Source organism: Stenotrophomonas sp. SAM-B (genome assembly GCF_013387485.1).
In the GTDB taxonomy this organism is placed as follows: Bacteria; Pseudomonadota; Gammaproteobacteria; order Xanthomonadales; family Xanthomonadaceae; genus Stenotrophomonas; species Stenotrophomonas maltophilia_AA.
On sequence record NZ_JABBXB010000011.1, the window covers coordinates 1 to 57,671 of the forward strand.

The window sequence follows — 57,671 nt, forward strand, 5'->3', positions numbered from 1 at the left end:
CATGAGCGCCATGGATGGCGCGACATGAGCCTCCATGGACGGATTCACGGCGTGTCCCGCCAACCCACCCGCGCCAACGCCTGCACACTGGGTCGGTGCGCATGGGGGTGAAGCGGAGCATGCGCGTCTCGATGCATGGGTAGTGCCGGCCGCTGGCCGGCAGCCCGGCACCGTCGCTACGTTCGGGTGGTTCCGCTTGATGTACGGAACACGCTGTCCGGTCGGTTGCGCCGATGGTCGGCAGGTGCGCATGGACGTGGGCGGTCACGGCCCTGTTAATCTTGGGGCCTGGACTTTCACGAGTGTTGGCAATGAATCCATTGCGTTGGAGTTTCCGCGCCCAGTTCCTGTTGGGGTTCCTGGTCTGCGCGGCGCTGTTGGGGTACGCGATCTTCCTGCAGTTGAAGATGGGGCTGGAGCCGTGTCCGTTGTGCATTTTCCAGCGGATTGCGTTCGCGGCGCTGGGGCTGCTGTTCCTGATCGGGGCGCTGCATGGTCCGCGTGATCCGGCTGGGCGGAAGACGTATGGGGTGCTGGCTTTCATCGCGGCGGCGGTCGGTATCGGCATTGCCGGCCGGCATGTGTATGTGCAGTTGCTGCCGCAGGACATGGGCTCGAGTTGTGGGCCGCCGTTGAGCTTCCTCAGTGAGACGATGGGGCCGTTCGAGGTGTTCCGGACGGTGCTGACCGGTACCGGCAACTGCGGCAATATCGATTGGCAGTTCCTGGGCCTGACGATGCCGATGTGGAGCCTGGTGTGGTTTGCGGCGTTGGCGGTGTGGGCGCTGGTGACAGCGTTCCGTGCACGTCGGCGCCACTGAGGCCGGTCAGATCCGTTACCCGACCTGGCACGCGTTGCGCGGCCAGGTCGGATGCTGCGGCCAGGGCTCCGCTCAGAAATCCTGCTGCAGGCTGAGGTAGGCGCCGCGGCGGGGGCCCCATTGCGGGGCGAAGACGCCGATGCCGCCGCCGTCGCGCAGTTGGTAGCTGCGGTCCAGTGCGTTGACCAGGGCGAGCTGTGCGTGCAGCGGGTGGCCGCTGTCGGCGTTGAAGTCGTGGGCCGCGCTGAGGTTGAGCTGGAGGTAGGCGGGGAGTTCGCCGCCGTTGGGGACGCCGTCGGTGTCCGAGCGCAGGCCGCTGCCGAACACGTAGTCGGCGCCCAGGCGGTTGTGGCCGGCGAAGGCGTAGCTGATGCCGCCCGACGAGGTCAGTTTCTGGTCGTGGTCCAGGTGGATCCAGTTGTTCTGGACGTAGGCGAGGGCCTCGGGATCGAGGTTGTACTGGCCAGTGATGACCTGCTTGCCCATGGCCTTGTTGTAGGCGGCGTTGACGTAGGCGCTGAGCGGGCCGTGGCTGTAGTCGGCGCTGAACTCCACGCCGTGGATGTGGCCCAGGCGGTAGTTGAAGGTGGAGTAGATGTAGGCGGCGCCGAACTGGCCTTCGTCCTGCAGGCGGTCGACCTTGCGATCGTAGGCATCCAGGCCGAGGGTGAGGTGTTCGCCGACCTGCTGGGAGACGCCGATGTCGTAGTAATCGCTGCGCTCGGAGAGCGGGGTGGTGCTGCCACCGGCCGGTTGCTGGTTGGTGGTGCCGTCGTAGAGGGCGATGTCGCTGCTGGCCACCAGTTCGCTCGCCGGCGGGGTGAAGTAGCGCGCGTAGCCGGCATGCACGGTGGTGCTGTCGCTGGCGTTCCAGACCACGCCCAGGCGCGGGCTGAGCTGGCCTTCGGTGCCACCGAAGGCCGTGTAGCGGTCGCCGCGCAGGCCATAGTTGACCGTCCAGTCCGCGCCGATCCGCCATTCGTCCTGCAGGTAGACCGCAGTAGTGGTGGCGTTGAAGGCGCTCGCCTCCGGAATGCGCCGTGGCGTGGTGCTGGCCTGCTGGCCGTCGGCGTCGACCGGGAACACCCAGGTGTCGCTGCCGGCGCGGGCGCGTTCGGCGTTGATGTACAGGCCATAGCGCAGCGTGTGGTTTTCCCCGAGCGGGGTGGAGGCATCGGCCTGCACGGTGTTGGCGCGGTTGCTGCGGTCCACCTGCGAGGCGACGCCGTTGAAGATCAGGTCGCCGGCGAGGTCCGGGCGGAAGGACAGGTCGCTGTACCGCTGGCCGGCCGAGACCTGGTAGGCCGTATCGCCCAGCGTGCCCTGCAGCACCAGCATGCCGAAGCGGGTGGTCTCGCGCTGGTTTTCATCCAGCGCGGCCGAGTCCCCGTTGATGGTATCCAGGTAGCCGAACTGCGGCGTCTGGCCGGGGTTGACCGGAATCTGGAAGCGGTTGTTGGAGAACCCGGCGAACAGGCTCAGGCGGGTGTCTTCGTTGACCAGGTAGGTCAGGTCGGCGAACGCCTTGCCCTGGTGGGTGTCATCGTGGTCCGGCCTGCGCGAGGCCGTGGGATTCTCCATGCCGGCCTGGTTCTGGTCGTAGTTGCCGGTCAGGTATCCGCTCCAGCGGCCCTGGCTGCCCCACCACGAGGCGTTGGGGTTGAGCGTGCCGTAGGAGCCGGCGGTGAGGCCGGCGCTGCCGCCATTGCCCAGCTCGGCGCCGCTGCGGGTGGTGATGTCCACCACGGCGGCGGTGCGTTCGCCGAACTGCGCCGGGAGGGCACCGTCCATCAGGCGGATGCTCTTGATCGCGCGGGCGTCCAGGGTCTGGCCGAAGCCGGAGATCGATTCGGGCAGCAGGACGCCGTTGAGCCGGTACTGGAGATTGGCGTGGTCGCCGCGCACGTGGACGCCGCCGTAGGAGTCCTGGACCACCCCGGGCGCCTGCAGCAGCACCTGGTTCAACGGGGTGGACGCGCCCAGCGGCAGGTGCTGGATGTCTTCGGCGGTGATCTGGTACTGGCTGCTGCCGATATCCGGCGACAGCGCGTTGCGCGCCTGGTCGAGCTGGGCGCTGACGGTGACCGCGTCCAGATCGGTGACCGTTGGAGCGGAGGCGCCGCTGGCGGGGGCGGCGGCGAGGGCGGGCAGGCCGGTCAGGGCCAGGGAAACGGCAATACCGGTAGCAAGCAGGGAAGGCTTCATGGGGATGGCTTGGCTGGGCAAAGGGAGGAGGGGCCGGCCTGGCGAGTGTTACTCCGTAACAAATCATGCGCCTGTCCCACGCCGGTGGGCCATGCGCGATCTGGCCGATCGCCGTGGCCTTTCTTCGGCGTTCAGCCTTGGCCGGCATGGCCGCCCCTTTGCGTCGGGGTCGCGCTCTGCGACCATGACCGGCCCCACACCCCGGAAGTCCGTGATGAGCCTGTCCGCCCCGCCCGTAGCCGATCCCGCCGCGACCGCTGTCGACGCTGCCTGGTCGCCGGAGAGCTGGCGTGGCAAGCCCGCGCTGCAGCTGCCGACCTACCCGGACCCGCTGGCGCTGGATGCCGCGCTGCACGAGCTGAAGCGGCTGCCGCCGCTGGTGACCTCCTGGGAGATCCTGGCGCTCAAGCAGCAGCTGGCCGAGGCCCAGGAGGGCAAACGCTTCCTGCTGCAGGGCGGCGACTGCGCGGAGAACTTCAGCGACTGCGAATCGACCACGATCTCCAACCGGCTGAAGGTGCTGCTGCAGATGAGCCTGGTGCTGGTGCACGGCATGCGCAAGCCGGTGATCCGGGTCGGGCGCTTCGCCGGGCAGTACGCCAAGCCGCGCTCGGCCGACACCGAAACCCGCGACGGCATGACCCTGCCGAGCTACCGCGGCGACGTGATCAATGCGCCGGAGTTCACCGAAGCGGCCCGCCTGCCGGACCCGCGCAGGATGTTGCAGGCGCACGCGCACTCGGCGATGACGATGAACTTCGTGCGCGCGCTGATCGATGGCGGCTTCGCCGATCTGCACCACCCCGAGTACTGGAACCTGGAGTGGGTGCGGCATTCGCCGCTGGCCACCGACTACCAGAAGATGGTGTCCTCGATCGGCGATGCGGTGCGTTTCATGGAGACGCTGTCCGGCGCGCAGGTGTACAACCTCAACCGGATCGACTTCTACACCTCGCACGAAGCGCTGCTGCTGCCGTACGAGCAGGCACTTACCCGCCAGGTGCCGCGCCAGCAGGGCTGGCTGAACCTGAGCACGCATTACCCGTGGATCGGCATGCGCACCGCCGCACTGGATGGCGCGCACGTGGAATACCTGCGTGGCGTGCGCAATCCGATCGCGATCAAGGTCGGGCCGTCGGTGCAGCCGGACCAGCTGCTGCGCCTGATCGATGTGCTCAATCCCGATGACGAGCCGGGCCGCCTGAGCTTCATCCACCGCATGGGCGCGGCGCAGATCGCCGAGAAACTGCCGCCGCTGTTGAACGCGGTCAAGCGCGATGGCCGGCGGGTGCTGTGGGTGTGCGATGCGATGCATGGCAATACCGAGAGCACCAGCAACGGCTACAAGACGCGTCGTTTCGACAACGTGCGTGGCGAGGTCGAGATGTCCTTCGACCTGCACGCCGCGGCCGGCACCCGGCTGGGCGGCGTGCACCTGGAGCTGACCGGTGAGGACGTGACCGAATGCACCGGCGGGGCACGTGAGCTGACCGAGCGCGACCTGGAGCGTGCCTACCGCTCCTCGGTGGATCCACGGCTGAACTACGAACAGTCGCTGGAGATCGCGATGGCGATCGTGCGCAAGCAGGCGCACTACGCCGACTGATATCGGTGCGTGTCCTCGACACGCACCTTACATTCGCCTGACACGATGGTCATGGCGGCACCGGCATCCTGTGGACTTCCCCGCGAAGAACACAGGAGCGTGCCGTGACCGTCGACTGGCAGCAGGCAGCGCTGTATCTCTGGCCCATCTCGATCGCGCTGGCGATCGGAATCAGTGGCTGGTGGTTGCTGATGGCGTTGACGCGTCGTCTGAAAGACCGTGATTACCGCCGTGCCCGCATCGCGCGGGTGATCAGCCGGCCCTTGGCGTTCGCGCTGCCGCTGTTGCTGCTGATTCCGGCCCTGGAGGCCACGCCGCTGCAGGAGCACCGGCTCGAGCAGGCACTGCGGCTGCTGCATATCGGCCTGACCGGCTGCTTCATCTGGCTGCTGGTCCGCGCGGTGGCCGCCGGCGAGCAGGCGATCCTGCGCGATCACCCGATGGAGGTGGCCGACAACCTCGAGGCACGCCGCATCCAGACCCAGACCCGGGTGCTGAGCCGTGTGCTGATGGGCGCGATCATCCTGGTGGGTGTGTCGCTGATCCTGCTGACGTTTCCGATGGTCCGCCAGATCGGCACCGCGCTGCTGGCCTCGGCCGGCATCATCGGCCTGGTCGCCGGCATCGCGGCCAAGCCGGTGTTCGGCAACCTGATCGCCGGTCTGCAGATCGCGTTGACCCAGCCGATCCGGCTGGACGATGTGGTCATCGTCGAGGGCGAATGGGGCCGCGTGGAAGAGATCAACAGCAGCTACGTCGTGGTGCGGATCTGGGATGCGCGGCGGATGGTGGTGCCGCTGACCTGGTTCATCGAACACCCCTTCCAGAACTGGACCCGGCGCAGCGCCGATCTGCTTGGCACCGCGTTCCTGTGGCTGGATTACACCGCGCCGATCCCGGCGATCCGCGCCGAACTGGAGCGGATCTGCAAAGGCGAGGCGCTGTGGGATGGCCAGGTCTGCGTGACCCAGGTGACCGAAACCAGCGAGCACACGCTGCAGGTGCGTCTGCTGGTGAGCGCGCGCAACTCCGGTGATGCCTTCGACCTGCGCTGCATCGTGCGCGAGCGCATGCTCGACTTCCTGGCGCGCGAGCATCCGCAGGCACTGCCGCGCACCCGTGCCGAGCTCAATCAGGAAGCCACGCCGACGCGCCGCGCGCGTTCGCAGCCGGCCGAGGATGTGCGCTCCCCCGGTGCCGAGGATGGTGAGCCCGCGATCCTGCCGGACCCGGGCGATACCACACGGTAGGTACCGACCGTTGGTCGGTACACGCCCTCAGGGCGCGACGCCGTTCGTCAGCAGGGTATCGGTCTGGAACCGCGGCGGGCGGCGTGCGCGGGTCCGTTGCTCGTAGGCGTAGCCCAGCTCGATCAGGCGCGGCTCGCTCCACGCCGTCCCCATGAACAGCAACCCCAGCGGCAGGCCGTCCACGTGCGCCATGGGCACGGTCAGGCTCGGGTAGCCGGCCACCGCCGCGGCGCTATAGCTCTCGCCGGGGAAGTCATCGCCGCTGCCCGGCCGGATCGGCCACGCCACGCCGGTGGTCGGCGCCACCAGCGCATCCAGCTTCTGTTCGCGCAGCACCGCATCGATGCCTTCCGGGCCGGCCAGCCGGCGGGCATCGCTGCGCGCGCGGATGTATTCGGGTGTACCCAGGCCGCCCATCGTCGCGGCGGTGTCCATCAGGTCCTGGTCGAACAGCGCCAGTTCCTTGCCCGCATGCTGGCGGTTCCAGGCAATCACGTCGTCCAGGTTGCGCACCGGTGCCCGGTAGGTCGTGAAGTAACGCTGCAGTCCGGCCTTGAACTCGTGCATCAGGACGATCCGTTCGGCATCCTGCCACTGGCCCTGGGTCGGCAGCTGCACCGGCACCACGGTCGCGCCGGCATCGCGCAGCACGGCCACGGCATGCTGCAGGGCCGGGGCGATGCCCGGCTTCTGCATCAGGTCGCCGTACAGCACGCCGATCCGCGCGCCGCGCAGGCCGTCGGCGTTCAAGCGCGAGGTGTAGTCGTAGACCGCACGTCCGGGCATGGTCGCGGTGGCCGGGTCGGCCTCGTCGCGGCCGGCCATGGCGGTCAGCAGCGCGGCTGCGTCGGCCACGCTGCGGGTCATCGGGCCGGCGGTGTCCTGGCTGAAGGAGATCGGGATGATGCCCTCGCGGCTGACCAGCCCGACCGTCGGCTTCAAGCCGACCACGCCGTTGACCGCGGCCGGGCAGACGATGCTGCCGTCGGTCTCGGTGCCGATCGCCGCCACCGCGAGATTGGCCGAGACCGCCACCGCGCTGCCGCTGCTGGAGCCGCACGGGTTGTGGCTGAGCCGGTACGGATTGCGGGTCTGGCCGCCGCGGGCGCTCCAGCCCGAGATCGATCGGCTGGAGCGGAAGTTGGCCCACTCGCTCAGGTTGGTCTTGCCCAGGATCAGCGCGCCGGCCGCGCGCAGGCGCTGGACCAGGAACGCATCGTCCGGGCGGAACCCTTCCAGGGCCAGCGAGCCGGCGGTGGTGCTCATGGGGCTGGCGCCGATGTTGTCCTTGAGCAGCAGCGGGATACCGTGCAGCGGGCCGCGCAGCTGTCCCTGGCGACGCTCGGCGTCCAGCTGTGCAGCCTCGCGCAGCGCATCGGGGTTGAGCTCGATGACCGCGCGCAGGCGCGGGCCGGCCCGGTCGAGTCGGGCGATGCGGTCCAGGTAGGCGCGGGTGAGGGTGACACTGTCCAGCTCGCCGCTGGCCATGCGCGACTGCAGGTCGCTGATGCCGGCTTCGGCGAAGGCGAACGGGAGCGTGGCGCTCGGCGAGGGTGTCGGCGCAGGCGATTCACGGGCATGCAGGGGCGCCGGGCCCGGGCTGCAGCCGGCCAGCGCGATGAGCATCAGTGATGTCAGTGTCAGGCGCATGCCTGTCCCCCCGAACCGGCCGTCAGGCTAACCACCGCGGGCGCCGCTTGGCAACTCAAGCCGTTTTGGCGGCCTTGCCATGGCGTTTGCGGATATCGCGGGCGAGCACGCCGACCACGATCAGATTGATCACCAGCACCGACCACGAGGCCCAGCCCGGGTGACGGAGGATGGCGTAGATATCGAACGGCAGGTAGATGCCGGCAGTGACGCAGCCCAGCCAGGAGGCCCAGGCCTTGGCGCGCCAGAGGCCCCAGGCCTCGAAAAGATGCAGGACGCCGTAGGCGACCATTGCAGCAGCCGCCAGATGCACCGCATCGGGGCTGATCATGTTGAGCAGCGAGGGCAGGGTGCCGTGATCCGGGTCCAGACTGAACCGGCGGATCAGGGCATTGACCGCATCGCGCAGGGGCTGCGGGCCGAGCATTTCCAGCCCGGTCGCAGCCAACAGCGCCAGAACCGCCTTGCTGGCTTCCAGCAAGGCGATCAGGTGAAGCCCCGGATGCTTGTGAGGATCCGGGTTGTAGGGCTTGTCGATCACGACAATGGGTCCGATCAGCCGCCGCGCGATGCCTTCTTGCGGTCGCTTTCGGTCAGGCCCTTCTTGCGCAGGCGGATTTCCTTCGGGGTGATCTCGACCAGCTCGTCGTCTTCGATGAAGTCCAGGGCCTGCTCCAGCGAGTACTTGATCGCCGGGGTCAGCTGGATCGCATCGTCCTTGCCCGAAGCGCGCATGTTGGTCAGCGGCTTGGTCTTGATCGCGTTGACGGTCAGATCGTTGTCCTTGGAGTGGATGCCGACCAGCTGGCCTTCATACACGTTGTCGCCTTCAGCAGCGAACAGCTTGCCGCGTTCCTGCAGCGGGCCCAGGGAGTACGCCGGGGTGGCACCCGGGGCATTGGCGATCATCACGCCGTTCTGGCGCTTGGCGATCGAACCCTGTTCCTTCGGACCGTAATGGTCGAACACGTGGAACAGCAGGCCCGAACCCTGGGTCAGGGTCTTGAACTCGTTCTGGAAACCGATCAGGCCACGGGCCGGGATCTGGTACTCCAGGCGGACACGGCCCTTGCCGTCCGGCTCCATGTTCTTCAGCTGGCCCTTGCGGGTGCCCAGCTTTTCCATGACGCCGCCCTGGTGCTGTTCTTCGATGTCCACCACCAGCTGCTCGATCGGCTCCATGGCCTGGCCGTCGATCTGCTTGATGATCACTTCCGGACGCGACACGGCCAGCTCGTAGCCTTCACGACGCATGTTCTCGATCAGCACCGACAGATGCAGTTCGCCACGGCCGGAGACCAGGAACTTGTCGGCGTCTTCCAGCTGTTCCACCTTCAGGGCCACGTTGTGGACCTGCTCGCGATCCAGGCGGTCCTTGATCTGGCGGCTGGTCAGGAACTTGCCACCGGACAGGTCCTTGTTGCCGGCGAACGGCGAGTTGTTGACCTGGAAGGTCATCGAGATCGTCGGTTCATCGACGGTCAGCGCCGGCAGGGCTTCCGGGGTATCCGGGTGGCACAGGGTGTCGGAGATGGTCAGTTCCGGAATACCGGAGATGGCGACGATGTCGCCGGCTTCGGCGGTGTCCTGCTCGATGCGCTCCAGGCCCAGGAAGCCCAGCACCTGCGCGACCTTGCCGTTGCGCTTCTTGCCTTCACGATCGATGACCGCGACCTGCATGTTCTTCTTCAGGGTGCCGCGCTGCACGCGGCCGATGCCGATCACGCCCACGAAGTTGTTGTAGTCCAGCTGGCTGATGCGCATCTGGAACGGACCTTCCGGGTCCACTTCCGGCATCGGCGCGTGCTGCATGATCGCTTCGTACAGCGGGGTCATGTCGCCGTCGCGCACGGTGTCTTCCAGGCCAGCGTAGCCGTTCAGGGCCGACGCGTAGACGATCGGGAAGTCGAGCTGCTCATTGGTGGCGCCGAGCTTGTCGAACAGGTCGAAGACCTGGTCGATCACCCAATCCGGACGCGAGCCCGGACGGTCGACCTTGTTGACCACGACGATCGGCTTGAAGCCCATCGCGAAGGCCTTCTGGGTCACGAAGCGGGTCTGCGGCATCGGGCCGTCCATCGCATCGACGAGGATCAGCACGGTGTCGACCATCGACAGCACGCGCTCCACTTCGCCGCCGAAGTCGGCGTGTCCCGGGGTGTCGACGATGTTGATCCGGTTCTTGATACCGGTCTTCTTGTCTTCCCAGGTGATGGCCGTGTTCTTGGCCAGGATGGTGATGCCGCGTTCCTTTTCCTGGTCATTGCTGTCCATCACGCGCTCGGCGAGCACGGTGCGCTCGGAGAGGGTGCCGGACTGCTTGAGCAGCTGGTCGACGAGGGTGGTCTTACCGTGGTCGACGTGGGCGACGATGGCGATGTTGCGAAGATTTTCGATAGACATGCGAAAGGGGGCCAGTCGGCGCCGGATTTGGAAAAAGAAGTCCAACATTATACGGCCAAGATGACCAATCGCGAAAAGTGCGTCGCAAGCCTTGCCGGACGGGCATTCAGCTGTGTGAGGGACGCCTGTCCGGGCGGCCGCGATGATGCAGGAAGCACCACCGCCCCCTGAGTCAGGGGGCTGCCGCGAAGCGGCGGGGGTGTGGGTGCTGGTAAGAGGGGCCCGCGGTTCGCGCAGCGAAGCGTGGGGCGGCAGCGCGTATGCGGTGGCGCATACCACGGGTGTATCCTATGGGGCTAACGACAAACCCCCGTACCCCAAGGATTTGCATGTCCCTCATCGCCACTTTCGACACCACCCAGGGCCCGATCAAGGTCGAGCTGTTCGCCGACAAGGCCCCGCTGACGGTCGCCAACTTCGTCAACCTGGTCAAGCACGGCTTCTATGACGGCCTGGTCTTCCACCGCGTGATCCCGGACTTCATGATCCAGGGCGGCTGCCCCAAGGGCCAGGGCACCGGCGGCCCGGGCTACAAGTTCGAAGATGAAAAGAACGGCGTGAAGCACCAGGTCGGTTCGCTGTCGATGGCCAATGCCGGCCCGAACACGAACGGCAGCCAGTTCTTCATCACCCATATCAAGACCGATTGGCTGGACGGCAAGCACACCGTGTTCGGCCAGGTCCTCGACGGCCAGGCCATCGTGGACTCGGTCAAGCAGGGCGACGTGATCCATTCGATCACCCTGGAAGGCGACACCGACGCCGTGCTGGCCGCCCAGGCCGAGCGCGTGGCGGAGTGGAACAAGCTGATCCCCACCGCCTGATCCGATCCCGACGGCCCCCTGTGAAGGGGGCCGTTTTTACGTTTCTTAGCAGAGGAAATCCCCATGAAAGCACCTGTTCGTGTTGCCGTGACCGGCGCCGCCGGCCAGATCGGTTACGCCCTGCTGTTCCGCATCGCCTCCGGCGACATGCTGGGCAAGGACCAGCCGGTCATCCTGCAGCTGCTCGAGCTGCCGGTCGACAAGGCCCAGGCCGCCCTGCGCGGCGTGATGATGGAACTGGAAGACTGCGCCTTCCCGCTGCTGGCCGGCATGGTCGGTACCGATGACGCCGAAGTGGCCTTCAAGGACGCCGATATCGCCCTGCTGGTCGGCGCGCGTCCGCGCGGCCCGGGCATGGAGCGCAAGGATCTGCTGCTGGAAAACGCCAAGATCTTCACCGCCCAGGGCGCGGCGCTGAACAAGGTCGCCAAGCGTGACGTCAAGGTGCTGGTGGTCGGTAACCCGGCCAACACCAACGCCTACATCGCCATGAAGTCGGCGCCGGACCTGAACCCGCGCAACTTCACCGCCATGCTGCGCCTGGACCACAACCGTGCGCTGAGCCAGCTGTCGACCAAGCTCGGCAAGCCGGTCGGTGGCATGGAGAAGCTGATCGTGTGGGGCAACCACAGCCCGACCATGTACCCGGACTACCGTTTCGCCACCGCCGAGGGTGCCTCCATCGCCGAGGCGATCAACGACCAGGAATGGAACGCATCGACCTTCATCCCGACCGTGGGCAAGCGCGGCGCGGCGATCATCGAAGCCCGTGGCTCGTCCTCGGCGGCCTCGGCTGCCAATGCCGCCGTCGACCACATCCGTGACTGGGTGCTGGGCAGCAACGGCAAGTGGGTCACCATGGGCGTGCCGTCCGACGGCTCCTACGGCATCCCGGAAGGCGTGATCTTCGGCTTCGCGGTCACCACCGAGAACGGCGAGTACACCCTGGTCAAGGATCTGCCGGTCGACGACTTCAGCCAGAAGTACATCGACAAGACCCTGGCCGAGCTGGAAGAAGAGCGCTCCGGCGTCGCCCACCTGCTGGGTTGATCACTCACACGGGTGGGTGCCGAAGAGAACGGCAGGAGCCGTTCTCAACGGTGCGAAGCGCCGGCCCGAAGGGTGAGCGCCAGGACGGCGCGAATACCGTTGGTCGGTACGGATTGAGGAAACGCCGGGCACTGCCCGGCGTTTTTTTGTCCGCACCGTCGGCTGCGTATTCCCGGCACGGTCGTTCGCGTATTCCCGGTAGTGCCGCCCGCTGGCCGGCTCTACAGGTCCCCGGCAGTGCAAGGAGCCGGCCAGCGGCCGGCACTACGTACGACCAAGGTCGGACGGCCCGCGCGCCGCCATCGGACTATGCTCGATCCCATGACTTTGTCTGGGAGGGCTGTCATGCGTTACGAAGATGTCTATCGACGTTCGGTCGATGAACCCGAGGCGTTCTGGGGCGAAGAGGCCCAGCGCATCTACTGGCATACACCGCCGCAGCAGATCCTCGATTACAGCACCCCGCCGTTCCGGCGCTGGTTCGTCGGCGGTGAAACCAACCTCTGCTACAACGCGGTCGACCGCCATCTGGTCGATCGCCCGGATCAGCTCGCGCTGGTCGCGGTCTCCAGCGAAACCGGCGTCACCCGCGAGATCACTTACCGCGAGCTGCACCGCGAAGTGAATGCCTTCGCCGCCGTGCTGCAGCGGCTGGACGTGCAGCGTGGCGACCGCGTGGTGATCTACATGCCGAACATGGCCGAAGCCGTGTTCGCGATGCTGGCCTGCGCGCGCATCGGGGCGATCCACTCGGTGGTGTTCGGCGGCTTCGCCGCGCACAACCTGGCACTGCGCATCGATGACGCCGAACCCAAGCTGCTGATCGCCGCCGACGCCGGCAAGCGCGGCGGCAAAGTGATTCCGTACAAGGCGATGGTCGATGCCGCCTGCGCCGAAGCCGCTTCGCCGCCACCGCACGTGCTGATCGTCTCGCGCGGTCTGGACCCGGCCGAACCGAAGGTGCCCGGCCGCGACGTCGATTACGCCACGCTGCGTGCCGAAGTGGGCGACCAGGATGTGCCGGTGGTGTGGCTGGAATCCAGCGAGCCGAGCTATCTGCTCTACACCTCCGGCACCACCGGCAAGCCGAAGGGCGTGCAGCGCGATGTCGGCGGCTACGCGGTCGCGATGGCGCAGTCGATGGAGACCGTGTTCGACTGCAAACCCGGCCAAGTGATGTTCTCCACCTCGGATGTGGGCTGGGCGGTCGGGCATTCCTACAACGTCTACGGCCCACTGATCGGCGGCTGCACCTCGCTGCTGTACGAAGGGCTGCCGACCAACCCGGACCCGGGCATCTGGTGGGCGCTGTGCGAACAGTACGGCGTGCGCACGCTGTTCTCCTCGCCGACCGCGATCCGCGTGCTCAAGAAACATGACGCCGATTTCATCCGCCGCCACGATCTGGAGGCATTGAAGTACGTCTTCCTCGCCGGCGAACCGCTCGACGAGCCGACCGCGCACTGGATCAACGACGCACTCGGCAAGCCGATCATCGACAACTACTGGCAGACCGAAACCGGCTGGCCGGCACTGACCCTGCTGCCGGGCGTGGACATGAAACCGGTGCGCTTCGGCTCGCCCGGTTTCCCGAACCTCGGCTACCGGATGAAGGTCATCGACGAGAACACCGGCGAGACCGTCGCGCCGGGGCAGAAGGGCGTGCTGGTGATGATCCCGCCATTGCCGCCGGGCTGCATGACCACCGTCTGGAAGGACGATGCGCGCTTCATCCAGAGTTACTTCAGCCACTTCAAGGAGCTGCTGTACAGCTCGCTCGACTGGGCGATCCAGGACGAAGACGGCTACACCTTCATCCTGGGCCGCACCGACGATGTCATCAACGTGGCCGGGCACCGCCTGGGCACGCGCGAGATCGAGGAGTGCATCGCCGGCCATCCGCTGGTGGCCGAGGCCGCCGTGATCGGGGTCAAGGATGAACTCAAGGGCCAGGTGCCACTGGTGTTCGTCACCCTCAAACAGGCCCTGCAGGGAGACAGCAGCGCCGTGGCGGCAGAGATGATGCAGCGGGTGACCAACACCCTCGGCGCGGTCGCGCGGCCGGCCCACATCCATATCGTCAACGCGCTGCCCAAGACGCGCTCGGGCAAGCTGCTGCGGCGCTCGCTGCAGGCGCTGGCCGAGGAGCGTGATCCGGGCGATCTGTCGACCCTGGATGACCCGGCGGCGTTGGACGAGATCCGCCGCGCGCTGGGCAGCTGAGGGAGTGCCAGCCGCCTTCCGGGCGGCTGGCCGACGTGGCCGTTGGTGATGCGTGCCGTCGCCTAAAGTGCGTCGAGCCTGTCTCTGCCGAATACGCAGAGTTGCGATCGCGCGGCCGCCGAGGCCAGCGGCCGCGTCGTGCGCCGTACTTACGATGCACGCAACCGTCCCAGCACGCTCACCTTCCCGGACGGGCGCGGCAACCAGAGCTGGGCGTATACGCCCGACGGTCTGCCAGCGCAGATCACCACCCAGAACGGCGACGGTACGCCGGCGGTGGTCAATACCTATGTCTACAACAAGCGCCGCTTGCTGACGGGCGAAACGCTCACCCAGCAGGGCGTGCTCGACCTGAGCCTGGGGCAGGGGTACAACAGCAATGGCCACCTTGCCGTGCAGACCTTCCCGCAAGGCCTGCAGGTAACGTATGCCCCCAATGCGCTCGGTCAACCGAGCCAGGCCGGCACCTTTGCGACCGGCGTGCAGTACTACCCCAACGGCGCAGTGAAGCAGTTCGTGTATGGCAACGGCATCGTTCACCAGATGCAGCAGAACGCCCGGCTGTTGCCGTCACGCAGTACCGATACCGGCACGCTGGATCTGCAGACCAGCTTCGATACCAACGGGAACGTCACCGCGATCAACGACCTGGTCCGGGGCAGTGGTCACAATCGCCAGATGCAGTACGACGCGCAGGACCGTCTTACGGCGGCGTACTCACCGGCCTTCGGCGGTGACGGCTGTTACCGCTTCGGTTACGACGCGCTGGACAACCTGCGCACCTGGACCCAGCCGGGCGAGGGCCAGCGCCGCCATGACTACGACGGCAGCAACCGGCTCACCGTCGTGCGCAACGCCGGCGGTGCGGCCATCATCGGCCTGGGCTACGACGTGCAGGGCAACCTGTCGATCAAGAACGGGCAGGGCTACCAGTTCGACTTCGGCAACCGGCTGCGCGTGGCAACCTCGCTGGAGCGCTACCGGTACGACGGCCACGGCCGCCGCAGTTCGGTGATCGATGCGGGCAGCGGCAAGAACCGGCACTACCTGTACAGCCAGGGTGGTGCACTGGCATATATATGGGATCAGGGGACGGGTGAGCGCACCCAGTACATCCAGCTGGCGGGCAGCCTGGTGGCAGCGCGCAAGGTTGCTGGCAGTGGGGCAGTCAGTGTGCGCTACCAGCACACCGATGCGCTGGGCAGTCCGGTGGCGGAGACCAATGAGCAGGCGGCGGTGGTGCTGCGGACGGCGTACACGCCGTATGGCGCGAGCATCGGTGCCGCACAGGACGGGGTGGGGTATACCGGGCACGTGATGGATGGCAGTACCGGGCTGACGTATATGCAGCAGCGGTACTACGATTCGGGTCTCGGTCAGTTCTTGTCGATTGACCCGGTATCAACACTCCAGAGCCCTATAGGTGCTTTCCATAGATATTGGTACGCGGATCGTAGTCCTCACGGTTATGTAGACCCTGATGGTCGCGAAGCGGTGGATTCAAATATGCCGAAACCAGCACCTCTCCCAAAAACCCTTCCGACGGTGACAGTAAGTGCGCCCAAGCCGGTGCTAGGGCCGCAGCCGAGTTTCTTCAAATTGACGACCGTGGAGGCGCTGCGCCGCGACACTTCAATTGACCAAGCAGTTCGAGCTGGTGAGTTGACCAGAACAGTAACTCTGCCTGCGGTAACAGTCACTGCAGCTCCCTCTGCTGCTGCCCTTTCCGCAAGTGCGACACCTGTCCTCTGGGAGACGGCATTAGGCACGGGGAGCGCGCTGCAGAAGTCCAAGGCGGCCAGGGAAACCCTGTATTATGCCTGCGTTGGCATCGGCCTATGCAATGGCGAAAGACCAAGCATGCAGCGCATTCAGCAACAGGAGAGAATACAGCAAGTAAAGGATGGTGCGATGCGGGAAACTAAGGCGAAGATGCGGGAGATTCCGAATCCATGAAGAATGTGCATGCGGATTTTAAACAGGCAGTCCAGCTTTTGGAGCATGGGCAAGCGCACCAGGCGCTGCGCTTGGCTGACTCACTGACCAGTTCGATGGATGAGAGGCATCGATTGGACGGCTACATGTGCCGAGGGATGATATTTGAGGAGGGCGGACCGGATCTCTGCGTTGATCTTGATAAAGCTCTGGATAGCTATAGGCGCGCATCGTTGATCGCACCAAATTCCATCACTTTCACGAGTCTTGCGCGGGTATCTCTCAAGCGGCGCGCGTACGCAGAGTCACTTCGGTTTCTCCAGATCGCTGCGGATCATGAATTGACTCCTGAGGTTCTGTTGGGGTTTGCGCAGTACTTTGAGGAAAGCGTGCCAATGGACGCATCGAAGGCTAAGTCTTACTACCTCAGAGCGGCGCTGAAAGGACGTTTTTCCGGCTTCTTTGGCTATTCGAGGATGTCGCGGAAGATGGGGCAGCCTGTGCGAGCGGCGTTGGTGGATGCGTTGCGGATAATCGCTGGTCCACTGATAGCGCTGGCGATCGGTGCTCGTGCTCGCTACCAGTTCTAGCCTGCTGCCTCCCCATACGTGCTGTCCACTAATGCTGCGCCGCATCCTCATGCGCCGCCTCCCTAGAGTAAGCTCCCGACGTGATTGCCCGCAGAGGGGAAGGTGCCAGCCCGGGGTGTACGGCAGGGACTACCTGTGATGTCTTTCGAGTAATCGCAAGGGGGCGTCCGCGTGTCGGTACTTAGTCGAAGGCGGCACAGTGCGCGGAGCTACATGAAGCGGGGGCACCACAGATCATGGACGCCCTGGCACCCATCCGAATCCTCATCAACACCGCTATCAGCCGAACTCCACTGGAGGAACTCCCGGTAGAGGGCCTACACAACCAATCGATGGCAGTTAAGGGGATTCTGTGAACAATGATCAATCTGTGACCGGCGCGGCTGTGGTGAAAATTATTGGAGGAGTTGCAGCCTCCAATTGCGACGTCTGGATTTTGCGCTCAATTGAAACGTTGTCGCACGCCCCCTCTTTGCCACTGGGTGATTTCTGGCGCAAGGTTGCTGAGGCACCGATTGAAGTTCAAACCAATGAGCTTTGTTCTGCGCTAAAACAGGCATTTCAGGTGGTGACATTGGATGCTGAACTAAAGGGGTGCCCAGAAAAGCGATTGGTTGTTGATGATGGTGAAATAACTGTTTGTCCAAGATAGGGTGTAATGACCTACTGATTTCCTGCTCAGGTGTTGTTTTCCTCCAAGGAGACACCGATGAGCGAAGTGATGGAAGAAGAGATCAAGCGTTGGACGGCCCGGCGCAAGTCAGCCCTGGTCCTTGAGGTCATCCAAGGCAAGACGACGGTGGCCGCTGCGAGCCGCCCGTTCGACCTGACGCCGGCAGAGATCGAGAGCTGGGTGGACGATGGCAAGCAGGCATGGAGAACGCCCTGCGGGCCAAGCCTGAGGACGTACGCGAGCAGTACGAGCGCCAGCTGAGGGATCTGCAGGAGGCCTACGGCGAGGCGATGCTGGAGATCGGCGCCCGAAAGAAACTGGCCTCCCTGCTGGGCAAGGACGAGCTGATGCTCTCGATCCAGCAGGGACTCAAGGACGAGGGTTTCGTAGTGTCGATGGCCAAGCCGTGCCAGTGGTTCGGCGTGGCCCGACGTAGCGTGTACTACTAGCCGAAGAAGGCACCGGCGCGGGTGAGCCCCGAGTTGGCCGAGCCGATCAAAACCATAATTGAAGCTGAGCCATCGTTCGGCTACAGGACCGTGGCCGCCCTGCTGGGCATGAACAAGAACCCGGTGCAGCGGATCTTCCAGCTCAAGGGCTGGGAGGTGCGCAAGCGCCCGCTTGGGCAACGCCCGCGGTTCGAGGAGGGCGGTGTCGCACGACGCGCTGGACAACCTGCGCACCTGGACCCAGCCGGGCGAGGGCCGGCGCCGCTATGACTACGACGGCAGCAACCGGCTCACCGTCGTGCGCAACGCCGGCGGTGCGGCCATCATCGGCCTGGGCTACGACGTGCAGGGCAACCTGTTGATCAAGAACGGGCAGGGCTACCAGTTCGACTTCGGCAACCGGCTGCGCGTGGCAACCTCGCTGGAGCGCTACCGGTACGACGGCCACGGCCGCCGCAGTTCGGTGATCGATGCGGGCAGCGGCAAGCACCGGCACTACCTGTACAGCCAGGGTGGTGCACTGGCATATCTATGGGATCAGGGGAGGGGTGAGCGCACCCAGTACATCCAGCTGGCGGGCAGCCTGGTGGCAGCGCGCAAGGTTGCTGGCAGTGGGGCAGTCAGTGTGCGCTACCAGCACACCGATGCACTGGGTAGCCCGGTGGCAGAGACCAATGAGCAGGCGGCGGTGGTGCTGCGGACGGCGTACACGCCGTATGGCGCGAGCATCGGTGCCGCACAGGACGGGGTGGGGTATACCGGGCACGTGATGGATGGCAGTACCGGGCTGACGTACATGCAGCAGCGGTATATGGATCCGACGGTGGGGGTGTTCTTGTCGGTGGATCCGGTAGCCGTGGACTTAAAGGCTGGCGGAAAATTCAACCGATACTCTTATGTATTAGGTAACCCATATAAATTTACCGACCCTGACGGCCGTGATGAAGAGTGGTTCTCGAACGTTGATCAAATGGGGAATCCAGGATTCGGGAATGAGCTCGGAGATGATGCCTTTCACTACAATGGGACGGCTCTTGCAACTGTGGCTTTAGGTGGCTTCACTTTGCCAGGCATCATCAGATCAATCGCGGCGCCCTTCACGAGAGCGATGGGGTCGGAGATTGGAGGTCCTACCGTTGGAGGGGTAAGAGTCGGAAATAGTCCGGCCGACACCAGGTCAGCCCTGGAGGGCGCGGGACACAAGGGTGTGAAGATATCCAACGACTCAGGGACCGAGTCGGGTACTCTTCATAATGTTCCATCCATGAAGATGGATGTGCGAGTTATGGATGGTGGGCCCAAACATGAGCCAAGAGTGTCAGTAACGCGCGAAGGTCATCCCCGTCAGCCTGTAAATCCAGAGAATGGTAGGAATTTTGGAAATATCCCAAGGGCTGAGCAGCGTACGGGTAGTCACATTTTCTATAGGAAGAAATAATAATGGGTGGATTGACTGAGGTGGCTTGGGCGGACCCGGATTCGGCAAGTGATGCGCTAAAGAAGATGTTGGCGGAAGCGCAGTTTGATTCGTTCTGGGTAAGTAGTATTGAAGTGGCGCTTAGGTTTATAAGGCGTGTGAATTCTCTGGAATCTTCAGTGTATGTGGATGTAGTCTTTTCGTGTACCGCTAAGGTTCGCGCAGGCGATAGTTTGACTGGCATATCGGAGCAAGACTTCTTTTATGGTAGGTCGAAGTTTCTGGCGGATATATATTCTTTCATTGGGATGGATGTTGAAGGCGTCTATTTGGGTGCTGGGGGGGCGTTATTGATCTCTATCGGAAAATCAGTTGTTGAATTGCAACTCTCACAAGAAGATTTAGAGCAGGATAGCTCGGTGTGGGAAGTTAAGGTGGATGTTCGAAAACCCCATCCACTCCCGTTTCCAGCGTCTGTTGCCTGTGTGGCAACTGGCGGGGGGGAGTATGTACTCACGATCGCTAGCTAGCGGCGACAGTGATCCCGCAGCTCGATTCGGCTGGCGCCTATCGCATCATTGGCAGGGCAGCCCAGTCTGAGGGGTTCCGACTCTGATTGTCGCCGCCTTCTGCCCCACTCTATTCTGTACCGTATCCTGATTGACCGCTGCGCTGGCGGCTACAAGCATGACCAAGAGGAACAAGCCCTAAAGGATGCTGGGATAAAATGAACGAAATAGAAGTCTCGGTAAGAGCTTTCCTCAAGCTGCTCAACGCTGGTTGGACAGATGTGAGCAGCCTTCAGGTGGGAGCAAACCAGCCCAGCCTTCTGGATGATTGGGCGCAGGCATCCTGGGAAGCGATTGTCGAGGGGACCATCCCGTTTTCGGGACAGCCGGTCAGACTTGTTGTCTATGGGAATGGCGCCGATCTGCATGGCGGAAGCAGCCGATTCTCTTTTCCGAGCGATAAGGCTACGCATCAAATAAGATGCCAACCGGTGGGGGACAACGTCGTCGACTGCTTGTCAGGTAAGCTGTTACCTTACCCAGGAGATGGACAGGGCTACGCCTTGGACAGGTTCGTATCCATGTCGGGAGCTTGGTACAAAGAGGGGCCGCCGTTCGATCACGCGCTTCTTGAGAGGCAGGATGGCGAGTATGTGATCGCATTGGACCAGTTGGACTGGCTACTGATTGAAGTGACCTCCGACTGACCGGCCTGCCGCTGGGCTCGGAAGAGACGCCGTCGCCGTTTTATCGCTATCTGCTCTCACGAGAATCCGAAGGGCGTGCGGTTTCTCGGGTTACCTTGATCCGGTCTACATCCGTGCGCGTGGCAAGCATCGTCATCCGACTAGAGACGATGGTCGGGATTCGTGCCTACGTCCGGTGGATCAGAATCCAGTTTCCACCGAAGCTTGGCGAAGAGGAAGGTGGGGTCGCACGACGCGCTGGACAACCTGCGCACTTGGACCCAGCCGGGCAAAGGTCAGCGCCGCTATGACTACGACGGCAGCAACCGCCTCACCGTCGTGCGCAACGCCGGCGGTGCGGCCATCATCGGCCTGGGCTACGACGTGCAGGGCAACCTGTCGCTCAAGAACGGGCAGGGCTACCAGTTTGACTTCGGTAACCGGCTGCGCGTGGCAACCTCGCTGGAGCGCTACCGGTACGACGGCGACGGCCGCCGCAGTTCGGTGATCGATGCGGGCAGCGGCAAGAATCGGCACTACCTGTACAGCCAGGGTGGTGCACTGGCGTATTTATGGGATCAGGGGACGGGCGGGCGCGCGCAGTGGATCCAGTTGACTGTCTGGTGGCGAGCTGCGTATACGCTGTACGGCGCTGGCATGGGGATCGCTGCATCCTCATCGTCTCGCGCAGATGACTAAGGGAGTACTTCTGCAGGGATCCCGTAGCTTGGAGGAATCGATGTTCATGGAAAAGTTCGTGGGTGTGGGACTCATGCTGTTTGCAGTCGTACTGCTGGGATGTCAGCAGCGAGCCGCCCCCATCGGGGAAAACCAGGATTGCGGTAGTACAGTCGAAACGCCATGTCGCGCGAGTTTTCGATCACTTGCGGCAAGTCCTTCGTCTTACGAAGAAAGGGTGGTTCGATTAGAGGGGTATCTGACGGTAGAGCGAGAGACGTTCGTTCTTTATTCGTCGAAGGAGTTGTTCGAGGCGGGAGTCCAGGAAGAGGTGGCTGTCAAGTTGCGAGGTCCCATTGAAGCTCAAGAGAGGATATTCAATCAGCATGCCTATTCCTGGGTCTCGCTGGTGGGAAAGTTCATGGCTAGGCAAACTGATGGAACAACAGAGGATCTTCTTTTGGGTGAGGTGCACGCGCCGCTGGTAGTTCGGCCCCTGCGATCTCTTGGTCCACCAGCAAAGCGCACGTTCGGAGACGTGATTCTTGACATGGAGGACCTTGGGAAATAATGGTGTTGCTGCTCCAGAGTGATGTCGCCTTGTTCTTGAGTTTTTAGTCTGAGGAGGCAGGCGGACGTCCATGGCAGCCACCGATCGGCGTCTACGCCTGCGGGAACCGCCGCCCTGGAGTAAGCTCCGGACGTGATTACCCGCAGAGGGGGGAAGTGCCGGCGCCGGGGGATACGGCTAGGGCGGCCCCGGGATGTCCGTCGAGTAATCGCAAGGGGGCGTACGCGTATCGGCCGTGGGTCGAAGCGGCGCAGCACGGCACCACGTGAAAGGGGGAGCACATGGCGTACATCCATGCCAAGACGGTCGCTGGCCGTCAGGAAATCGAGGATCGTGCGCGGCGCCTGCCGCCGGCGCTGCGATCCATTCTGCTGATGGTCGATGGTCAGCGCGATGACACCGCGTTGACCGCGCTGTTGCCGGGCCTCCGTGCGCCGGACGATGCGCTGGCGCAGCTCTCGGCGATGGGCCTGATCGAGATCGTCGGCGGCAGTGCCGCACCGGTCGTCGCCGCGGCGCTGACCGCCGGGCGCGAGCAGGACCCGGAGCTCTACAAGCGTCTGTACGACTGGATGAGCGAATCGGTGCGCAGGCACCTTGGTCTCAAGGGCTATTTCATGCAGTTGAAAGTCGAGCGTTGCACCGATGCCGGCAGCCTGGAGAAACTGTGGCCGGACATGGCCGCCGCGATCAGCAAGGCGAAAAGCCCGGCGCTGGCGAATCGCTGGCTGGAAGAGACGCGCGCGCTGCTGCAGAGCGAGCCCGTGATCGCCTGAGACGGTACGTCGACGGCGGCCAGGCAGCACGCTGTTTAGAATGCGTGCTGTTTCGTGTGCGGGAGAGTAGCGATGGTGGATGAGATCGAGGACGACGGCGCACCCGGGTGGGATGCCATCGATGCCGCGTTGAAGGCGGTGTATCCCACGCAGGCGCCGCAGCATTACGGCCCGGTGCTGCGCTCGCTGCTCGGTGGCGAGGATCCGCTGGACGGCATCAGCGCGTACTGGAACGATGCGCCGCTGCCGCACTGGCACTTCGTCAGCTACGGCTTCTCCGAGCTGTATGAAAAGGAGAGCGATGATCCTGACACCAGTGGCTACGGCTTCGAGCTGAGCTTCCGGGTTGCCGCCGCGGCGGGCAGCGAGCCGCCGGCGTGGGCGATGAACTTCCTGCAGAACCTGGCGCGCTACGTGTTCGCCAACGGCAAGGTGTTCCAGCAGGGCCACTACCTCAATGCAGGCGGGCCGATCGCCGCCGACACCGATACGTTGCTGCGGCACATCGCCTTCCTGCGCGACCCGCAGCTGCCGCCGCGCGAGACGCCCAACGGGTCGCTGGAGTTCCTGCAGGTGGTCGGGCTGACCGATGACGAGATGGATGCGGTGAAGCGCTGGTCGACCACCGGCGTGCTCGAGACGCTGCTGCCGAAGATGCCGCTGTGGATCACCGATATCGCGCGTGGCTCGTTGCTGGACGACCCCGCGCTCGCTGCCGCGGTGGCCGAGGGCGCGGCACGCGAAGGCTCGCAGACGGCCTATCTGTTCCTGGAAAAGCTGGGTTGGTCGGTGCAGGGCGAGGGCGCTGGGCAGCAGTTGACCATAACGCTGGGCGCGCGTCAGGTGGAATCGCTGCTCGCGCTGCTGCCGGCGCGGTTGCTGTTCGGGCAGCCGTTGACGCTGGTCAGCAACGATCGGCAGATCACGCTGTCGCCGGCGGCCGCCAATGCACTGGTGGTCGAGGGCGATGCGCTGGAATGCCAGCTGGCACCGGCCACGGTGCAGGCGCTGGTCGCCACGGTCATGCCGCGCCGTGGCACCTATGCGATCCCGGGCTGGCCGGCGCTGCAGGTGGTGGTGGAGCCGAGCGAACTGCGCGATGCCGAGGGCACTGTGGTCGAGATCGTTGGCTGATCGCCGCCCGCGCTGGAAACGAAAAAGCCCGGCACTGCCGGGCTTTTTCTTGTACGTCTAGATCACACGCACCGGTCAGTTCAGGCCTTCGGCCTTCAGCACTGCCTGCACGCCGGTATCGGCTTCCATGCGCTGCTTGAAGGCGGCAAGGTTGTCCAGGCCGCTCAGGTCGATCTTCGCGCCTGCAGCCCAGCGCAGGGTGATGTAGAAGTACGGATCGGCGAAGCTGCGGAAGCCGGCCAGCCAAGGGCGGTCGGCCAACTGCGCATCGGCGCGCTCGAACAGGGCGCGCAGGCGCTTGCGGGCGGCGGCGCGGAGCGCGTCGTACTGGGTGTCGTCTTCGATGAAGGTGCCCGGCCCGAACAGCGGCTTGAACGCCGGGTGCAGGTCGGAGTTGACGAAGGACAGCCAACGGGTGGCTTCGGCGCGCTGCTTCGGGCTGCCGTCACCGGTCAGGCCGGCCTGCGGGTAGGTATCGGCGATGTAGCCCATGATGGCCGCGTTCTGGGTCAGCACGAAATCGCCATCGACCACCACCGGCACCGAGCCGGCCGGATTGAGGGCCAGGAACGGCGGCGCCTTCAGGGTGTCCTTGTCGAGCAGTTCCACCTCGAACGGCTGGCCGGTCCACTGCAGGGCGATGTGATCGGCGGTGGAGCAGGCTCCGGGCTTGCTGTACAGCTTCATGGGAACTCCGTTGCGGATGGGTGGAAGGTGAGCCGCCCACTATTCCAGAGCCGGCCCCGCATCCTCAACGGTATGGCCGTAACAGATCGTTACGACGCGCGTGGCTTGAGTTTCTGCACGCGGTAGAAGGTGTGATCGCCGATCGTGGCCACCTGGTAGGCATTGCGCCAGCTCGGGTTGGCGATCGCCAGGGCCGCGAAGTGGCTGGCGCCGGGCACGATCTCCTTGCGCTCACCGGCCGGCAGGGCCCAGTTGCGTTCGGCGTCGAAGGCGACGGTCATCGCTTCCTGCCAGGCATCGGCGTTGCCGAGCTGGGTGCCGGGCGCGACGATGGTCGGGGCGAACTGCTTGCGCGCGGTCACCACCTGGCACATCGAGTCGCCCCAGAGGCCGCTGTCCAGGCGGCGCAGCGCCACTTCCGCGACGGCTTGCTGGCCGCGCAGGGTCTGGTCACGCGCTTCGAGGTAGACGGTCGTGCTCAGGCACAACGAATCGGCGGCAGGCTGCGGCAACAACTGTGACAGCCAGAGAATCCAGGCCAGTTTCATAAATCTCCTTGCTCCGTGTGGGCCGCACCTGGCTGTTCCATCCGATCGTGCGGACGGGGCGTGGGTACGACTTGGCGTCATGGGGAGGCGACCATCGGGGCCGCCCGGGGGCGGACCCGAAAGAAGACGTGGGGTCCGCGCGCTCACTCGAACTGGGTGGTGAGCGGGAAAGTTGGCGCACGATAGGGGGGGATTTCCCAATACATCCTGAACCCGAAAGCTTGACATTCAGGTTCGAAGGTGGGGCTGAATCGGCGGTTCAGCCCCGTATTCAGGTCCGTTTGGACCCGGATCAGAGGGCAGCGGCGACCCGGCTGCCCTGATCGATCGCGCGCTTGGCGTCGAGTTCGGCGGCGACATCCGCGCCGCCGATCAGCTGTGCCTGGATGCCGGTTGCCTGCAGCGCGGCGTGCAGATCACGGCGCGGTTCCTGCCCGGCGCAGACCACCACATGGCTCACCGGCAGCAGCTGTTCCTCACCGTCCACGCGGATGCGCAGGCCGCTGTCATCCACGCCCAGGTACTCAACGCCACCGAGCATGCTCACGCCCTTGGCCTTGAGCGTGGCGCGGTGGATCCAGCCGGTGGTCTTGCCCAGGCGGGCGCCGGGCTTGCCCGGGCTGCGCTGCAGCAGCCAGACCTTGCGCGCAGGGGCTTCAGGTGCCGGTTTGGCGAGCGCGCCGCGGCCCTCGAACGTCGGGTCCACCCCCCACTCGGCCATCCAGCGCGCCGGGTCCAGCGCGGAGGAGGGCCCCTCGTGGACCAGGAACTCGCCGACATCGAAGCCGATGCCGCCGGCGCCGATGATCGCCACCTGCTCGCCCACCTGGACCCTGCCGAGCAGCACATCCAGGTAGCTGACCACCTTGGGATGGTCGGCGCCGGGGAAATCGACCCGGCGCGGGGTGATGCCGGTCGCGATCACCACCGCGTCGAAACCGGCCAACGCGGCCACGTCGGCCACGGTGTCCAGCCTCACCTCGACGCCGGTCTCGCCCAGCTTGTGGCGGAAATAGCGCAGCGTCTCGTGGAATTCTTCCTTGCCCGGGATGCGCTTGGCGACGTTGAACTGCCCGCCGATCTCGCTGCCGGCATCGAACAGCGTCACCGCGTGGCCACGCTCGGCAGCCACGGTCGCGCAGGCCAGCCCGGCCGGACCGGCGCCGACCACGGCGATGCGGCGCGAGGCGGTGGTCGGGCGGTAGACCAGCTCGGTCTCGTGCACGGCGCGCGGGTTGACCAGGCAGCTGGCCGTCTTGTTCTCGAATACGTGGTCCAGGCAGGCCTGGTTGCACGCGATGCAGGTGTTGATCGCCTCGGGGCGGCCGGCGCGCGACTTGTTGGCCCACTGCGGATCGGCCAGCAGCGGTCGCGCCAGCGAGACCATGTCGGCACCGCCCGCGGCGAGGATGCGCTCGGCAACGTCGGGCATGTTGATGCGGTTGGTCGCGATCACCGGCACGCGGACATGCGGCTTGAGCTTGGCGGTGACCCCGGCAAAGGCGCCGCGCGGGACCGAGGTGGCGATGGTCGGGATGCGCGCCTCGTGCCAGCCGATGCCGGAGTTGATCAGGGTCGCGCCCGCCGCTTCGATGGCCTGCGCCTGCTGCACGATCTCGGCCCAGTTGCTGCCGTCGGGTACCAGGTCCACCAGCGAAAGCCGGTAGATGATGATGAAGTCCGGCCCACAGGCCTCGCGGATGCGGCGCACGATCTCCACCGCGAAGCGCATGCGCTGTGCCGCGTCGCCGCCCCAGCGGTCGGTGCGCTGGTTGGTACGCGGCGCGATGAACTCATTGATCAGATAGCCTTCCGAGCCCATCACCTCGACGCCGTCGTAGCCGGCTTCGCGGGCCAGCCGCGCGCTGCGTGCGTAATCGGCGATATGGCGGTCCACGCCGCGCGCGGACAGCGCCCGCGGGGTGAACGGGTTGATCGGCGCCTTCAGCTTGGAAGGTGCCACCGAGAGGGGGTGGTAGGCGTAGCGGCCGGCATGCAGCAGCTGCAGGCAGATCTTGCTGCCGTTGTCGTGCACGGCCCGGGTGACCTGGCGATGCGGTCGCACCTCCCAGGGCCAGGACAGCTTGCCGCCGAACGGCTTGAGCCAGCCGACCACGTTGGGCGCGAAGCCGCCGGTGACGATCAGGCCGACGCCGCCCGCGGCCCGCTCGGCGAAATACGCCGCCAGCCGCGGAAAATCGCGCGCGCGGTCTTCCAGGCCGGTGTGCATGGACCCCATCAGGACCCGGTTGCGCAGCTGCGTGAAGCCCAGATCGAGCGGAGCGAACAGATGCGGGTAGGCGGTGGATTCGGCGGCTGGCGACATGTGGATACGCTTGCGTACGGAAGCCCGCAGGGTGCCGCGAATGCCTCTGAAGAGCAAGCGCAGGCGCCACGGCCGGTGCCGATCGCCGGTCCGGCACCGGTGCTGTTATGGCGCGACGGCGGCCGGCCCAGGCTTGCGGATGCCGAACAGCGGCAGGGTGACCCCACACAGCGGGCCGATCAGCAGGGCGAAAGCGAGGGTGCCCACGCCGACGTTGCCGCCCAGCCACCAGCCGATCAGCAGCACGGTGCCTTCGATCGCGCTGCGCACGATCCAGATCGGCCAGCCGGTGCGGGCATGCAGGCCGGTCATCAGGCCGTCGCGGGGGCCGGGGCCGAAGCGCGCGCCGATGTACAGGCCGGTGGCGAGCGCGACCAGCAGCAGGCCGCAGACGAACATCGGGATCTGCCAGGCCAGGCCATGCACCTCCGGCAGCAGCCACAGCCCGAACTGCGCGCTGGGGCCGATCAGCATCACGTTGAGTACGGTGCCCAGGCCGGGCTTCTGCCGGATCGGCCACCACAGCAACAGCACCAGCGCGCCGATCACATTGGTGGCCACGCCGAAGGACAGCGGCGTCTGCAGCGCGATGCCCTGGGAAAGCACATCCCAGGGCGCCACCCCGATCGCCGCGCGGATCATCACCGCCGCGCCGAAGCCGTACAGGAACAGACCGAGCAGGAGTTGCAGCAGGCGCAGGGGCAGGGACGTGGGCATGGCGGATTCACCGGAAGGGCCACTGACTGTAGGCGGCACCGGGCGCCGCCGACAGATACAGATGAAGGCGAATGCGCGCTGACACGTTGCCGCGCGACTACCCCCAGCCGGACAGCACCAGCTTGCCGATCACGCCGCCACCTTCCAGCTGGCGGTGCGCTTCGCGCAGGTTCGCGGCATTGATCGTGCCCAGGTGCGTGTGCGCGGTCGTGCGCAGCTCGCCGGCGTCGATCAGGCTGGCCGCACGGCTGAGGATGCGGTGCTGCTCGATCATGTCCCCGGTCTGGAAACGCGCGCGCGCGAACATGAACTCCCAATGGATGCCGATGCACTTGGCTTTGTAGGGATCGCCGATGCGCAGCGGCCCGCGTGGCTCGACGATCAGGCCGACATGCCCCTGCGGTGCCAGCAGCTCGCCCAGGGTCTCCCAGTAATGATCGGTATCGGCAAGGTTGAGCGCGACCTGCACCTGCGCAATGCCCAGTGCCTGCAGCTGGGCAGCCAGTGGCTGGCGATGATCGATCACGTGGTCGGCGCCCATCTGCAGGCACCACGCGCGGGTTTCCTCGCGCGAGGCGGTCGCGATCACGGTGAAGCCGGCATGCCGTGCCAGCTGGATGGCGATCGAACCGACACCGCCGGCGCCGCCGATGATCAGCAGGTGCTGGCCGCGATGGCGGCTGTCTTCAAAGTGCAGCGGCATGCGCTGGAACAGCAGTTCCCAGGCGGTCAGCGTGGTCAACGGCAACGCCGCGGCCTCGGCGAAATCCAGCGTGGTGGGTTTGCGTCCGACCAGCCGCTCGTCCACCCAGTGATATTGCGCATTGCAACCGGAGCGGGTGACATCGCCGGCGTAATACACCTCGTCGCCCGCGGCGAAGGCGGTGACGTCGGGACCTACGGCTTCAACGACGCCGGCCGCGTCGTAGCCCAGCACGCGCGGCGGATCCTCCAGCTGCGCGCGCGGGGCGCGCTGTTTGGTGTCCACGGGATTGACCGAAACAGCGTGTACCCGCACCAGCAGGTCACGTCCCTGCGGGCTGCCGGGCGGGGCGATGCTGAGGTCCTGCAGCGCGGCGGGGTCTTCAATCGGCAGATACTGGGTCAATCCCACGGCTTTCATATCGGCTCCGGAACGGGGGAATCTTCCCCATCATACGGATCACGACGTCGCTGTTTTTGCGCTGAATCAAGGCGCAATCGCGATTTGAACCCTAACGTGAAAAATGTGTCGTGACGCCGCCTGAATTGCGCAAAACCCTTGTCATTGCTGGGTCTTGCGGAATTTCATCAACCTGTATAGGGTGCCACCAGCTGGACCCGGTAGAGGTCTGGCGGTCGTCTTCACATGTTACGGGACTGTTAACATCACCTTCACTCGCCTGAGCATAATGTTCGCGGCGGTGGCGTGCTGAATCGGCAGTCTGAAAACGACGCAGTAGTGCTGGCCCATGCCTCTACCGGTTTCATACCCCCGAAATAGGAGCTGTACTCAATGAACAAGAAGATCCTTACTGCCGCGCTGCTGGGCGGTCTGGCTTTCGCCCAGGCTGCATCGGCGCAGGATTTTGACGACCGCTGGTACCTGACCGGTTCGGCCGGCTTCAACTTCCAGGATAGCGACCGTCTGACCAACGACGCTCCGTTCGTTACCCTGGGCCTCGGTAAGTTCATCAGCCCCAACTGGTCGCTGGATGGCGAGCTGAACTACCAGAACCCGAACTTCGATGCCAACCAGGATCTGAACTGGAGCCAGTACGGCGCGTCCGTCGATCTGCGTCGCCACTTCATCCAGGAAGGCCGCGGCTGGAACCCGTACCTGCTGTTCGGCCTGGGTTACCAGAAGTCGGAAGAAGAGTACGCAGCGCTGAACACCAACGGTCCGCGTGAGCGCAAGGACGGCAACTTCGCCGCCAAGCTCGGCGTCGGTCTGCAGACCACCTTCGAAAAGCGCGTCGCCGTGCGTGCCGAAGTGGCCTACCGCGCTGACTTCGACGACCAGAGCATTGCTGCTCCGAGCGAAGACTGGTTCGGCGACGTGCTGGCTTCGGTCGGTGTCGTGATCCCGCTGGGCCCGGCCCCGGTCGCTGCCGTGCCGGCTCCGGCTCCGGTTGCTCCGAGCTGCGCCGATCTGGATGACGACGGTGACGGCGTCAACAACTGCGACGACAAGTGCCCGAACTCGCAGCCGGGTCAGACCATCGGTCCGGACGGTTGCCCGGTCCCGGTGTCGATCGATCTGAAGGGCGTGAACTTCGACTTCGATAAGTCGAACCTGCGTCCGGACGCGGTTGCGATCCTGAGCGAAGCTTCGGAAATCCTGAAGCGTTACCCGGATCTGCGCGTTGAAGTGGCCGGTCACACCGATTCCAAGGGTTCCGACGCTTACAACCAGAAGCTGTCCGAGCGTCGTGCCACCTCGGTGTACAACTACCTGACCCAGAACGGCGTTGACGCTTCGCGTCTGGTCGGTCCGATCGGTTACGGCGAGAGCCGCCCGATTGCGCCGAACACCAACCCGGATGGTTCGGATAACCCGGAAGGCCGCGCCAAGAACCGTCGTACCGAGCTGAACGTCCAGAACTAATCCTTCTGGCAGTACAGTCTCACCAAGCAGGGCCCGGCATTGCCGGGCCCTGTTTTTTTGTGTGTCCGGGGCGGTTGGATCCCGGAAATCGACAATAAATCCAACAAGTTGCCGTATTCATTGAAGGTGGCGCTTGAAAGACGTTGTGGCGCTGTTAAACTCGCCGCGTCGACCCCTTCCTGGATGCATCCCATGCAGCGTTTTGCACTGGCCGCCGCGCTTGGCCTGGCCCTGGTTCCCGCCGCCCACGCTGCCGTGGACTGTTCGGCACCTGCCAGCGCATCGCCGCTGCCGCTGCCGGCCACCGCGATCGCACCGGTTGCCGAAGAGCTGTACATCCGCAACGTCCAGCTGGGCATGCCCGCCGGCGTGCTGACCTCCAGCTTCGACCGGGAACAGTCGCTGGACAGCGTGCTGCAGCGCCTGCGCATCGATGGCTGCCAGAACATCGCCAAGGCGATTCCCAGCGCACCGGTGATCAATCCGAACGATCCGGCCGCCTACAAGCCGCAGACCGAGTTCGACAACACGCCGTGGCGCTTCGACATGAGCCAGAACGGCAAGCGCATGACCGCCGAAGAATTCGACGCGTGGATGAAGGCGCGTGGCGTACGCGTGGTCAAGGCACGCCCGGCACCGGCTGCCGTGCCGGCCGCCGCCGCCGAAGCACCGGCTGAGACCAAGCCGGCGGACAAGAAGTAAGCCGCCCGGGCGGAGCACGATGACGACACGCCGGCCACCCGCCGCGACCGCGTCCCGACCACGCCGCCCCGAGCGGCGTGCGAGCCCCGCAGCAGGTACCCGCACCACCGCCGCCAGCGCCAGTCCGCCCGCGCCGCGCCATGGCCTGGCGCGTGTGCTCTCCAAGGCCGGGCTGTGCTCGCGCACCGAAGCCGCGCGCTGGATCGCCGACGGCCGGGTCACGGTCGACGGCCGTGTCATCAACAACCCCGAATTTCCGATCATCGACGGTCGCCATCACGTGCGCGTCGATGGTCAGCCGCTGGATGCGCCCAAGCGCGTGCACCTGATGCTCAACAAGCCGCGCGGCCTGGTCACCACCGCGCAGGACGAGCGCGGCCGCGACACCGTGTACCGCTGCTTCGACGCTGCCGGCCTGCCGTGGATCGCGCCGGTCGGGCGCCTGGACAAGGCCAGCGAAGGGCTGCTGCTCTTCAGCAACGATCCGCAATGGGCCGCGCGCCTGACCGATCCGGCCACCGGCCCGGACAAGACCTATCACGTCCAGATTGACGCGATCCCCGATGCCGCGCAGCTGCAGGCATTGTGCGCGGGCATCGAGGACGAGGGCGAACTGCTGCGCGCACGCCGCGCCACGCTGCTGCGCAGCGGCGACAAGACCGCCTGGCTGGAAGTGGTGCTGGAGGAAGGCCGCAACCGGCATATCCGCCGCCTGCTGGCCGCGTTCGACATCAACGTGCTGCGCCTGGTGCGCGTGGCGATCGGCCAGCTGCCGCTGGGCCAGCTGGGCAAGGGCGCCTGGCGCGAGCTCAGCCAGCACGATCTGGATCTGCTGTACGCCGTGGCCGACAGCGCCGCGGCCACACCGTGACCTCGTGGCCTGCCGGCATGTGGCAGGCCAATCGACCCGGGCAATGGATGGCCTTCGAAGGGACGTTCCGTTCAACACCGGGAGTAAGACCATGCACATCCGTAGCCTCACCCGTTCCCTGTTCCGCGGCGCCTGCCTGTTGTTGCCGGCCGCGCTGCTGACCGCCTGTGGCGGCCACAAACAGATCGCCAAGCAGGATCCGCCGGTGACCGACAAGGTGGTGGAGATCAAGATTCCCGAGCTGGACGGCCGCGGCAGCTACCGCTTCATGATGAGCGATGGCGACAAGCGCATGAGCGCCGACGAGTTCGACGCCTGGATGAAGGCCAACGGCATCCGCGTGGCCAAGGGCAACGGCCAGGACGGTCCGGTCGCCGCGCCGGTGGTGGTGGCCAGCAAGGAATCGGCCAAGGACAAGAAGAAAAAGAAGAAATAAAAAAAACGCCGGGCATGGCCCGGCGTTTCGTGGGGACGGCGCGCCAGGCGCCGTCGTCCGCTCACCCCTTGATGACGCCCAGCTCCAGGCCGATCCGGGTGAAGGCATCGATCGCACGGTCCAGGTGCGCACGCGTGTGCGCGGCGCTGATCTGGGTGCGGATGCGGGCCTGCCCCTTGGGCACCACCGGGAAGAAGAAGCCGATCGCGTAGATGCCTTCTTCGAGCAGGCGTTCGGCGAACTTCTGCGCCAGCGGCGCGTCGTACAGCATCACCGGGCTGATCGGGTGCACGCCCGGCTTCACGTCGAAACCGGCGGCGGCCATCTTCTCGCGGAAGTAGGCGGTGTTCTGCGCCAGGGTGTCGCGCAGGTCATCGGCGGCGGCCAGCATCTCGAAGGCCTTGATGCCGGCGGCGACCACGTGCGGCGGCAGCGAGTTGGAGAACAGGTACGGGCGCGAGCGCTGGCGCAGCAGTTCGATCACTTCGGCACTGGCGCAGGTGAAGCCGCCGAGCGCGCCGCCCATGGCCTTGCCCAGGGTGCCGGTGATGATGTCGATCTTCTCCAGCACGCCCTTGACCTCGGCCGAGCCGCGGCCGGTCGCGCCAAGGAAGCCGGTGGCATGGCATTCGTCGATGTGCACCAGCGCGTTGTACTTCTTCGCCAGCGCGGTGATCTCGTCCAGCGGGGCGATGAAGCCGTCCATCGAGAACACGCCGTCGGTGGTGATCAGCTTGGTCTTGCAGCCGGCCGCATCGGCGGCCTGCAGCTGGGCTTCCAGATCGGCCATGTCGCAGTTGGCGTAGCGGAAGCGCTTGGCCTTGCACAGGCGAACGCCATCGATGATCGAGGCATGGTTGAGCGCATCGGAAATGATCGCGTCGTGCTCGCCCAGCAGCGGCTCGAACAGGCCGCCGTTGGCGTCGAAGCAGGCCGCGTACAGGATGGTGTCCTGCTTGCCGAAGAAGTCGGCGATCTGCTTTTCCAGCTGTTTGTGCAGGTCCTGGGTGCCGCAGATGAAGCGCACCGAGGCCATGCCGAAGCCGTGGGTATCCAGGGCGTCCTTCGCGGCCTGGATCAGGTCGGGATGGTCGGCCAGGCCCAGGTAGTTGTTGGCACAGAAGTTCAGCACCGTGCGGCCGTCGTCCAGGGTGATCTCGGCCGACTGCGGGCTGGTGATGATGCGTTCGGACTTGAACAGGCCCTGGGCGCGGATCGCCTCCAGTTCTTCAACGTAGTGCTGGGTCAACGAGGCGGTGGTGGCGTCGGTCATGGCAGGCAGTCTTCGGCACGGGAAACCCGGGATTTTACCTGTCGGGGGCGACGGCGGGGTTGCCGCGGGCGGTGGATGGGCGGGGCAGGCCGGGAGACGGTTGCAGACGTGATTGTTGCATCGCAATATCAATCAGGTTAAAAAACTGTAAACCGCGCCGTTCCGACCACCCCCACCCACGTCTGGAGAGACCCCGCATGAACCACGCCACGCGCTGTACCGCCGCCGCTGTGCTCTGCGCCGCCCTGCTTGCCCCGTTTGCCGCCAGCGCCCAGGACGAGGCCGAATCGCCGTTCAGCTGGAACGTCACCGCGGTATCGGATTACGTGTTCCGTGGTGTGTCCCAGACCGATGAGGATCCGACCCTGCAGGCCGGCTTCACCTATACCTCGCCGGTAGGCCTGTATGCGGGCGTGTGGGGCTCGGGCGTGGACTTCGGGCCGGGCGACCCCAGCACCGAGATCGACTACCTGATCGGCTACGGGGTGGATGTCACCGACGGCGTCAATTTCGACGTGCTGCTCAACCGCTACACCTATCCGGGCGCCAGCGAGCTGAACTACAACGAGCTGATCACCACCACCACCTTCGCCGAGCAGTACAAGCTGACGGTGGCCTACACCGATGACCTGTCCGGGTCCGATACCAAGAGCTGGTATTACGCGGTGGGCGGCGAGTGGGGCCTGCCCAATGATTTCACCCTGAGCGCGAACGTGGGCCGCACCTCGCTCGAGACCGATTTCGGCAAGGACTACACCGACTTCAACGTCGGCGTGAGCCGCCAGTTCGGCCTGTTCAACCTGGGCCTGGGGTACCACGGCACCGATGGCGCCGGTCGCGACAACAACGGCAAGTTGGCGGACAACCGCGTGGTATTCACCGTGGCCGTGGGCAAGTAGTCGGCCACTGGCCGGCGCCCGACACCACCGGCCACCTCGCGAACCAAAAAAGGCGCCCGGATGGGCGCCTTTTCAATGCTGGCCTCACACCGGAACCCTTGCTGGAGAACAGCCCCCTTGTTGTTCAAGGGGGCGCGCCAACGGCGCGGGGATAAGGTGGAATGGACAATTGATCATCTGTGCCGAAGGCGCAGGTGATCAATTCCAGCTCAGTACGACCTTGCCAGCCTTGCCCTGTTCCATCAGGTCGAAGCCCTTCTGGAAATCGTCGATCGGCAGCTGGTGGGTCAGCACCTTGCCGAGCGGGAAACCGGACAGCACCAGCTGGGTCATCTTGTACCAGGTCTCGTACATCTTGCGGCCGTAGATGCCCTGCACGGTCAGGCCCTTGAAGATGATCTTGTCCCAGTCGCAGCCGGCGCCCTTGGGCATGATGCCGAGCATGGCGATCTTGCCGCCGTGGTACATGCAGTCGAGCATGTCGTTGAACGCACGCGGGTTGCCGCTCATTTCCAGGCCCACGTCGAAGCCCTCCATGTGCAGGTCCTTCATCACGTCCTTGAGCGAGGTGTTGGCCACGTTGACCACGCGGGTGGCGCCCATGTCGGCGGCCAGCTTCAGGCGGAAATCGTTGACGTCGGTGACCACCACGTTGCGCGCACCGATGTGCTTGCAGATGCCCGCGGCAATGATGCCGATCGGGCCGGCGCCGGTGATCAGCACGTCTTCGCCGATCACGTTGAACTCGAGCGCGCAGTGCGCGGCGTTGCCGTACGGATCGAAGAAGGCGGCCAGCTCGGACGGGATCTGGTCGGGGATCGGCCACAGGTTGCTGGCCGGCATCACCATGTACTCGGCGAAGGCGCCGTTGACGTTGACGCCGATGCCGACGGTGTTCGGGCACAGGTGCGGGCGGCCGCCACGGCAGTTGCGGCAATGGCCGCAGACGATATGGCCTTCGGCCGAGACGCGCTGGCCGACTTCATAGCCGGTCACGCCCGGGCCGATCTCGGCGATGCGGCCGACGAACTCGTGGCCGATGGTCAGGCCCGGCTTGATCGTGCGCTGGCTCCACTCGTCCCACAGGTAGATGTGCAGGTCGGTACCGCAGATGGCGGTCTTTTCCAGCTTGATCAGGACCTCGTTGGGGCCGGGGGTAGGGACCGGAACCTCTTCCAGCCAGATGCCCTTGGCGGCTTCGCGTTTGACCAGGGCCTTCATTGTTTGCTGCGCCATCGGGGTGGAACTCGTCTGGGGGAAAACGCGGATTATAGAGCCGCCGGCGGTTTTCCCATGTTGCAGCGCGGGTGGTTTGGCGGCGCAGCGGCTGGGCTAGAATCGGCGGTTCTTTCACCAGGGGCTGCTCTATGCGCTCGAACCTGCTTGCTTTCTCCGTCGTCGCCAGCCTTGGGCTGGTCCAGGTCGCCCATGCCGCAGAAGGCATGTGGGTGCCGCAGCAGCTGCCGGAAATCGCCGGTCCGCTGAAGCAGGCCGGCCTGAAGCTGTCCCCGGAGCAGATCTCCAACCTGACCGGCGACCCGATGGGCGCGGTCGTGGCACTGGGCGGCTGCACCGCCAGCTTCGTCTCCCCGCAGGGCCTGGTGGTCACCAACCACCACTGTGCCTACGGTGCGATCCAGCTGAACTCGACGGCCGAGAAGAACCTGATCAAGGACGGCTTCAACGCGCCGACCCTGAAGGACGAGCTGAGCGCCGGCCCGAACGCCCGCGTGTTCGTGCTCGACCAGATCACCGACGTGACCGACCAGGCCAAGGCCGCGATCGCCGCCGCCGGCAAGAACCCGCTGGCCCGCACCCGCGCGCTGGAGGCCTTCGACAAGGCCCAGACCGCCGCCTGTGAAGCCGATGCCGGCTTCCGCTGCCGCCTGTACAGCTTCTCCGGCGGCAACACCTACCGCCTGTTCCGCAACATGGAAATCAAGGATGTGCGCCTGGTCTACGCGCCCCCGGGCAGCGTCGGCAAGTTCGGCGGCGACATCGACAACTGGATGTGGCCGCGCCACACCGGCGACTTCTCGTTCTACCGCGCCTACGTGGGCAAGGACGGCAAGCCGGCCGCCTTCTCCGCCGACAACGTGCCGTACCAGCCCAAGCACTTCCTGAAGTTCGCCGACCAGCCGCTGGGCGCCGATGACTTCGTGATGGTGGCCGGCTACCCGGGCCGCACCAACCGCTACGCCCTGGCCGGTGAGTTCAATGAAACCGCCAGCTGGACCTACCCGACCATCGCGCGCCACTACAACGCGGTGCTGAAGATGATCGACGAGGCCGGCAAGGCCGATCCGGACGTCAAGGTGAAGTACGCCGCCACCGCGGCCAGCATGAACAACGTGGCCAAGAACTACGCCGGCCAGCTGGAGGGCTTCAAGCGCATCGACGCGGCCGGCCAGAAGCAGGCCGAAGAGGCCGCCGTGCTGGCCTGGCTGAAGAAGCGTGGTGCCGCCGGCAAGCCGGCCCTGGCTGCGCATGCGCAGCTGATCCAGCACCTGGACACCAGCAAGGCGACGCGTGAGCGCGACCTGTTCGTCAGCCAGTTCAACAGCACCTCGGCGGTGGGGGCGGCGATCAGCCTGTACCGCCTGTCGATCGAGCGCAGCAAGCCCGACGCCGAGCGTGAAGCCGGTTACCAGGAACGCGACCTGCCGTCGATCGAAGGCGGCCTGAAGCAGATGGACCGCCGCTACGTCGCGCGCATGGACCAGCAGCTGCAGACCTACTGGCTGAGCCAGTACGTGGCCCTGCCGACCGCGCAGCGCAGCAACGAGGTGCTCAACCAGTGGCTGGCGGGCAGCGACGCGGCCGCCGTGCAGGGTCTGGTCGGCAAACTCTCGGCCACCAAGCTGGGCAGCCTGGACGAGCGCCTGACGTGGTTCAAGGCGGACCGCGCAGCGTTCGAGGCCAGCACCGATCCGGCGATCCAGTACGCGGTGGCGGTGATGCCGGCGCTGCTGAAGCAGGAAGAGCAGAAGAAGACCCGCGAAGGCGAGTCGCTGGTCTCGCGCCCGCTGTACCTGCAGGCCGTGGCCGACTACAAGAAGAGCAAGGGCGAGTTCGTCTATCCGGACGCCAACCTGTCGCTGCGCATCACCTTCGGCAACGTCATGGGCTACGGCAAGGACGGCGTGAACTACACCCCGTTCACCACCCTGGAAGGCGTGGCCGCGAAGGAAACCGGCGAGGATCCGTTCGATTCGCCGAAGGCGCTGCTCGATGCGGTCAAGGCCAAGCGTTACGGCGGCCTGGAGGACAAGCGCATCGGTTCGGTGCCGGTGAACTTCCTGTCCAACCTGGACATCACCGGCGGCAACTCCGGTTCGCCGGTGCTGGATGCCAACGGCAAGCTGGTCGGCCTGGCCTTCGACGGCAACTGGGAGTCGGTGAGTTCGAACTGGGTGTTCGATCCGGTGATGACCCGCATGATCGCGGTCGACAGCCGCTACATGCAGTGGATCATGCAGGAAGTGGCGCCGGCGCCGCAGCTGCTGAAAGAGCTGAACCTCAGCAAGTAAGCCGACACGTCGGTTTCCAGAACCCCGCAGCGAAACCTGCGGGGTTTTTTGTTGCGGCTGAGCTGGGAGATCCAGGCGCGGCGTCTCGTCTTTCCCGGAGGGAGCGCGCCGGGCAGGGCTGGGCGAGACACGCCGTAAACCCATCCATGGGGGCTCGTACGACCGCATCCATGCGGTCGAACGGTCTCGCCCAGCCCTGCCCGACGCGCTCTGGACAGATGCCGGTGTGCGGACAAAAAAAGCGAAGCGGCACTGCACCTGCTCTCTGCGTCCGCTTCAGCGACAAATCTCGTTGGATGAGGCCGGGTAGCCTCTGGCAGGACCGTTGTACGGACGGAAAGGCAGCGGCACTGCAGTTGCTCTCGTGTCCGCGTCAGCGACGGAAATCTTGGTGGATGAGGCGGGGCAGCCTCTGGCAGGACCGTTCGACGGCATGGATGCCGTCGTACGAGCCCCCAGGGATGGGTTCACGGCGCGTCCTGCCAGAGGCTGCCCCGCCTCAGCCTGCGCGGGCCAGTCAGGCGCCAACGCTCTACCAGCCATCCGTCAAAGACCAAAGAGCCGCGCAGCTTCACAGCCGCGACCGGGTATGATCCCCGTTCGGTGTGGTTTCACAGGATGTGAACGAAACGCCGAAACCTCCTCCCCCCAAGGAACCCTTGTCCGCATGCGCATCCTGCTTGCCCGTCACGGCGAAACGCCGTGGAATGCCGAAGGCCGCTACCAAGGCCAGATCGATATCCCGTTGTCGCCGATCGGCGAAGCCCAGGCCAAGGCGCTGGGCGAACGGCTGAAGTCCGTGGACATCACCCGCGCCGTCGCCTCGCCGCTGGTGCGCGCCCAGCTCACCGCCCAGCTCGCCCTCGGCGCCGAGCGGGCCCCGATGCTGCTGACCGAACCGGACCTGCAGGAAATCGCCCACGGCGAATGGGAAGGCCTGCTCGCCAGCGAAATCCATGACAAGGATCCCTCCCGCCTGCGTGCCTGGCGCGAAGAGCCGGACACCGTGCTGATGCCCGGCGGCGAATCGCTGCGCCTGGTGCTCGAGCGCAGCTGGCGTGGCCTGGCGCGCGCCGCCGAAGGCCTCGGTGAACACGACACGCTGCTGGTCGTCGCCCATGACGCCGTCAACCGCGTGATCCTGTGCCGCATCCTCGGCCTGCCGATCTCGCGCCTGTGGACCTTCCGCCAGGCACCGACCACCCTCAACCTGCTCGAAGGCCCCGACCTCGACCAGCTCGAAGTGGTCCGCCTCAACGACTGCGCCCACCACACGCCATTCTTTGGCGAAGCCAAGCACCGCGCGCTGTAACGCACTGCGTCCCATCCTGCCGTCCGCCCCAACGATTCCGATCCAGCGACCATGACCACCATCGCCCGCCCGCAGACCCTCTCCGATTGGCTCGGCTACATCGAGCAGCAGCACCCCGCCACCATCGACATGGGGCTGGACCGGGTGCGTAGCGTGGCGGAGGCGATGGGGCTGGGCGCACCGGCCGAGCGCAGCATCGTGGTCGGTGGCACCAACGGCAAGGGCTCCACTGTCGCCTTCATCGAAGCGATCGCCCGTGCCGCCGGCTGGAAGGTCGGCGCGTACACCTCGCCGCACCTGCTGCGCTACAACGAGCGCGTGCGCATCGATGGCGAGGACGCCAGCGATGAAGCACTGATGGCGGCGTTCAATGCCATCGAAGATGCCCGTGGCGATACCACGTTGACCTACTTCGAATACGGCACGCTGGCCGCGCTGCACCTGTTCGCGCAGGCCGGGCTCGACCTGGCCGTGCTGGAAGTCGGCCTCGGCGGCCGCCTGGATGCCGTCAACATCGTCGACAGCGACGTCGCGGTGATCACCACCGTGGACATCGACCACAGCGACTGGCTGGGCGAGGACCGTGAAGCGATCGGCACCGAGAAGGCCGGCATCATCCGCGGCTGGAAGCCGGTCATCCTCGGCGAAATCGACCCGCCCTCGAGCGTGCTCGCGCGCGCCTATCTGGTGGGGGCCAACGCCATCCGGGGCGGCAGCGACTTCTTCGCCGACGACATCGATGGCGAACGCTGGCGCTGGCGCGATGTCGGCTTCCGTCTCGAACTGCCGTACCCGACGCTGCGTGGCCCGATCCAGCGCGCCAATGCCGCCACCGCGATCGCCGCCCTGCGCGCGCTCGATCGTCCGCTGCCGCGCACTGCCTTCAGTGAAGGCGTTGCCGCCGCGCGCATCCGCGGCCGTCTGCAGGCCTTTGATCGTGACGGCGTCGAGGTCCTGGTCGATGTCGGCCACAACCCGCAGGCCGCGCGCGAACTGGCGGGCGCACTCAAGGCCGCCCGCGTCACCGGCAGCACCCTCGCCGTGTTCGCCGCGCTGCAGGACAAGGACGCGGCCGGCGTCGTCGATGCCCTGGCCGACCAGGTCCAGCAGTGGCATCTGGCCGGGCTGGCCGGTGCCCGTGCGCAGAGCGCGGGGGAACTGCAGGCACGCCTGGACGGCACGGCAGCGGCCGGCGCCACGCTCCACGCCACTGTCGCCGACGCCCTGCAGCACGCACTGGAGCAGGCCAAGGCCGGTGATCGGGTGCTGGTGTTCGGCTCCTTCCATACCGCCGCCGAGGCGCTGCAGACCCTGGATCCCGGCGCCTGAGCGGCCTTTGCAGCGCCGTTCAGCCGCATCAGCCGCCGCACACGCGCACACCCGTATAATCCCCGTGGCATTCCGCCGCGCCGCCTGCCTGCCTTCACGTGGATACTCCTCTGAAACAGCGACTGATTGGTGCCATCGTCCTGGTGGCGTTGGCCGTGATTTTCCTGCCCATGCTCGTCAAGGGTCCCGCGCCTGACAGTGGCGTTGCCAACGTGCCGATCAGCGCACCGGCCGCGCCATCCGATGGCCAGTTCGAAACCCGCGAGCTGCCGCTGGTCGCACCGACCGGTGGCGCCACCGGCCTGCAGAGCGGGGCATCGACCACCCAGCCATTGGCCGACAGCGCCGCCGCCGCCGATCCGGCGCCGGCCGATACCTCGCCGGCCGTGGCAGCGGGCAACTACGCGGTGAGCTTTGGCGCGTACGCCAGCGAAGCCGACGCCGACCGCGTCATCGCTACGCTGAAGAGCGCCCAGCTGGCGGGCTTCCGCGAGCCGGCCACGATCAACGGCCGCCAGGCCTGGCGTGTCCGCGTGGGCCCCTATGCCGACCGCGCGCTGGCCGAAGCAGGCCGCCTGCAGGCGGTGAAGGTGCGCAACGACGTCAAGGCCGAAGTCATCACCCTGGATGCGCGCGCCGATACCGCGGTCGCCGCCACCCCGGCGGCCGCTGCACCCGCTGCGACGGCGCCGACCGCCTCCAGCGCTGCCGCTGCGCCGTCCGGCAACACCGTGAAAACCGAATCCCTGCCGGCCGAACCGGTCGCGGCGGCCCCCCCGGCACCGAAGCCGGCTGCACCGAAGCCCGAGCCCAAGCCGGCCCCGGCACCCAAGCCCGAAACGGCCGCCGCGCCGCCGGTGGCTGCCCCGGCTGCGCCTGCCGCCAGCAGCGTCGGCTTCGCCGTGCAGCTGGGTGCCTTCGGCCAGGCCGCCGAGGCCAACGCGCTGCGTGACAAGGTCCGTGCCGCCGGCTTCAGCGCCTTCGTCGAGCAGGTCCGCACCGACAAGGGCACCCTCAACCGGGTCCGCGTCGGGCCGGTCGCCAACCGCGGCGATGCGGAGAACCTCAAGGCCCAGGTGGCTGCCAAGGTCGGCGTCGCCGGCATGGTCCGGCCGCATCCCTGATGCCGGCCATGCGCCCGTGCCGTGAGGCTCGAACGTTCCTCCCCGGAGGATGCGCGTGATCGATTTCGTACTGTTGGCGGTGATCGGCATCTCGACCCTGCTCGGGGTGATGCGCGGCTTCGTCAGCATCCTCATCAGCACCCTGTCCTGGCTGCTCGGCAGCTGGGCGGCGCTGATGTTCGGCACGGCGGCCGCGGGCTGGTGGTCGGCGCCGGCGGCGCCCGGTACCGGGCACCTCTTCGCGGGCTACCTGAGCGTGTTCCTGCTGGTGATGGTGGCGGTGTGGGCCATCGGCCTGGTGATCCGACAGGCCGTGCGTTCGACGAGCCTCAACGGCGCCGACCGGATGCTCGGCGGCGTGCTGGGCCTGGCCCGTGGCGGCCTGATCGGTTGCCTGCTGCTGCTGATCGCCTCGTATACGCCGTTGCCGCGCGAGGCAGCTTGGCGTGATTCCAACCTGCGCGCGATGCTCAGCCCCGGTGTGGGCTGGCTGCAGGCCAGGATGCCGCAGATGCCCGACATGCCCCAGCTGCCCAACCTGCAGGGCATGCCGATGGCGCTGCCTGACGTGAACATGGCGCAACTTCCCGGCTCGGAGTTGGGCAAGCCGCTGCTGACAGGCGATAATGGTGTGCTTGACGGACTGCTGGCCGGGCGCGGATGGCCGCGACCGCTGGACGAGACCCCACAGCAGGGGGGAGACCCCGCCGACGTATCGGCGCGTGGGTCTCACCCAGGTAGCCCCGACAACATCGATCCGGCGCTCGTGCGCCCGGATCCCACCGATCCGGCACGGAGCGGTTCCCCCGGCCAGGCACGGCCACCTTCACAGTAAATGGGCGCAGCCCAGCGGAGAATTCGCACCATGTGTGGCATCGTCGGAATCGTCGGCAACCAGAACGTCGCCGGGCAGTTGTATGACGGCCTGACCGTCCTCCAGCATCGTGGCCAGGACGCGGCCGGCATCGCCACCGCCGACGGCACCCGCCTGCGCGTGCAGAAGGCCAATGGCCTGGTACGCGATGTGTTCGATGCCAAGCGGATGTCCACGCTGGAAGGCCGCGTTGGTATCGCGCACGTGCGCTACCCCACCGCCGGTTCGGAAGGCATGGACGAGGCGCAGCCGTTCTACGTGAACTCGCCGTACGGCATCGCGCTGGCCCACAACGGCAACCTGATCAATACCGAAGCCCTGCGCCAGCAGGTGTTCGAGCAGGACCGCCGCAACGTCAACACCGATTCGGACAGCGAAGTGCTGCTGAACGTGTTCGCCTTCGAACTGGATGCGCAGCGCCAGCTGACCCCGGAAGCGGCGATCCGCGCCGTGGCCGCCGTGCACCGTCGCGTCAAGGGCGGCTATGCGGTGATCAGCGTGGTGCTGGGCCTGGGCCTGGTCGCCTTCCGCGATCCGCATGGCATCCGTCCGCTGGTGCTGGGCAAGCGCGCCCACGCCGAAGGCGATGAATACATCGTGGCCTCCGAATCGGCCGCACTCGACGTGCTCGGCTTCCAGCGCGTGCGCGACGTGCGCCCGGGCGAAGCGCTGGTGATCACCGCGCGCGGCGAGCTGTTCTCCGAAGTCTGCGCCGAGCCGGTCGAGCACAGCCCGTGCATCTTCGAGTACGTGTACTTCGCGCGCCCGGACTCGATGATCGACAACGTCTCGGTGCACAAGGCGCGCATGCGCATGGGCATCAAGCTCGGCGAGAAGATCCTGCGCCTGCGCCCGGACCACGACATCGACACCATCATCCCGATCCCGGATACCTCGCGCGATGCCGCGCTGGAGATCTCCAACACGCTCGGGGTGAAGTACCGCGAAGGCTTCATCAAGAACCGCTACATCGGCCGCACCTTCATCATGCCGGGCCAGGGTGAGCGGGTGAAGTCGGTGCGCCGCAAGCTCAATCCGATCCACCTGGAGTTCCGCAACCGCGTGGTGCTGCTGGTGGACGACTCGATCGTGCGCGGCACCACCAGCCAGCAGATCGTGCAGATGGCGCGCGACGCCGGTGCGCGCAAGGTCTACCTGGCCAGCGCGGCGCCGCCGGTGCGCTACCCGAACATCTACGGCATCGACATGCCGGCCGCCGAAGAACTGGTCGCGCACAACCGCAGCATCGAGGAAATCGAGAAGCACCTGGGCTGCGACTGGCTGATCTACCAGGACATCGAGGACATGGAAGCGGCGGTGAGCGAAGGCAACCCGGAGCTGAAATCGTTCGATTCCTCGTGCTTCAACGGCGTCTACCCGACCGGGATCGAGCCGGGCTATTTCGAGCGCATCCAGCAGCTGCGTTCGGACGATGCCAAGCACAAGCGTCGCGCCTGAGGGCAGGGCATGAGTGATGTGTTGGATACCGCGGCCGGCGATCTGCTGCAGGCCGCGCAGCACTGCCTGGCCGAGCCGGATCCACTGCGCAAGGTCGCGTTGACCCAGCACTACGCCGTGCAGTTCCGCGCCGGTCGCCTCAAGGCACCGGCCGATGCGCCGGCACCGGACCCGATCCGGATGCCGGGGCGCCCCGCCAAGCCGATCCTGGTCCACCCGCGCGATCTGCCGCGGCGTGGCCTCGGCAGCGTGGAAGGGCGTGCGGCGTTCGTGCACGCCATCGCGCATATCGAACTCAACGCGATCGACCTGGCCTGGGATGCGGTCTACCGCTTCCGTGGCCTGCCGACCTCCTTCCATGCCGACTGGGTCAGCGTGGCCGATGACGAATCGCGCCACTTCATGCTGCTGCACGATCGGCTGCAGGCCAACGGCTATGCCTACGGCGATTTCGACGCGCACAACGGCCTGTGGGAAATGTGCGAGAAGACGGCGCACGACGGGCTGGCCCGCATGGCGCTGGTGCCGCGCGTGCTTGAAGCGCGCGGGCTGGATGTCACGCCGGGCATGATCGTGAAACTGCGCGCCGGGGGCGACCACGCCACCGCCGATGTGCTGGAAATCATCCTGCGCGAAGAAGTGGCGCACGTCGCCGCCGGCTCGCGCTGGTACCGCTGGTACTGCACGCGCGAAGGGGTCGAGCCGCGCCCGCGTTTCATGGCGCTGCTGAAGGAATACGCCGGCGGCTTCCTGTATGGCCCGTTCAACCTGGAAGCGCGCCTGCTGGCCGGCTTCGACGAGGAAGAACTCGCCGAGATGATCGAACAGACCGAACTGCGTGGTCAGGTGTTGGCCAGCACCACGCGCTGACCGTTTCCGGTCGGCCGGTTGATGTAGAACAACCCGGGGCCCGGCCGATACGGCAGTTCCCGGGTGCCCGCATCGGCGGCATAGAGCAGGGCGGTGTCGCCCAGCGCATCGAAGTTCCAATGTGCCGACTGCATCAGGTAGCGCTGGCGCAGCAGGCGTTCCTGCGCGGGATCGAGTGGCGTGCCGGCCAGCAGCCGGGCGGCGATGGGCTGCAGTTCCGCTGGCAGCGCCAAGGCAGGCAGTGCGTCCGGAGAGGTTGTCCACGCCACCCCGGCGGCCGCGGCACGCTGGTGCAGCAGCCGCAGCGCAATGAACTGATAACGCGCATCGATCTCGCGGCGCAGCACCACCGCCGCATACGCACGCAGGGTGGGCTGCGGCAGGACGCTGCGACTCTCGACGCGGCGTTGCGGCTGCCACTGATGCCACACGTCGACCCAGATCGCGTCATCGCCCAGGCCGAGTGCGCGCTGCCAACGACGGCACGTGGCCTGTGCGCTGCGGTACACCGTGGTCGCGCGCAGCAGGTCCAGCGGCGGCACCGCGCCGGGCGCCAATCCGTTGCCACGCAGCAGTTGCCCCTGCGGACGGCTGAGCAGCTTGGGGCCTTCGATGCGCTGGTCGTAGCCGCCGCCGATGTTGGCGTGCACGCCCGGCAGCGCGATCTCTTCATGTTCGGGCGCGACGCTGGTGAGTGCGAAGTGCTCACGGTGTTCGTCGCGCGCCACCAGCTGCACGACCTTGTCCGCACACCCTGCGGGAAGCGCGACCGCCGGCATCTCATCGCGATGCTGGCGGCCGATCGCCACCACGGTATCAAGCAGCCCCACGAACCTCACCGGGTGCGCGGTGCCGGGAAATGCCGGTGCCAGCGCCCAGCCCGATCGCACCAGCTGTTCGCGCAGCCATGCGGCGGCTGCGGGCGCGTTGAGCACGTTCACCGCATCGCGCGCGCTGGCCGCGCCGCGCGAGTAGCCGAACAGATCCACCCGCACGCTGCCCAGCGTGCGGCCGGGCTGGGCGCGGGCGAGCTGGCGCAGCGCCTCGGGCAGCTGCTGCTCCAGCGCCTGGCGGCGTTTGGCGCGCACGCCCGTGCGGCCGATCCCGAACGCCAGCCCCATGAGATCGTCTTCCTCACCGGTGCGCGTGCCCACCCCTTCGATGTAGATCGACAGCGCCAGCGTGTCGCCCACCGGCGGCATCTGCCGGTGATCGGGGTACAGCGCCTGCAGCCGCGAGATGTTGGTCAGGCCATTGCTGTAGCTGCTGGTCAACCGGCTCTGGTAGGGCGATGCATCATCGGCGATCACGGCGGGCGGCCGCGGTGCGGGCGTCGTGGCCCCGGCCGGGCGCGACGCGCAATGCAGGTTGTCGGCGTTGTTGCGGGTGCCGTCGAAGAACAGGCCGATATGCAGCGACACCGTCGGCGCCGATGTGGATTGGGTAGCTGCCACCGCGATGTCGTCCCTGTTCCCCGAGGATGCTTGGCTAAGGTAGCGCGGAATCCACGCGCCGCGACAGCACCGGCGGGCCGTCATGACCTCCCTGAACCAAGATGCGGTCGATCACAGTTCCGGAATCCCATCTGCAATTGCTATTGAATTCACACGACCGCGTCGCGCCAGATGGGCAGGCCGGCTCGCCCGGCGGATTGCAGCAAACCGACTCCACTCCGTTTTTCACTCAAAGAGAGGCGACATGATGTCCAGTTCGATGAGCAAGGCCGCAGGTGTGATCGCGTTGTGTCTGTTGGGCGCCGGTGGCGCCGCCGCCGCCCCATTGTTCGAGCCGGTCACGGTGCTGACCCGGGCCGGCACCGCCCAGCAACCCGCCCTGCAGGCGCTGATGGGCGCGCCGTCGACCAGCGCGGTGCAGGAGGTGCGCGTGGATGCGGCGGCGGTGGTGTCGGCGCAGAAGCAACTGGAGTTTGAACTGCTGGGGCAGCCGGTGCAGGCCCTGCAGAGCCGGGTGGAGACGCTCGCCGATGGCGGCAGCATCTGGTACGGCCAGATCGGCACGCGCGCCGGCGCACGGCTGCTCAAGGCCGGCGCCCCGGATCCGATGAACTCCGTGATCCTGGTGCGCAACGGCGATACGGTAACCGGCTCGATCCGCAGGGACGGCCAGCTGTACCGGCTGCGTCCGGTCAGCGATGGGCGGCATGTGCTGGTGGAAGTGGATGAGGCGCGCATGCCGGCCGACCATCCGGCCGACTACAACAGCCTGCCCACCATCGCGATGCCGGCCGGTGACCGGGCCGGTATCGCCGCGGCGTCATCGGGCACCCCGGCCACCATCCGTGTGCTGGTGGTGGCCACCAACGGTGCGGTCGCGGCCTACGGCGGCAACATGCAGTCGCTGGTGCAGCTGGCCGTGGCGGAGTCCAACCAGGGCTACAGCAACAGCAATGTCGGCATCACCCTGCAGCTGGCCGGGTACGAGACCACCAGCTATGCCGAGTCCAGCAGTTTCTCCACCGATCTGGCGCGCTTCCGCAACACCAGCGATGGCGTGATGGACAGCATCCACGCCAGCCGCAACACCACCCGCGCCGATGTCGCGGTGCTGGTGATCAACAACGCCAGCTCGTGCGGGCTGGCCTCGGGCATCGGCTCCACCGCAGCCACCGCGTTCGCGGCGGTGCATTGGGACTGCGCCACCGGCTACTACTCCTTCGCGCACGAGATCGGCCATCTGCAGAGCGCGCGGCATGACATTGCCACCGACTCCAGCACGTCGCCGTATGCCTACGGGCATGGGTACCGTTACGAGCCGGCGACCGGCACCGGCTGGCGCACGATCATGGCCTACAACTGCACCCGCAGCTGCCCGCGCCTGAACTACTGGTCCAACCCGAACATCACGTACAACGGGATCCCGACGGGTATCGCCAGCAGCGCCGACAACCAGCGCGTCCTGGTCAACACCAAGGCGGCGGTGGCCGCGTTCCGCTGATCTGCGCCTCCCCGCGGCGGCCGTACGCCGTCGCGGGTATCAGCCGGCCAGCGCGTCCAGCGTCCAGCCTTCCGGCGTGACGCGCAGTACCGAGCCCTGCTCGTACCAGTCGCCCAGCACGATGCGGGTGCAGTCGCGGCCGCCGGCCTGCAGTGGATGGATGGCCGGGCGATGGGTGTGGCCGTGGATCATCGTGTCCACGCCATAGCGGCCGAAGGTGGCATCGACTTCCGCGGGGGCAACGTCGGTGACGGTTTCGAACTGGGCGCGGTCGCCCTGCTTCATTTCCGACTGCCGCGCCTGGCTGGCGTCACGCGCCTTCTGTGCGAACGCGATGCGCGCGGCCAGCGGCTGCGACAGGAACTGCGCCTGGAACACGGGATCGCGGGTCTGCGCGCGGAACTGCTGGTAGGCGACATCGTCCGTGCACAGCAGGTCGCCGTGCTGCAGCAGCACCGGGCGGCCATACAGATCGATGACGCTCGGGTCGGGCAGGATCGTGAACCCCGCGCGCCGCGCGTAGTCCTCGCCGACCAGGAAATCGCGGTTGCCGCGGATGAAATACACCGGCACGCCGGCATCGGCCACGGCATGCAGCGCGATCGCCACCGCATCGGCGGCCGGGGAGGGCGTGTCATCGCCGATCCAGGCTTCGAACAGATCGCCCAGGATGTACAGGGCATCGGCCTGCATCGCTTCATCGCGCAGGAAGGCCAGGAACAGGTCGGTGATGGCTGGACGACTCGGGTCCAGGTGCAGATCGGAGATGAACAGCGTGGTCATGCCCACATTGTAAAACGGGATCACGGGACGAGGCATCGCTGCAGGGTGAAGAGCCCGCGTGATTCAAGGGCGCGCGGCGACAGCCGCTACAACGGCAGCCACTGGAGGCTGGCGGCGGCCAGCAGCGCGGCGATCCCGGTCGCGGCCAGCACATCGCTGGGATAGTGCAGGCCCAGCACCACCCGCGACAGCCCGATCAGCGCGGTGAACGGCACCAGCAGCGGTGCCAGCCACGGGTAGTAGGCGAGCGCCACGATCGTGAAGGACACCGCATGCAGGGTGTGCCCGGACGGGAAGCTGAACTCGTCCAGCGGCGCCACCCAGGCACGGATGCGCAGATCGGCGGCGAACGGACGCGGGCGTCGCGTCCAGCGCTTGAGCCCCTTGTACAGCAGCAGGGCCATCAGGCCGGTGGCGGCCATGTGCAGCGAGGCGCGCAGACCATCGAAGCCGTCCAGCAGCACCAGCCCGGCCATCAGTGCGTACCAGAACACGCCATCGCCCAGGCGGCTGATCACCGCAAAGGCATGCCGGACACGGCGGCGCCGGCAGTAGTGGTTGGCGCGTCGGCACCAGCGCGTTTCGTGCCCGCGCAGGGCATCAAGCGGCGTGGTCGGCATGCGGCCTCCGGGCCTGGGCCAGTTCGGCGAGCAGGGCATCGAACTCGGCCACCACCTGCTGTGGATGCAACCGCTTCATCGCGGTGGCGGCGTTGCGGCCGAGCCGGTGGCGCAGGGCGTCATCGCCGGCCAGCTGCACGGCGGCGGTCACGAATTCGGTGTCGTCGTTCACGGCGATGCCGTTGTCATCGGTGCGCAGGTACTCGCGGGCGGCGCCGTAGTCGAAGGCGACCGTGGCCACGCCGCTGGCCATCGCTTCCAGGGTGACGTTGCCGAAGGTCTCGCTGCGGCTGGGGAACAGGAACAGATCGCCGCTGGCGAAGTGGCGCGCCAGCGCATCGCCGCGCTGCACGCCGCAGAAGATGAAGTCCGGGTTGTCGTGGGCAAGCTTGGCCCGCGCCGGGCCATCGCCGACGAACACGAAGCGTGCCTTGGGCCGCACCTGCTGCAGCCGGCGGAACGCCTTGACTGCCAGCCCGAGATTCTTCTCCGGCGCGATGCGGCCGACGTAGATCGCGGCGAAGCCGTTGCCATCGATGCCCCATTCCTCGCGCAGGGCCGGGTCGCGGCGCTCGGGCTCGAACTGGCTGCTGTCCACCGCGCGTGCCAGCAGGCGGACCCGGTCGAAACCCTGTTCGCCGAGGAACTGCTGGAGTTCCTGGGTCGGCACCAGCGTCGCGTCGGCCTGGTTGTGGAAGCGCCGCATCCAGCGCAGCGCGGCGGCCTGCAGCCAGGCCACGCCGTAGTCGGGGAGGTATTCGTCGAAGCGGGTATGGAAGCCGGTGGCGACCGGAATTCCCAACCGGCGTGCGGTGCGCAGGGCCGACCAGCCCAGTGGGCCCTCGGTCGCGATGTAGATCGCATCCGGGCGCTGCTGCTGCCATTGGCGGGTCAGGCGGGACGGCGCGGGCAGGCCGAAGCGCAGGCCGGGATAGCGCGGCAGGTTGGCACCCGTGACCAGGACGGTGCCCTCGGCCGCGTCGACATCCGATGACTGCCGCGGGCGGACCAGATCGACCTGGTGGCCGGCGGCGCGCAACCCCAGTTCCAGGCCCTGCACGGTCAACGCAACGCCGTTGACTTCAGGGGGATAGGTTTCGGTGACGATGGCGTAGCGCATGGCGGGCCTCCGGTATGCCGTGCATGCTGGGGCCGGGCGATGTAGCCGACATGACCGCCGTATGACGCCGGCATGACGCCGCTCCCTGGCCGGCAGCCTCACGGCCCCGCAGGGCCGTGTCAGTCACGCGGTCACGCGGTCAGGCGGTCAGGCGACGAAGGGGCGGAACTGTACGCCGAGCCCCGCCATGCCCTCGGTTTCGCCGATCAGATCCGCGCGCAGCAGCGGACGCGCATCGATGTACGCCTGCGGCAGGATCAGCGACAGCCGAGCGTCATCCGCGGTCAGTTCCAGCGCGGGCATCGGCGTGTCTTCGTGCGCGCGGTTGAGCAGGACCGCCAGGCGCAGCAGCGCGGTCATGCGCCGTGCCGGCTGCAGCAGGCGCTCGGGCAGCGCGTCGAAGGCGGATTTGGAGATATTGCGGCGATGGCTGCGCACCAGTGCGGCGAGCAGCTGCTGTTCCTGCCGCGAGAACCCAGCGATGTCCGAGTTCTCCAGCACGTAGCTGCCGTGCACGTGATACCCGCTGTGCGCGATCATCAGGCCGAGCTCGTGCAGGCGCGCGGACCAACCGAGCATGCGCGCATCGTCCGGGTCCAGCTGCCAGCTTTCCTCGACCTGGGCGAGCAGGTTCATGGCCGTGCTTTCCACGCGGTCGGCCTGCACGGTGTCGATGCCGTAGCGCTGGGTCAGCGCGGCGACCGACTCGTCGCGCAGGTCGTTCTCGCTGGCGCGGCCGAGGATGTCGTACAGGATGCCTTCGCGCATGGCCGCCTTGCTGACCAGCAGCTTCTGCAGCCCCAGCGCCTGGAAGGCCGCTTCGAGCACAAGGATGCCGCCGGCGATGATCGGGCGGCGATCGGCGGACAGGCCGGGCAGGTCGATGTCCTCGATGCGCTTGGCCTTGAGCAGTTCATCGCGCAACTGCGGCAGGGCTTCGGCGGTGATCGCGCCCTTGCTCAGCTTCATGGTGGCGCAGATTTCACTGATCGCCTTGTGCGTGCCCGACGAGCCCAGCGCTTCGTGCCAGCCCAGGGCGCGGTATTTGTTGGCGAACTGCTGGAACTCCGCGCCGATTTCGGTCAGCGCATCCTTCCAGCGCTTCTTGCTCAGCTTGCCGCCGGGGAAGAAGCGCCGCGTGCTGGCGATGCAGCCGGCCTGCAGGCTTTCGCGCTCCAGGGTCTGCATGCCCTGGCCGATGATGAATTCGGTGGAGCCACCGCCGATGTCGATCACCAGCCGGCGCTGGTCCGGCTTGGGCGGCTGCGCATGGGCCACGCCCAGGTAGATCAGGCGTGCCTCTTCGCGGCCGCTGACCACTTCGATCGCATGTCCGAGCGCGGTTTCGGCCGGCATCAGGAAAGCCTGCGGCGAGCGCAGCTGGCGGACAGTGTTGGTGGCCAGGGCGCGGACCCGCACCGAGGGGATCGCGCGGATGCGCTGGCCGAACCGGGCCAGGCATTCCAGCGCGCGCTGGCGGGCCTCGGCGGACAGGCCGCCCTTGCCATCCAGGCCATCGGCCATGCGCACGGTCTCGCGCAGGCGGTCGACCACCCGCAACTGCCCGAGGGTGTATCGCGCGATGACCATGTGGAAACTGTTGGATCCCAGGTCGATGGCGGCGAGCAGGTCGCCATCCTGCAAAGCGGGCGGAGTCGTGGAGGTATGCGGCATTTGCGAATGTTAGCCGAAGGGTGGGTCGCGAAGTCACCGCGCGCCCTTCACATGGGCCGGCTGCGACGACCGGTCGCATCGAAGGGGCCGGCGGCTGCCCGCCAAACGGCAGAACCGGTAGGTGCCGACCGTTGGTCGGCACGCAAAAACGTACCGACCAGGGCAATCAACGCGAACCGACCAGGGCAATCAACGCGTACCGACCAACGGTCGGTACCTACAGGCCCTGCAGCAGGGCCATCTGCGCCGCGTGTGGCGGCTCGTCATGGCCCGGCGTGCACTTGATGTAGCTGCCGTCGGCCTGCAGTTCCCAGGCGTTGAGGTTGTCGTCCAGGTAGTTCTGCAGCACGTCGCGGTAGACCTTGCGCGCCAGCTCCGGGTCCAGGATCGGAAAACAGGTCTCGACCCGGCGCAGCAGGTTGCGCTCCAGCCAGTCCGCGCTGGCGCAGAACAGCTCCGAGGCGCCGTCGTTGCCGAACCAGTAGACCCGGCTGTGCTCCAGGAAGCGGCCGACGATCGAGCGCACCCGGATGGTGTCCGACACGCCGGGGACGCCCGGTCGCAGCGTGCACGCGCCGCGCACGATCAGGTCGATCTGCACGCCGGCCTGCGAGGCCGCATACAGGGCGCGGATCATCTGCGGTTCGTTGAGCGCGTTCATCTTGGCGATGATCCGCCCCGGACGGCCACTGGCGGCCAGGCGGGTTTCGCGTTCGATCCGCTGCAGCAGGCCCGGGTGCAGGGTGAAGGGCGACTGCAGCAGGCGCTTGAGCTTCATCCGCGGGGCCAGCCCGGAGAGCTGCTGGAACAGCAGGTGCACATCGTTGCCGATGTCTGGATCGGCGGTGATCAGGCTCAGGTCGGTGTAGGCCCGTGCGGTACCACTGTGATAGTTGCCGGTGCCCAGATGCACGTAACGGCGCAGCTTGCGGCCTTCGCGGCGCACGATCAGCAGCATCTTGGCGTGGGTCTTGAACCCGACCACGCCGTAGACGACCTGCACACCGGCTTCCTGCAGGCGGTCGGCCAGGCCGAGGTTGGCTTCCTCATCGAAGCGCGCGCGCAGCTCGACGACGACGGTGACGTCCTTGCCGTTGCGTGCGGCCTGGATCAGCGCATCGACGATCAGCGAATCCTTGCCGGTGCGGTACAGGGTCTGCTTGATCGCCAGCACGTTCGGGTCGACCGCGGCCTGCTTGATCACATCCAGCACGGCGGTGAACGCATCGAAGGGATGGTGCAGCAGCACGTCCCGGCGCGCGACGATCTCGAAGATGCCATCGCTGTCGCGCAGGACGCGCGGGCTCAGCGAGGGATACTTCAGTTCCGGCCGCTGGATCACGTCGTACAGCTGGATCACGCGGTTGAGGTTGACCGGGCCGTCGATGCGATAGACCGCATTCTCGGTCAGGCCGAAGTTCTGCAGCAGGGTGCGCACAATGTCGCGCGGGCAGTCCTGTGCGATCTCCAGCCGGACCGCCGGGCGGTAGCCGCGGTCGACCAGTTCGTCGCGCAGCGCCAGGGCCAGGTTTTCGACTTCTTCCTCGTCCACCACCAGCTCGGAATTGCGGGTCACGCGGAACTGGTACGCGCCCTGGACTTCCATGCCCGGGAACATTTCATCGACGAAGGTCGACAGCACCGAGGACAGGAACACGAAGGTCTGCGGGCCGCCGAGTTTTTCCGGCAGCTGGATGATGCGCGGCAGCGACCGCGGCGCCCGCACGATCGCCAGATGCCCGGCGCGCCCGAACGCGTCGGTGCCCTTGAGTACCACCACGATGTTCAGCGATTTGTTGAGGATCTTCGGGAACGGATGCGACGGATCCAGGCCAAGCGGTGACAGCACCGGCATGATCTCGTTGCGGAAGTACGCACGCAGCCAGCGCTTCTGGCGGTGGTTCCAGGAGTGCCGGCCGAGCACGTCGATGCCGGCCTCGTGCAGCGCCGGGCGCAGGGTCTCGTTCCAGCAGCGGTACTGCTGGTCGACCAGCTGCGCGGCGCGGTCGTGGATCGCGTTGAGGATCGCCTGCGGCGTCATGCCATCCGGTGCGGGCGGCAGGCCGAACTCCTGCGCATGGCGCACCGCGGCCGCGCGGATTTCGAAGAACTCATCCAGGTTGGTGCAGGAGATGCACATGAAGCGCAGGCGCTCCAGCAGCGGCACCTGCGGGTCCATTGCCTGGGCCAGCACGCGGAAATTGAAATCCAGCTGGGACAGTTCACGGTTGATGTACAGCGCGGGATCGCGCAGCGGATCGCCGTCCACAGGCACGGCGACGGGAACAGGAGTGCTCATGCGGAAAAGTCTTCAGAAGAAGGAAGGGAGACGGCCTCGGAGCGCGCACGCACCTGGTCGGCATCGAAATGGCAGGAGAACGTGCTGCCTTTACCCACCTCGCTCTGGATCTCCAGGCGGGCATGGTGCAGGCCGAGGATGTGCTTGACGATCGACAGCCCCAGCCCGGTGCCGCCGCTCTCGCGCGAGCGGCTGCTGGAGACGCGGTAGAAGCGTTCGGTCAGGCGCGGCAGATGGTTGGCCGGGATGCCGTAGCCGGTGTCGCGCACCGACAGCACCACGCCATCGCCTTCGCGCGCGAACTCGACTTCCACGCGGCCCCCGGCGGGCGTATAGCGCACCGCGTTGGTGACCAGGTTGGAGAACGCGCTGTGCAGTTCCTTGTTGGAGCCCTGCAGGTCCACGCCGGCGGTGTCGATGATGCTGATCTGGTGGCGGCCTTGGCTGTGCGCTTCGGCTTCGCGGCGCAGCGTGGCCAGCATCGGGGTCATCGCCACGGCTTCGGCTTCGGTGTGTTCCTGCGATTCGAGCCGCGACAGGGTGAGCAGGTCTTCGACCAGCTGCGCCATGCGCTGGGATTGCTTGCGCATCTCCTCCAGCATCGGGCCGGTGCCGGGGAAGTCCTCCGGATCCATCATGTCCAGGTAACCGTGCACCACGGTCAGCGGCGTGCGCAGTTCATGCGAGACGTTGGCGACGAAGTCGCGGCGCACCTGCTCCAGCCGCAGCAGCTTGCTGACGTCGCGCGCGATCAGCAACCAGTAGTCGGGCGAGTAGGGGATCAGGCGCAGGTTGAGGCGGATCGCCGGGTCGACCGGCGAGGGCACATCCAGGATCGGTTCGGCGTTGCGGCCACCGGCCAGCCAGTGCGCCAGCGGCATCGGCTGCAGGCGTTCGACCAGCGCTTCACCGAGATCGCCCGGATGGTGCAGGCCGAGCAGCGAGGTGGCCGATTCGTTGAACCACTGCACGCGCTGGCTGTTGCGGTCGACCACCACCACCGCGTCGGGCAGGGCTGCGGCGGCGGCGCGATAACTGCGCAGCATGTCCAGCAGGCGCCGCTTGCGCGTGCGCATTTCCCACTGGTTGCGGTAGAGCAGGCGGTCCAGTTCGTTCCACACACCGGTGCCGTCACCCATGTCCCAGCGATGGCGCGCGGTGAGCCCGCGCAGCACCCGGCGCAACCGCCAGTAATGCCAGGTCAGCGCACCGATCGAGGCCAGTGCGATGCACATCCAGACATGTCCGACCGCCAGGCCCAGCAAGCCGGCCGCGAGCAGCAGGGCGGCGAGGGTGGCCAGCGTTTTCAACCAGGCAGAACGGATGTGGCGGGGCATTGCGGTCTCGCAGAAAGTGCGGGCCTCGGAATCGATCCAAGGTTATAGCAGGAGTGGCCGGAACCGGGCATGCGCGCCCGGTTCCGGCCCGGCGAGACTCAGGTCGAGGTGGAGAACCGGTAGCCGGCGCCACGCACGGTCTGCACCATGTTCTCCGCGGCGAACGGCTCCAGCGTCTTGCGCAGGCGGCGGATGTGCACGTCGATGGTGCGCTCCTCCACGTACACGCTGCCGCCCCACACGTGGTCCAGCAGCTGGGCACGGGTGTAGACACGCTCGGGATGGGTCATGAAGAAGTGCAGCAGGCGGTATTCGGTCGGACCGATCGGGACCGGCTGGTCGCCGGCGAAGACGCGGTGAGCGGCGCCATCGATGCGGATCGTACCGACGGCCACGCTGCCGTCTTCGTCATCGTCGCGGGCACGGCGCATCACCGCACGGATGCGGGCCAGCAGTTCGCGCGCCGAGAACGGCTTGACCACGTAGTCGTCGACACCGGCCTCCAGGCCACCGACGCGGTCGTTCTCTTCGCCGCGCGCGGTCAGCATGATGATCGGCACCTCGCGGGTGAGGGCTTCTTTGCGCCAGCGCCGGGCCAAGTCCAGGCCGCTGGTGCCCGGGAGCATCCAGTCCAGCAGGATCAGGTCCGGGACGCGATCGGCGATGGCGGTCTGCGCCTCGCGGGCGTCGCCGGCATGGATCGGGTCGTAATCGCCCTTGCGCAGGGCAAAGGCGACCATTTCGCGGATCGCGGGTTCGTCATCGACGATCAGGATGCGTTTCTGCACATGCCCACCGTATTACTCATCAGATCGGGATTGAGCCCAGTAGACTACGGTTTCATGACAGGTTTGTGACGGGGTGCCGGGCGGCCCTCAGCGGCGGTCCAGCTCCGGGTCGTCGACGCCCTGGCGGCGCATCTCCAGCACGGTCGGGGTGATGCTCTCGATCCGGGCATCGACACGGGCGCGGCCGACATAATCCAGGTTCGGCTGCCGCTTCAGCGCCTGCAGCTGGATCAGGGCCTGTTCCGGGCGGCCGCTCAGGAAGGCGGCCTCGGCGTAGGCCTCGCTGGCCCGGGTGGTGTCGCCGGCCAGCTCGCTGGCGCGGGCGAACCGCTGCTGGAAGACCGGATCATTGCCGCTTTGCGACAGCATCGGGCGCAGCATCGCCTGCGCGCGCTGGCCGGCCTCGCGTCCGCCCTGTTCATTGAGGATGGCCGCATAGGTCAGCGCCACCGGCCGGCTGCCCGGGTGCTGGCGCATCAGGGTTTCGAACCGGGCGTTGGCCTGCGCCGGCTGGCCGCTGCGCGACTCCGCCTCACCCAGCGCCAGCGCCACCCAGACATTGTCCGGGTGGTCGCGCAGCAGCTCGCCCAGGTCGCGGCTGGCCTGGGCGGCCGCGCTGTTGCGCAGCCGGCCCAGGGCCAAGCCGTAGCGCTGGGGCTCGGTGAGCCCGTTTTTCTGCGCGCGCTGCAGGCTCTCGTACTCACGGATCACATCGCCAGGCGTGTCGGCACTGAGCACGCGCAGGCGCTCGCGCGCCCATTCGAACTGGCCGGTGCTGCCGCGGCTGAGGGAATTGACCGAAATCTGCATGGAGGCGGGCAGCAACGGGTTGCTCCGCCGCACCAGCGGGTCCGACAGCGCCGGATCGGCCGGGTTGACCCGCTCCTGGCGGACCCCGCCGGGCACTTCCGTGGTGAGCAGCACCGTGTCCTTCTTCATCTGCTCGGCGCGGGCCTTGGCCTCGCTGATGCGGGTGGTCGTGACCGGGTGCGTCTGCAGGAAGTCGGGGACGCTGTAACCGCCCTGGTTGCCGCGCATCGAGGCCGACATGCGCTCGAAGAAGCCGGCCATGGCATCCACGTCGTAGCCGCTGCGGGCCAGG

General features: G+C 66.5%; 49 protein-coding genes and 1 pseudogene (1 of these 50 running past the window's edge). 30 read left to right on the forward strand and 20 right to left on the reverse strand.

Annotated features, from left to right (window positions below):
• Nucleotides 1-311 precede the first annotated feature (311 nt).
• Nucleotides 312-821: a disulfide bond formation protein B gene (locus HH110_RS16565; RefSeq protein WP_070426690.1), complete on the forward strand. Its 510-nt coding sequence runs from the start codon at nt 312-314 to the stop codon at nt 819-821.
• Between the two features lie 72 nt (nt 822-893).
• On the opposite strand, the gene HH110_RS16570 is transcribed toward HH110_RS16565, so the two are convergent.
• Nucleotides 894-3,026 carry a TonB-dependent receptor gene (locus HH110_RS16570; protein ID WP_176990693.1) on the reverse strand — a complete coding sequence of 711 codons (2,133 nt, stop codon included), beginning with the start codon at nt 3,024-3,026 and terminating at the stop codon, nt 894-896.
• A 214-nt stretch (nt 3,027-3,240) separates the two neighbouring features.
• Here HH110_RS16570 and HH110_RS16575 point away from each other — a divergent pair, with 214 nt between their 5' ends.
• Complete coding sequence (locus HH110_RS16575; RefSeq protein WP_176990694.1) at nt 3,241-4,632, forward strand: class II 3-deoxy-7-phosphoheptulonate synthase; 1,392 nt, start codon at nt 3,241-3,243, stop codon at nt 4,630-4,632.
• A gap of 104 nt (nt 4,633-4,736) precedes the next feature.
• A complete protein-coding gene (locus HH110_RS16580) occupies nt 4,737-5,882 on the forward strand; it encodes a mechanosensitive ion channel domain-containing protein (protein ID WP_176990695.1) in 1,146 nt (381 codons plus the stop codon).
• A gap of 27 nt (nt 5,883-5,909) precedes the next feature.
• Here HH110_RS16580 and HH110_RS16585 read toward each other — a convergent pair whose 3' ends face one another.
• From HH110_RS16585 to typA, 3 genes are read right to left on the reverse strand one after another with little or no spacing between them, the layout of a single operon-like run.
• Nucleotides 5,910-7,532, reverse strand: a complete 1,623-nt coding sequence (locus tag HH110_RS16585) for an amidase (protein WP_176990696.1) — start codon at nt 7,530-7,532, stop codon at nt 5,910-5,912.
• Nucleotides 7,533-7,587: 55 nt separating this feature from the next.
• Nucleotides 7,588-8,073, reverse strand: a complete 486-nt coding sequence (locus HH110_RS16590) for a DUF2127 domain-containing protein (RefSeq protein ID WP_176990697.1) — start codon at nt 8,071-8,073, stop codon at nt 7,588-7,590.
• A 14-nt stretch (nt 8,074-8,087) separates the two neighbouring features.
• On the reverse strand, nt 8,088-9,935 hold the full coding sequence (typA, locus tag HH110_RS16595; RefSeq protein WP_121042902.1) for a translational GTPase TypA: 1,848 nt from the start codon (nt 9,933-9,935) through the stop codon (nt 8,088-8,090).
• 329 nt (nt 9,936-10,264) lie between these two features.
• Between typA and HH110_RS16600 the strand changes: the two genes are divergently transcribed.
• From HH110_RS16600 to HH110_RS16670, 14 genes and pseudogenes are all read left to right on the forward strand, one after another.
• The gene (locus HH110_RS16600) at nt 10,265-10,759 is read left to right on the forward strand and encodes a peptidylprolyl isomerase (RefSeq protein ID WP_088435214.1); all 495 of its coding nucleotides are present in this window, start codon (nt 10,265-10,267) and stop codon (nt 10,757-10,759) included.
• A 63-nt stretch (nt 10,760-10,822) separates the two neighbouring features.
• On the forward strand, nt 10,823-11,809 hold the full coding sequence (locus HH110_RS16605) for a malate dehydrogenase (protein WP_121042906.1): 987 nt from the start codon (nt 10,823-10,825) through the stop codon (nt 11,807-11,809).
• 345 nt (nt 11,810-12,154) lie between these two features.
• Entirely contained in the window at nt 12,155-14,032 is a 1,878-nt protein-coding gene (prpE, locus tag HH110_RS16610) for a propionate--CoA ligase (protein WP_176990698.1), read from the forward strand.
• A gap of 138 nt (nt 14,033-14,170) precedes the next feature.
• On the forward strand, nt 14,171-15,988 hold the full coding sequence (locus HH110_RS16615; protein WP_176990699.1) for an RHS repeat-associated core domain-containing protein: 1,818 nt from the start codon (nt 14,171-14,173) through the stop codon (nt 15,986-15,988).
• Complete coding sequence (locus HH110_RS16620) at nt 15,985-16,557, forward strand: hypothetical protein (RefSeq protein WP_088435205.1); 573 nt, start codon at nt 15,985-15,987, stop codon at nt 16,555-16,557. Before HH110_RS16615 ends, HH110_RS16620 begins: the two co-directional genes overlap by 4 nt.
• Before the next feature lie 352 nt (nt 16,558-16,909).
• Nucleotides 16,910-17,209: a hypothetical protein gene (locus HH110_RS16625; RefSeq protein WP_176990700.1), complete on the forward strand. Its 300-nt coding sequence runs from the start codon at nt 16,910-16,912 to the stop codon at nt 17,207-17,209.
• 57 nt (nt 17,210-17,266) lie between these two features.
• Nucleotides 17,267-17,574 (forward strand): annotated as a pseudogene (locus HH110_RS16630) (DUF1153 domain-containing protein); the annotation flags it as partial.
• A 307-nt stretch (nt 17,575-17,881) separates the two neighbouring features.
• On the forward strand, nt 17,882-19,117 hold the full coding sequence (locus tag HH110_RS16640) for an RHS repeat-associated core domain-containing protein (RefSeq protein ID WP_176990701.1): 1,236 nt from the start codon (nt 17,882-17,884) through the stop codon (nt 19,115-19,117).
• A 2-nt stretch (nt 19,118-19,119) separates the two neighbouring features.
• Complete coding sequence (locus HH110_RS16645; RefSeq protein WP_176990702.1) at nt 19,120-19,626, forward strand: hypothetical protein; 507 nt, start codon at nt 19,120-19,122, stop codon at nt 19,624-19,626.
• Between the two features lie 197 nt (nt 19,627-19,823).
• The gene (locus HH110_RS16650) at nt 19,824-20,312 is read left to right on the forward strand and encodes a hypothetical protein (RefSeq protein ID WP_176990703.1); all 489 of its coding nucleotides are present in this window, start codon (nt 19,824-19,826) and stop codon (nt 20,310-20,312) included.
• A 219-nt stretch (nt 20,313-20,531) separates the two neighbouring features.
• Complete coding sequence (locus HH110_RS16655; RefSeq protein ID WP_176990704.1) at nt 20,532-20,990, forward strand: RHS repeat domain-containing protein; 459 nt, start codon at nt 20,532-20,534, stop codon at nt 20,988-20,990.
• Between the two features lie 40 nt (nt 20,991-21,030).
• Entirely contained in the window at nt 21,031-21,540 is a 510-nt protein-coding gene (locus tag HH110_RS16660) for a hypothetical protein (protein WP_172407608.1), read from the forward strand.
• 281 nt (nt 21,541-21,821) lie between these two features.
• Nucleotides 21,822-22,316, forward strand: a complete 495-nt coding sequence (locus tag HH110_RS16665) for a hypothetical protein (protein WP_176990705.1) — start codon at nt 21,822-21,824, stop codon at nt 22,314-22,316.
• A 72-nt stretch (nt 22,317-22,388) separates the two neighbouring features.
• The gene (locus tag HH110_RS16670; protein WP_176990706.1) at nt 22,389-23,450 is read left to right on the forward strand and encodes a suppressor of fused domain protein; all 1,062 of its coding nucleotides are present in this window, start codon (nt 22,389-22,391) and stop codon (nt 23,448-23,450) included.
• A 75-nt stretch (nt 23,451-23,525) separates the two neighbouring features.
• On the opposite strand, the gene HH110_RS16675 is transcribed toward HH110_RS16670, so the two are convergent.
• The 5 genes from HH110_RS16675 to HH110_RS16695 form a co-directional block, all read right to left on the reverse strand.
• Complete coding sequence (locus tag HH110_RS16675) at nt 23,526-24,137, reverse strand: glutathione S-transferase N-terminal domain-containing protein (RefSeq protein ID WP_176990707.1); 612 nt, start codon at nt 24,135-24,137, stop codon at nt 23,526-23,528.
• An 89-nt stretch (nt 24,138-24,226) separates the two neighbouring features.
• On the reverse strand, nt 24,227-24,685 hold the full coding sequence (locus HH110_RS16680) for a cell wall hydrolase (RefSeq protein ID WP_088435200.1): 459 nt from the start codon (nt 24,683-24,685) through the stop codon (nt 24,227-24,229).
• A 292-nt stretch (nt 24,686-24,977) separates the two neighbouring features.
• Nucleotides 24,978-27,011, reverse strand: a complete 2,034-nt coding sequence (locus HH110_RS16685) for an NADPH-dependent 2,4-dienoyl-CoA reductase (protein WP_176990708.1) — start codon at nt 27,009-27,011, stop codon at nt 24,978-24,980.
• Nucleotides 27,012-27,116: 105 nt separating this feature from the next.
• Nucleotides 27,117-27,728 (reverse strand): YitT family protein, encoded by a 612-nt coding sequence (locus tag HH110_RS16690; RefSeq protein ID WP_176990709.1) that lies wholly within the window; start codon nt 27,726-27,728, stop codon nt 27,117-27,119.
• Nucleotides 27,729-27,825: 97 nt separating this feature from the next.
• Nucleotides 27,826-28,851 carry a zinc-binding alcohol dehydrogenase family protein gene (locus tag HH110_RS16695; protein ID WP_176990710.1) on the reverse strand — a complete coding sequence of 342 codons (1,026 nt, stop codon included), beginning with the start codon at nt 28,849-28,851 and terminating at the stop codon, nt 27,826-27,828.
• Between the two features lie 372 nt (nt 28,852-29,223).
• Between HH110_RS16695 and HH110_RS16700 the strand changes: the two genes are divergently transcribed.
• The 4 genes from HH110_RS16700 to HH110_RS16715 all read left to right on the forward strand — a co-directional run bounded on the left by HH110_RS16700 (nt 29,224) and on the right by HH110_RS16715 (nt 32,324).
• Nucleotides 29,224-30,315, forward strand: a complete 1,092-nt coding sequence (locus HH110_RS16700) for an OmpA family protein (RefSeq protein WP_176990711.1) — start codon at nt 29,224-29,226, stop codon at nt 30,313-30,315.
• A 192-nt stretch (nt 30,316-30,507) separates the two neighbouring features.
• Nucleotides 30,508-31,017 carry a hypothetical protein gene (locus HH110_RS16705; protein WP_176990712.1) on the forward strand — a complete coding sequence of 170 codons (510 nt, stop codon included), beginning with the start codon at nt 30,508-30,510 and terminating at the stop codon, nt 31,015-31,017.
• Between the two features lie 19 nt (nt 31,018-31,036).
• Nucleotides 31,037-31,888 carry a pseudouridine synthase gene (locus HH110_RS16710; RefSeq protein WP_176990713.1) on the forward strand — a complete coding sequence of 284 codons (852 nt, stop codon included), beginning with the start codon at nt 31,037-31,039 and terminating at the stop codon, nt 31,886-31,888.
• 91 nt (nt 31,889-31,979) lie between these two features.
• Entirely contained in the window at nt 31,980-32,324 is a 345-nt protein-coding gene (locus HH110_RS16715; RefSeq protein ID WP_176990714.1) for a hypothetical protein, read from the forward strand.
• 61 nt (nt 32,325-32,385) lie between these two features.
• Here the strand turns inward: HH110_RS16715 and kbl are convergent, their stop codons facing one another.
• Complete coding sequence (gene kbl / locus HH110_RS16720) at nt 32,386-33,597, reverse strand: glycine C-acetyltransferase (protein WP_176990715.1); 1,212 nt, start codon at nt 33,595-33,597, stop codon at nt 32,386-32,388.
• A gap of 197 nt (nt 33,598-33,794) precedes the next feature.
• Between kbl and HH110_RS16725 the strand changes: the two genes are divergently transcribed.
• On the forward strand, nt 33,795-34,496 hold the full coding sequence (locus HH110_RS16725) for a TorF family putative porin (RefSeq protein ID WP_137190938.1): 702 nt from the start codon (nt 33,795-33,797) through the stop codon (nt 34,494-34,496).
• Nucleotides 34,497-34,694: 198 nt separating this feature from the next.
• Here the strand turns inward: HH110_RS16725 and tdh are convergent, their stop codons facing one another.
• A complete protein-coding gene (gene tdh, locus HH110_RS16730) occupies nt 34,695-35,717 on the reverse strand; it encodes an L-threonine 3-dehydrogenase (RefSeq protein ID WP_176990742.1) in 1,023 nt (340 codons plus the stop codon).
• 146 nt (nt 35,718-35,863) lie between these two features.
• On the opposite strand from tdh, the gene HH110_RS16735 reads away from it, so the two are divergent.
• The 7 genes from HH110_RS16735 (at nt 35,864) to HH110_RS16765 (ending at nt 44,993) form a co-directional block, all read left to right on the forward strand.
• Complete coding sequence (locus HH110_RS16735; protein WP_176990716.1) at nt 35,864-38,026, forward strand: S46 family peptidase; 2,163 nt, start codon at nt 35,864-35,866, stop codon at nt 38,024-38,026.
• Nucleotides 38,027-38,693: 667 nt separating this feature from the next.
• Complete coding sequence (locus HH110_RS16740) at nt 38,694-39,338, forward strand: histidine phosphatase family protein (protein WP_176990717.1); 645 nt, start codon at nt 38,694-38,696, stop codon at nt 39,336-39,338.
• Nucleotides 39,339-39,389: 51 nt separating this feature from the next.
• Nucleotides 39,390-40,667, forward strand: a complete 1,278-nt coding sequence (gene folC / locus HH110_RS16745; protein WP_176990718.1) for a bifunctional tetrahydrofolate synthase/dihydrofolate synthase — start codon at nt 39,390-39,392, stop codon at nt 40,665-40,667.
• Nucleotides 40,668-40,765: 98 nt separating this feature from the next.
• Complete coding sequence (locus tag HH110_RS16750; protein WP_176990719.1) at nt 40,766-41,791, forward strand: SPOR domain-containing protein; 1,026 nt, start codon at nt 40,766-40,768, stop codon at nt 41,789-41,791.
• Nucleotides 41,792-41,840: 49 nt separating this feature from the next.
• A complete protein-coding gene (locus tag HH110_RS16755; RefSeq protein ID WP_194243808.1) occupies nt 41,841-42,626 on the forward strand; it encodes a CvpA family protein in 786 nt (261 codons plus the stop codon).
• 30 nt (nt 42,627-42,656) lie between these two features.
• Nucleotides 42,657-44,123, forward strand: coding sequence for an amidophosphoribosyltransferase (gene purF / locus HH110_RS16760; RefSeq protein WP_019185825.1), 1,467 nt, complete (start codon nt 42,657-42,659; stop codon nt 44,121-44,123).
• Between the two features lie 9 nt (nt 44,124-44,132).
• On the forward strand, nt 44,133-44,993 hold the full coding sequence (locus HH110_RS16765) for a ferritin-like domain-containing protein (RefSeq protein WP_176990721.1): 861 nt from the start codon (nt 44,133-44,135) through the stop codon (nt 44,991-44,993).
• Here the strand turns inward: HH110_RS16765 and HH110_RS16770 are convergent.
• Nucleotides 44,966-46,414 (reverse strand): DUF2235 domain-containing protein, encoded by a 1,449-nt coding sequence (locus HH110_RS16770; protein ID WP_176990722.1) that lies wholly within the window; start codon nt 46,412-46,414, stop codon nt 44,966-44,968. The two genes, HH110_RS16765 and HH110_RS16770, sit on opposite strands and share 28 nt — an antisense overlap.
• Before the next feature lie 277 nt (nt 46,415-46,691).
• Here HH110_RS16770 and HH110_RS16775 point away from each other — a divergent pair, with 277 nt between their 5' ends.
• Nucleotides 46,692-47,948, forward strand: a complete 1,257-nt coding sequence (locus HH110_RS16775; RefSeq protein WP_176990723.1) for a zinc-dependent metalloprotease — start codon at nt 46,692-46,694, stop codon at nt 47,946-47,948.
• Between the two features lie 39 nt (nt 47,949-47,987).
• Here the strand turns inward: HH110_RS16775 and lpxH are convergent, their stop codons facing one another.
• The 8 genes from lpxH to HH110_RS16815 form a co-directional block, all read right to left on the reverse strand.
• Nucleotides 47,988-48,731, reverse strand: coding sequence for a UDP-2,3-diacylglucosamine diphosphatase (lpxH, locus tag HH110_RS16780; protein WP_176990724.1), 744 nt, complete (start codon nt 48,729-48,731; stop codon nt 47,988-47,990).
• Nucleotides 48,732-48,817: 86 nt separating this feature from the next.
• On the reverse strand, nt 48,818-49,351 hold the full coding sequence (locus tag HH110_RS16785; RefSeq protein ID WP_176990725.1) for a phosphatase PAP2 family protein: 534 nt from the start codon (nt 49,349-49,351) through the stop codon (nt 48,818-48,820).
• The gene (locus HH110_RS16790; protein ID WP_176990726.1) at nt 49,332-50,471 is read right to left on the reverse strand and encodes a glycosyltransferase family 1 protein; all 1,140 of its coding nucleotides are present in this window, start codon (nt 50,469-50,471) and stop codon (nt 49,332-49,334) included. Before HH110_RS16790 ends, HH110_RS16785 begins: the two co-directional genes overlap by 20 nt.
• Nucleotides 50,472-50,618: 147 nt before the next feature.
• Complete coding sequence (ppx, locus tag HH110_RS16795) at nt 50,619-52,145, reverse strand: exopolyphosphatase (RefSeq protein WP_176990727.1); 1,527 nt, start codon at nt 52,143-52,145, stop codon at nt 50,619-50,621.
• A gap of 217 nt (nt 52,146-52,362) precedes the next feature.
• Nucleotides 52,363-54,444 carry a polyphosphate kinase 1 gene (gene ppk1 / locus HH110_RS16800; RefSeq protein WP_176990728.1) on the reverse strand — a complete coding sequence of 694 codons (2,082 nt, stop codon included), beginning with the start codon at nt 54,442-54,444 and terminating at the stop codon, nt 52,363-52,365.
• Nucleotides 54,441-55,781, reverse strand: coding sequence for a phosphate regulon sensor histidine kinase PhoR (phoR, locus tag HH110_RS16805; RefSeq protein WP_176990729.1), 1,341 nt, complete (start codon nt 55,779-55,781; stop codon nt 54,441-54,443). Before phoR ends, ppk1 begins: the two co-directional genes overlap by 4 nt.
• A gap of 98 nt (nt 55,782-55,879) precedes the next feature.
• On the reverse strand, nt 55,880-56,569 hold the full coding sequence (gene phoB / locus HH110_RS16810) for a phosphate regulon transcriptional regulator PhoB (RefSeq protein WP_123728486.1): 690 nt from the start codon (nt 56,567-56,569) through the stop codon (nt 55,880-55,882).
• An 87-nt stretch (nt 56,570-56,656) separates the two neighbouring features.
• Nucleotides 56,657-57,671, reverse strand: the 3' portion of a protein-coding gene (locus HH110_RS16815; RefSeq protein ID WP_176990730.1) for a M48 family metalloprotease. Its footprint extends 626 nt past the window's final position; the window shows 1,015 of its 1,641 coding nt (coding positions 627-1,641); the start codon falls outside the window, past its right edge; it ends in the stop codon at nt 56,657-56,659.

What these genes read in the sequence shown, in the direction of transcription:
- HH110_RS16565 (WP_070426690.1), top strand. Translation starts at nt 312, where the DNA reads ATGAATCCATTGCGTTGGAGTTTCCGCGCCCAGTTCCTGTTGGGGTTC.
- HH110_RS16570 (WP_176990693.1), bottom strand. Translation starts at nt 3,026, where the DNA reads ATGAAGCCTTCCCTGCTTGCTACCGGTATTGCCGTTTCCCTGGCCCTG.
- HH110_RS16575 (WP_176990694.1), top strand. Translation starts at nt 3,241, where the DNA reads ATGAGCCTGTCCGCCCCGCCCGTAGCCGATCCCGCCGCGACCGCTGTC.
- HH110_RS16585 (WP_176990696.1), bottom strand. Translation starts at nt 7,532, where the DNA reads ATGCGCCTGACACTGACATCACTGATGCTCATCGCGCTGGCCGGCTGC.
- typA (WP_121042902.1), bottom strand. Translation starts at nt 9,935, where the DNA reads ATGTCTATCGAAAATCTTCGCAACATCGCCATCGTCGCCCACGTCGAC.
- HH110_RS16600 (WP_088435214.1), top strand. Translation starts at nt 10,265, where the DNA reads ATGTCCCTCATCGCCACTTTCGACACCACCCAGGGCCCGATCAAGGTC.
- HH110_RS16605 (WP_121042906.1), top strand. Translation starts at nt 10,823, where the DNA reads ATGAAAGCACCTGTTCGTGTTGCCGTGACCGGCGCCGCCGGCCAGATC.
- prpE (WP_176990698.1), top strand. Translation starts at nt 12,155, where the DNA reads ATGCGTTACGAAGATGTCTATCGACGTTCGGTCGATGAACCCGAGGCG.
- HH110_RS16620 (WP_088435205.1), top strand. Translation starts at nt 15,985, where the DNA reads ATGAAGAATGTGCATGCGGATTTTAAACAGGCAGTCCAGCTTTTGGAG.
- HH110_RS16645 (WP_176990702.1), top strand. Translation starts at nt 19,120, where the DNA reads ATGGGTGGATTGACTGAGGTGGCTTGGGCGGACCCGGATTCGGCAAGT.
- HH110_RS16650 (WP_176990703.1), top strand. Translation starts at nt 19,824, where the DNA reads ATGAACGAAATAGAAGTCTCGGTAAGAGCTTTCCTCAAGCTGCTCAAC.
- HH110_RS16660 (WP_172407608.1), top strand. Translation starts at nt 21,031, where the DNA reads ATGTTCATGGAAAAGTTCGTGGGTGTGGGACTCATGCTGTTTGCAGTC.
- HH110_RS16665 (WP_176990705.1), top strand. Translation starts at nt 21,822, where the DNA reads ATGGCGTACATCCATGCCAAGACGGTCGCTGGCCGTCAGGAAATCGAG.
- HH110_RS16670 (WP_176990706.1), top strand. Translation starts at nt 22,389, where the DNA reads ATGGTGGATGAGATCGAGGACGACGGCGCACCCGGGTGGGATGCCATC.
- HH110_RS16675 (WP_176990707.1), bottom strand. Translation starts at nt 24,137, where the DNA reads ATGAAGCTGTACAGCAAGCCCGGAGCCTGCTCCACCGCCGATCACATC.
- HH110_RS16680 (WP_088435200.1), bottom strand. Translation starts at nt 24,685, where the DNA reads ATGAAACTGGCCTGGATTCTCTGGCTGTCACAGTTGTTGCCGCAGCCT.
- HH110_RS16685 (WP_176990708.1), bottom strand. Translation starts at nt 27,011, where the DNA reads ATGTCGCCAGCCGCCGAATCCACCGCCTACCCGCATCTGTTCGCTCCG.
- HH110_RS16690 (WP_176990709.1), bottom strand. Translation starts at nt 27,728, where the DNA reads ATGCCCACGTCCCTGCCCCTGCGCCTGCTGCAACTCCTGCTCGGTCTG.
- HH110_RS16695 (WP_176990710.1), bottom strand. Translation starts at nt 28,851, where the DNA reads ATGAAAGCCGTGGGATTGACCCAGTATCTGCCGATTGAAGACCCCGCC.
- HH110_RS16700 (WP_176990711.1), top strand. Translation starts at nt 29,224, where the DNA reads ATGAACAAGAAGATCCTTACTGCCGCGCTGCTGGGCGGTCTGGCTTTC.
- HH110_RS16705 (WP_176990712.1), top strand. Translation starts at nt 30,508, where the DNA reads ATGCAGCGTTTTGCACTGGCCGCCGCGCTTGGCCTGGCCCTGGTTCCC.
- HH110_RS16710 (WP_176990713.1), top strand. Translation starts at nt 31,037, where the DNA reads ATGACGACACGCCGGCCACCCGCCGCGACCGCGTCCCGACCACGCCGC.
- HH110_RS16715 (WP_176990714.1), top strand. Translation starts at nt 31,980, where the DNA reads ATGCACATCCGTAGCCTCACCCGTTCCCTGTTCCGCGGCGCCTGCCTG.
- kbl (WP_176990715.1), bottom strand. Translation starts at nt 33,597, where the DNA reads ATGACCGACGCCACCACCGCCTCGTTGACCCAGCACTACGTTGAAGAA.
- HH110_RS16725 (WP_137190938.1), top strand. Translation starts at nt 33,795, where the DNA reads ATGAACCACGCCACGCGCTGTACCGCCGCCGCTGTGCTCTGCGCCGCC.
- tdh (WP_176990742.1), bottom strand. Translation starts at nt 35,717, where the DNA reads ATGAAGGCCCTGGTCAAACGCGAAGCCGCCAAGGGCATCTGGCTGGAA.
- HH110_RS16735 (WP_176990716.1), top strand. Translation starts at nt 35,864, where the DNA reads ATGCGCTCGAACCTGCTTGCTTTCTCCGTCGTCGCCAGCCTTGGGCTG.
- HH110_RS16740 (WP_176990717.1), top strand. Translation starts at nt 38,694, where the DNA reads ATGCGCATCCTGCTTGCCCGTCACGGCGAAACGCCGTGGAATGCCGAA.
- folC (WP_176990718.1), top strand. Translation starts at nt 39,390, where the DNA reads ATGACCACCATCGCCCGCCCGCAGACCCTCTCCGATTGGCTCGGCTAC.
- HH110_RS16755 (WP_194243808.1), top strand. Translation starts at nt 41,841, where the DNA reads ATGCGCGTGATCGATTTCGTACTGTTGGCGGTGATCGGCATCTCGACC.
- purF (WP_019185825.1), top strand. Translation starts at nt 42,657, where the DNA reads ATGTGTGGCATCGTCGGAATCGTCGGCAACCAGAACGTCGCCGGGCAG.
- HH110_RS16765 (WP_176990721.1), top strand. Translation starts at nt 44,133, where the DNA reads ATGAGTGATGTGTTGGATACCGCGGCCGGCGATCTGCTGCAGGCCGCG.
- HH110_RS16775 (WP_176990723.1), top strand. Translation starts at nt 46,692, where the DNA reads ATGATGTCCAGTTCGATGAGCAAGGCCGCAGGTGTGATCGCGTTGTGT.
- lpxH (WP_176990724.1), bottom strand. Translation starts at nt 48,731, where the DNA reads ATGACCACGCTGTTCATCTCCGATCTGCACCTGGACCCGAGTCGTCCA.
- HH110_RS16785 (WP_176990725.1), bottom strand. Translation starts at nt 49,351, where the DNA reads ATGCCGACCACGCCGCTTGATGCCCTGCGCGGGCACGAAACGCGCTGG.
- HH110_RS16790 (WP_176990726.1), bottom strand. Translation starts at nt 50,471, where the DNA reads ATGCGCTACGCCATCGTCACCGAAACCTATCCCCCTGAAGTCAACGGC.
- ppx (WP_176990727.1), bottom strand. Translation starts at nt 52,145, where the DNA reads ATGCCGCATACCTCCACGACTCCGCCCGCTTTGCAGGATGGCGACCTG.
- ppk1 (WP_176990728.1), bottom strand. Translation starts at nt 54,444, where the DNA reads ATGAGCACTCCTGTTCCCGTCGCCGTGCCTGTGGACGGCGATCCGCTG.
- phoR (WP_176990729.1), bottom strand. Translation starts at nt 55,781, where the DNA reads ATGCCCCGCCACATCCGTTCTGCCTGGTTGAAAACGCTGGCCACCCTC.